57 protein-coding genes, 1 pseudogene and 1 riboswitch are annotated in these 56137 nt (G+C 68.5%); of the genes and pseudogenes, 32 read left to right on the top strand and 26 right to left on the bottom strand.

The features are described 5' to 3' along the window. Positions 1–263 precede the first annotated feature (263 nt). The 3 genes from fusA to ACFXIV_RS12135 all read left to right on the top strand — a co-directional run bounded on the left by fusA (position 264) and on the right by ACFXIV_RS12135 (position 3356). Complete coding sequence (gene fusA / locus ACFXIV_RS12145; RefSeq protein WP_379404228.1) at positions 264–2297, top strand: elongation factor G; 2034 nt, start codon at positions 264–266, stop codon at positions 2295–2297. A gap of 149 nt (positions 2298–2446) precedes the next feature. Beyond that, a complete protein-coding gene (locus tag ACFXIV_RS12140; RefSeq protein WP_379404227.1) occupies positions 2447–2881 on the top strand; it encodes an SRPBCC family protein in 435 nt (144 codons plus the stop codon). Further along, a complete protein-coding gene (locus ACFXIV_RS12135) occupies positions 2874–3356 on the top strand; it encodes a MarR family winged helix-turn-helix transcriptional regulator (protein WP_379404226.1) in 483 nt (160 codons plus the stop codon). Before ACFXIV_RS12140 ends, ACFXIV_RS12135 begins: the two co-directional genes overlap by 8 nt. Here the strand turns inward: ACFXIV_RS12135 and ACFXIV_RS12130 are convergent, their stop codons facing one another. After that, positions 3357–4205: a GNAT family N-acetyltransferase gene (locus ACFXIV_RS12130; protein WP_379404225.1), complete on the bottom strand. Its 849-nt coding sequence runs from the start codon at positions 4203–4205 to the stop codon at positions 3357–3359. 263 nt (positions 4206–4468) lie between these two features. On the opposite strand from ACFXIV_RS12130, the gene ACFXIV_RS12125 reads away from it, so the two are divergent. Next, positions 4469–5107 (top strand): HAD family hydrolase, encoded by a 639-nt coding sequence (locus ACFXIV_RS12125; RefSeq protein WP_379404224.1) that lies wholly within the window; start codon positions 4469–4471, stop codon positions 5105–5107. Positions 5108–5159: 52 nt separating this feature from the next. Here ACFXIV_RS12125 and ACFXIV_RS12120 read toward each other — a convergent pair whose 3' ends face one another. Beyond that, entirely contained in the window at positions 5160–5642 is a 483-nt protein-coding gene (locus ACFXIV_RS12120) for a TIGR00725 family protein (RefSeq protein WP_379404223.1), read from the bottom strand. A gap of 93 nt (positions 5643–5735) precedes the next feature. Next, positions 5736–5852: riboswitch (SAM riboswitch) on the top strand. A gap of 163 nt (positions 5853–6015) precedes the next feature. On the opposite strand from ACFXIV_RS12120, the gene ACFXIV_RS12115 reads away from it, so the two are divergent. The 9 genes from ACFXIV_RS12115 to ACFXIV_RS12075 all read left to right on the top strand — a co-directional run bounded on the left by ACFXIV_RS12115 (position 6016) and on the right by ACFXIV_RS12075 (position 15081). Continuing rightward, a complete protein-coding gene (locus tag ACFXIV_RS12115; RefSeq protein ID WP_379404222.1) occupies positions 6016–7176 on the top strand; it encodes an ABC transporter substrate-binding protein in 1161 nt (386 codons plus the stop codon). Next, on the top strand, positions 7177–9012 hold the full coding sequence (locus ACFXIV_RS12110; protein ID WP_379404221.1) for an ABC transporter permease: 1836 nt from the start codon (positions 7177–7179) through the stop codon (positions 9010–9012). Further along, positions 8993–9862: an ABC transporter ATP-binding protein gene (locus tag ACFXIV_RS12105; RefSeq protein ID WP_379404220.1), complete on the top strand. Its 870-nt coding sequence runs from the start codon at positions 8993–8995 to the stop codon at positions 9860–9862. The genes ACFXIV_RS12110 and ACFXIV_RS12105 overlap by 20 nt, the downstream gene beginning before the upstream one ends. Continuing rightward, positions 9855–10604: an ABC transporter ATP-binding protein gene (locus tag ACFXIV_RS12100; protein WP_379404219.1), complete on the top strand. Its 750-nt coding sequence runs from the start codon at positions 9855–9857 to the stop codon at positions 10602–10604. The genes ACFXIV_RS12105 and ACFXIV_RS12100 overlap by 8 nt, the downstream gene beginning before the upstream one ends. Then, positions 10601–11617 carry a putative FMN-dependent luciferase-like monooxygenase gene (locus tag ACFXIV_RS12095; RefSeq protein ID WP_379404218.1) on the top strand — a complete coding sequence of 339 codons (1017 nt, stop codon included), beginning with the start codon at positions 10601–10603 and terminating at the stop codon, positions 11615–11617. The genes ACFXIV_RS12100 and ACFXIV_RS12095 overlap by 4 nt, the downstream gene beginning before the upstream one ends. Continuing rightward, positions 11614–12177 carry a hypothetical protein gene (locus ACFXIV_RS12090; RefSeq protein ID WP_379404217.1) on the top strand — a complete coding sequence of 188 codons (564 nt, stop codon included), beginning with the start codon at positions 11614–11616 and terminating at the stop codon, positions 12175–12177. Before ACFXIV_RS12095 ends, ACFXIV_RS12090 begins: the two co-directional genes overlap by 4 nt. Then, complete coding sequence (locus tag ACFXIV_RS12085; RefSeq protein WP_379404216.1) at positions 12170–12775, top strand: peroxidase-related enzyme; 606 nt, start codon at positions 12170–12172, stop codon at positions 12773–12775. The genes ACFXIV_RS12090 and ACFXIV_RS12085 overlap by 8 nt, the downstream gene beginning before the upstream one ends. Positions 12776–13488: 713 nt before the next feature. After that, positions 13489–14121 (top strand): TetR/AcrR family transcriptional regulator, encoded by a 633-nt coding sequence (locus ACFXIV_RS12080; RefSeq protein ID WP_379404215.1) that lies wholly within the window; start codon positions 13489–13491, stop codon positions 14119–14121. 111 nt (positions 14122–14232) lie between these two features. Beyond that, positions 14233–15081 (top strand): alpha/beta fold hydrolase, encoded by an 849-nt coding sequence (locus ACFXIV_RS12075; protein ID WP_379404214.1) that lies wholly within the window; start codon positions 14233–14235, stop codon positions 15079–15081. Positions 15082–15094: 13 nt separating this feature from the next. Here ACFXIV_RS12075 and ACFXIV_RS12070 read toward each other — a convergent pair whose 3' ends face one another. From ACFXIV_RS12070 to ACFXIV_RS12060, 3 genes and pseudogenes are all read right to left on the bottom strand, one after another. Further along, positions 15095–16570, bottom strand: a complete 1476-nt coding sequence (locus tag ACFXIV_RS12070) for an aspartate ammonia-lyase (RefSeq protein ID WP_379404234.1) — start codon at positions 16568–16570, stop codon at positions 15095–15097. A 69-nt stretch (positions 16571–16639) separates the two neighbouring features. Then, positions 16640–16978: pseudogene (locus ACFXIV_RS12065) on the bottom strand (cyclic nucleotide-binding domain-containing protein); the annotation flags it as partial. A 16-nt stretch (positions 16979–16994) separates the two neighbouring features. Beyond that, positions 16995–19043 (bottom strand): prolyl oligopeptidase family protein, encoded by a 2049-nt coding sequence (locus tag ACFXIV_RS12060; RefSeq protein WP_379404213.1) that lies wholly within the window; start codon positions 19041–19043, stop codon positions 16995–16997. Between the two features lie 115 nt (positions 19044–19158). Here ACFXIV_RS12060 and ACFXIV_RS12055 point away from each other — a divergent pair, with 115 nt between their 5' ends. Continuing rightward, the gene (locus ACFXIV_RS12055; RefSeq protein WP_379404212.1) at positions 19159–20160 is read left to right on the top strand and encodes a dipeptidase; all 1002 of its coding nucleotides are present in this window, start codon (positions 19159–19161) and stop codon (positions 20158–20160) included. Between the two features lie 176 nt (positions 20161–20336). Next, complete coding sequence (gene lpdA, locus ACFXIV_RS12050; RefSeq protein ID WP_379404211.1) at positions 20337–21740, top strand: dihydrolipoyl dehydrogenase; 1404 nt, start codon at positions 20337–20339, stop codon at positions 21738–21740. Between the two features lie 179 nt (positions 21741–21919). Here lpdA and ACFXIV_RS12045 read toward each other — a convergent pair whose 3' ends face one another. Together ACFXIV_RS12045 and ACFXIV_RS12040 are read right to left on the bottom strand one after the other, a co-directional pair. Next, the gene (locus tag ACFXIV_RS12045; protein ID WP_354847149.1) at positions 21920–22399 is read right to left on the bottom strand and encodes a nucleoside deaminase; all 480 of its coding nucleotides are present in this window, start codon (positions 22397–22399) and stop codon (positions 21920–21922) included. An 18-nt stretch (positions 22400–22417) separates the two neighbouring features. Beyond that, positions 22418–22816, bottom strand: coding sequence for a winged helix-turn-helix transcriptional regulator (locus ACFXIV_RS12040; RefSeq protein WP_379404210.1), 399 nt, complete (start codon positions 22814–22816; stop codon positions 22418–22420). A 109-nt stretch (positions 22817–22925) separates the two neighbouring features. Here ACFXIV_RS12040 and ACFXIV_RS12035 point away from each other — a divergent pair, with 109 nt between their 5' ends. Continuing rightward, on the top strand, positions 22926–23777 hold the full coding sequence (locus tag ACFXIV_RS12035) for an SDR family oxidoreductase (protein ID WP_379404209.1): 852 nt from the start codon (positions 22926–22928) through the stop codon (positions 23775–23777). Between the two features lie 43 nt (positions 23778–23820). On the opposite strand, the gene ACFXIV_RS12030 is transcribed toward ACFXIV_RS12035, so the two are convergent. The 5 genes from ACFXIV_RS12030 to ACFXIV_RS12010 form a co-directional block, all read right to left on the bottom strand. Beyond that, entirely contained in the window at positions 23821–24312 is a 492-nt protein-coding gene (locus ACFXIV_RS12030) for a transglycosylase SLT domain-containing protein (protein ID WP_379404208.1), read from the bottom strand. 134 nt (positions 24313–24446) lie between these two features. After that, positions 24447–25667 carry an RNA polymerase sigma factor gene (locus tag ACFXIV_RS12025; RefSeq protein ID WP_379421242.1) on the bottom strand — a complete coding sequence of 407 codons (1221 nt, stop codon included), beginning with the start codon at positions 25665–25667 and terminating at the stop codon, positions 24447–24449. Positions 25668–25696: 29 nt separating this feature from the next. Then, on the bottom strand, positions 25697–26053 hold the full coding sequence (locus ACFXIV_RS12020) for a YciI family protein (protein ID WP_379404207.1): 357 nt from the start codon (positions 26051–26053) through the stop codon (positions 25697–25699). Positions 26054–26056: 3 nt separating this feature from the next. Beyond that, entirely contained in the window at positions 26057–26644 is a 588-nt protein-coding gene (locus tag ACFXIV_RS12015; RefSeq protein ID WP_379404206.1) for a dihydrofolate reductase family protein, read from the bottom strand. 109 nt (positions 26645–26753) lie between these two features. Then, positions 26754–27131: a VOC family protein gene (locus ACFXIV_RS12010; protein WP_379404205.1), complete on the bottom strand. Its 378-nt coding sequence runs from the start codon at positions 27129–27131 to the stop codon at positions 26754–26756. Positions 27132–27255: 124 nt separating this feature from the next. Here ACFXIV_RS12010 and ACFXIV_RS12005 point away from each other — a divergent pair, with 124 nt between their 5' ends. Further along, the gene (locus ACFXIV_RS12005; RefSeq protein ID WP_379404204.1) at positions 27256–28035 is read left to right on the top strand and encodes a TetR/AcrR family transcriptional regulator; all 780 of its coding nucleotides are present in this window, start codon (positions 27256–27258) and stop codon (positions 28033–28035) included. A 102-nt stretch (positions 28036–28137) separates the two neighbouring features. Next, positions 28138–28809, top strand: a complete 672-nt coding sequence (locus ACFXIV_RS12000; protein WP_379404203.1) for a GNAT family N-acetyltransferase — start codon at positions 28138–28140, stop codon at positions 28807–28809. Between the two features lie 20 nt (positions 28810–28829). Here the strand turns inward: ACFXIV_RS12000 and ACFXIV_RS11995 are convergent, their stop codons facing one another. From ACFXIV_RS11995 to ramB, 9 genes are all read right to left on the bottom strand, one after another. Next, positions 28830–29369: a carboxymuconolactone decarboxylase family protein gene (locus ACFXIV_RS11995; RefSeq protein ID WP_379404202.1), complete on the bottom strand. Its 540-nt coding sequence runs from the start codon at positions 29367–29369 to the stop codon at positions 28830–28832. Positions 29370–29434: 65 nt separating this feature from the next. Beyond that, entirely contained in the window at positions 29435–30202 is a 768-nt protein-coding gene (locus ACFXIV_RS11990; protein WP_379404201.1) for a GntR family transcriptional regulator, read from the bottom strand. An 11-nt stretch (positions 30203–30213) separates the two neighbouring features. Continuing rightward, positions 30214–30906 (bottom strand): urea ABC transporter ATP-binding subunit UrtE, encoded by a 693-nt coding sequence (gene urtE, locus ACFXIV_RS11985; protein WP_379421241.1) that lies wholly within the window; start codon positions 30904–30906, stop codon positions 30214–30216. After that, positions 30890–31762, bottom strand: coding sequence for an urea ABC transporter ATP-binding protein UrtD (gene urtD / locus ACFXIV_RS11980; protein ID WP_379404170.1), 873 nt, complete (start codon positions 31760–31762; stop codon positions 30890–30892). Before urtD ends, urtE begins: the two co-directional genes overlap by 17 nt. Further along, entirely contained in the window at positions 31759–32913 is a 1155-nt protein-coding gene (gene urtC / locus ACFXIV_RS11975; RefSeq protein WP_379404171.1) for an urea ABC transporter permease subunit UrtC, read from the bottom strand. Before urtC ends, urtD begins: the two co-directional genes overlap by 4 nt. Further along, positions 32910–33794, bottom strand: coding sequence for an urea ABC transporter permease subunit UrtB (urtB, locus tag ACFXIV_RS11970; protein WP_379404172.1), 885 nt, complete (start codon positions 33792–33794; stop codon positions 32910–32912). Before urtB ends, urtC begins: the two co-directional genes overlap by 4 nt. Positions 33795–33905: 111 nt before the next feature. Further along, on the bottom strand, positions 33906–35141 hold the full coding sequence (urtA, locus tag ACFXIV_RS11965) for an urea ABC transporter substrate-binding protein (protein ID WP_379404199.1): 1236 nt from the start codon (positions 35139–35141) through the stop codon (positions 33906–33908). 330 nt (positions 35142–35471) lie between these two features. After that, on the bottom strand, positions 35472–36161 hold the full coding sequence (locus ACFXIV_RS11960) for a hypothetical protein (RefSeq protein ID WP_379404173.1): 690 nt from the start codon (positions 36159–36161) through the stop codon (positions 35472–35474). 179 nt (positions 36162–36340) lie between these two features. Beyond that, positions 36341–37750 carry an acetate metabolism transcriptional regulator RamB gene (gene ramB / locus ACFXIV_RS11955; protein WP_379404174.1) on the bottom strand — a complete coding sequence of 470 codons (1410 nt, stop codon included), beginning with the start codon at positions 37748–37750 and terminating at the stop codon, positions 36341–36343. Between the two features lie 106 nt (positions 37751–37856). Here ramB and ACFXIV_RS11950 point away from each other — a divergent pair, with 106 nt between their 5' ends. Next, on the top strand, positions 37857–39374 hold the full coding sequence (locus ACFXIV_RS11950) for an ATP-dependent DNA ligase (protein WP_379404175.1): 1518 nt from the start codon (positions 37857–37859) through the stop codon (positions 39372–39374). Between the two features lie 396 nt (positions 39375–39770). Here ACFXIV_RS11950 and ACFXIV_RS11945 read toward each other — a convergent pair whose 3' ends face one another. Next, complete coding sequence (locus ACFXIV_RS11945; protein ID WP_354847094.1) at positions 39771–40211, bottom strand: DUF4254 domain-containing protein; 441 nt, start codon at positions 40209–40211, stop codon at positions 39771–39773. A gap of 104 nt (positions 40212–40315) precedes the next feature. Here ACFXIV_RS11945 and ACFXIV_RS11940 point away from each other — a divergent pair, with 104 nt between their 5' ends. The 6 genes from ACFXIV_RS11940 (at position 40316) to ACFXIV_RS11915 (ending at position 45469) form a co-directional block, all read left to right on the top strand. After that, a complete protein-coding gene (locus ACFXIV_RS11940) occupies positions 40316–41260 on the top strand; it encodes a hexose kinase (RefSeq protein ID WP_379404176.1) in 945 nt (314 codons plus the stop codon). Between the two features lie 154 nt (positions 41261–41414). Next, entirely contained in the window at positions 41415–41768 is a 354-nt protein-coding gene (locus ACFXIV_RS11935; protein ID WP_379404177.1) for a hypothetical protein, read from the top strand. A gap of 105 nt (positions 41769–41873) precedes the next feature. After that, positions 41874–42677 carry an ABC transporter ATP-binding protein gene (locus ACFXIV_RS11930; protein ID WP_379404178.1) on the top strand — a complete coding sequence of 268 codons (804 nt, stop codon included), beginning with the start codon at positions 41874–41876 and terminating at the stop codon, positions 42675–42677. 11 nt (positions 42678–42688) lie between these two features. Beyond that, a complete protein-coding gene (locus ACFXIV_RS11925) occupies positions 42689–43450 on the top strand; it encodes an ABC transporter permease (protein WP_379404179.1) in 762 nt (253 codons plus the stop codon). Between the two features lie 47 nt (positions 43451–43497). After that, positions 43498–44292: an ABC transporter permease gene (locus ACFXIV_RS11920; protein WP_379404200.1), complete on the top strand. Its 795-nt coding sequence runs from the start codon at positions 43498–43500 to the stop codon at positions 44290–44292. A 79-nt stretch (positions 44293–44371) separates the two neighbouring features. Beyond that, complete coding sequence (locus ACFXIV_RS11915) at positions 44372–45469, top strand: ABC transporter substrate-binding protein (RefSeq protein WP_379404180.1); 1098 nt, start codon at positions 44372–44374, stop codon at positions 45467–45469. A 20-nt stretch (positions 45470–45489) separates the two neighbouring features. On the opposite strand, the gene ACFXIV_RS11910 is transcribed toward ACFXIV_RS11915, so the two are convergent. The 4 genes from ACFXIV_RS11910 to ACFXIV_RS11895 all read right to left on the bottom strand — a co-directional run bounded on the left by ACFXIV_RS11910 (position 45490) and on the right by ACFXIV_RS11895 (position 48502). Further along, positions 45490–46515 carry an XdhC family protein gene (locus tag ACFXIV_RS11910; protein WP_379404181.1) on the bottom strand — a complete coding sequence of 342 codons (1026 nt, stop codon included), beginning with the start codon at positions 46513–46515 and terminating at the stop codon, positions 45490–45492. A gap of 13 nt (positions 46516–46528) precedes the next feature. Next, positions 46529–47197 (bottom strand): NTP transferase domain-containing protein, encoded by a 669-nt coding sequence (locus ACFXIV_RS11905; protein WP_379404182.1) that lies wholly within the window; start codon positions 47195–47197, stop codon positions 46529–46531. Positions 47198–47293: 96 nt separating this feature from the next. Next, entirely contained in the window at positions 47294–47884 is a 591-nt protein-coding gene (locus ACFXIV_RS11900; protein WP_379404183.1) for a hypothetical protein, read from the bottom strand. A gap of 141 nt (positions 47885–48025) precedes the next feature. Continuing rightward, entirely contained in the window at positions 48026–48502 is a 477-nt protein-coding gene (locus ACFXIV_RS11895) for a DUF1772 domain-containing protein (protein ID WP_379404184.1), read from the bottom strand. A 529-nt stretch (positions 48503–49031) separates the two neighbouring features. Between ACFXIV_RS11895 and aceA the strand changes: the two genes are divergently transcribed. The 7 genes from aceA to ACFXIV_RS11860 all read left to right on the top strand — a co-directional run bounded on the left by aceA (position 49032) and on the right by ACFXIV_RS11860 (position 56035). Next, entirely contained in the window at positions 49032–50321 is a 1290-nt protein-coding gene (gene aceA / locus ACFXIV_RS11890; protein ID WP_379389181.1) for an isocitrate lyase, read from the top strand. Between the two features lie 402 nt (positions 50322–50723). After that, positions 50724–51611, top strand: a complete 888-nt coding sequence (locus ACFXIV_RS11885; protein ID WP_379404185.1) for a 3-hydroxybutyryl-CoA dehydrogenase — start codon at positions 50724–50726, stop codon at positions 51609–51611. A gap of 304 nt (positions 51612–51915) precedes the next feature. Beyond that, positions 51916–54231 carry a 5-methyltetrahydropteroyltriglutamate--homocysteine S-methyltransferase gene (metE, locus tag ACFXIV_RS11880; RefSeq protein WP_379404186.1) on the top strand — a complete coding sequence of 772 codons (2316 nt, stop codon included), beginning with the start codon at positions 51916–51918 and terminating at the stop codon, positions 54229–54231. Between the two features lie 173 nt (positions 54232–54404). Beyond that, positions 54405–54530, top strand: a complete 126-nt coding sequence (locus tag ACFXIV_RS11875; protein ID WP_379404187.1) for a hypothetical protein — start codon at positions 54405–54407, stop codon at positions 54528–54530. Between the two features lie 43 nt (positions 54531–54573). Further along, positions 54574–55278: a helix-turn-helix transcriptional regulator gene (locus ACFXIV_RS11870; RefSeq protein WP_379404188.1), complete on the top strand. Its 705-nt coding sequence runs from the start codon at positions 54574–54576 to the stop codon at positions 55276–55278. Positions 55279–55386: 108 nt separating this feature from the next. Beyond that, positions 55387–55767, top strand: coding sequence for a VOC family protein (locus ACFXIV_RS11865; protein WP_354847054.1), 381 nt, complete (start codon positions 55387–55389; stop codon positions 55765–55767). Between the two features lie 76 nt (positions 55768–55843). Further along, entirely contained in the window at positions 55844–56035 is a 192-nt protein-coding gene (locus ACFXIV_RS11860; protein WP_379404189.1) for an antitoxin, read from the top strand. Positions 56036–56137 lie beyond the last annotated feature (102 nt).

Raw genomic sequence — 56137 nt, 5'->3', positions numbered from 1 at the left:
CCCTGGGAAATTCACGCGACACCGAAAACGTTGCACTGTTACGGTCGCACGGCGGAGCGGGAGGTTCCGCCGAACTCGAGAGCAGGAAGGGGCCGATCATGCGCGTTCATCGCGACGTCGTCGTGGCCCGCCCGCGCTTCGAGGTGATCCTGGTGTCTTCGCCGGCTCGGTGCCGGCTGCGCGGCCGGTACTGAGTACCCCCGGGGCGTCTGCCCTGTCCGGGGGAATCGCGCTGTTCTGTTCCGGATCAGCACGAAGGACGTATGACCGTGCGTACCAACATTTCTCGACAATCTTTGGCAGCCGTTCGCAATCTCGGGATTCTCGCGCATGTGGATGCCGGGAAGACCACGGTGACCGAGCGGATGCTGTTTCTCACCGGGATGACCCACAAGCGCGGCGAGGTGCACGACGGCACCACCGTCACCGATTTCGATCCGCAGGAACGGGATCGGGGCATCACCATTTTCGCGGCGGCCGTGAGCTGCGAGTGGGCCGGGCACCGGCTCACCGTCATCGACACCCCGGGGCACGTCGACTTCTCCGATGAGGTCGAGCGGTCCCTGCGGGTATTGGACGGCGCGGTGGCGGTTTTCGACGCCGTGGCGGGGGTGGAGCCGCAGAGCGAATCGGTGTGGCGGCGCGCCGACCGCTACGGCGTGCCCCGGATCGCCTTCGTCAACAAGATGGATCGCGCCGGGGCCGACCTGGCGGCCGCGGTCGCGTCGATTCGCGAACGGCTGCATCCGGTTCCGGTGCTCGTCCAGCTGCCGGTGTACGCCGGAGACGCGTTCGCCGGCGTGGTGGATCTGGTTCGCCTGTGTGCCCTCACGTGGGAGGACGGGCTCGTGGCGGGACCGGTTCCGGATCACCTCGCGGACGAGGTGGCGCAACGCCGGCGTGAACTGGAAGAGGCGGTGGCGGAGCGGAATTCGGCGGCGCTGGCGGAGTTCGTCGAACGCTCCGGCCTGTCCGCCGAGACCCTGACCGCCGCGCTGCGGGAGCTCACCCTCTCCGGCGAGGTGGTGCCGGTGCTGTGCGGCGCGGCCTACCGCGATATCGGCATCGAGCCGCTGCTCGACGCCGTGGTCGCGTATCTGCCGTCACCGCTGGACCGGCCCGCGGCCGGGGCCGGTGACGACGTCCGCGCCGCGGATCCGGCGGAACCGTGTGCGGCACTGGCCTTCAAGGTGCATGCCACGCCGACCGGGCGGCTCACCTTCGTGCGCGTCTACTCGGGCGTCCTGCGGAAGGGCGACACCGTGCTGGACGTGGGCGGTGGTCGTCGCGAGCGGGTCGCGCGCATCCTGCGGGTGCAGGCGGACCGGCACGCGGAGGTCGAGGCCGCGGTGGCGGGCGACATCGTCGCGCTGGTCGGCCCGAAGGCCGTGCGGGTCGGCGCGACCCTGTGCGCGCCGGACGCCCCGGTGCTGCTGGAACCGCCGGCTCCCACCGAGCCGGTGGTGTCGGTGGCGGTCGAGGCGCGGACCGGCGCGGATACCGAGAAGCTGGCGGTGGCCCTGGCCCGGCTGGCCGAGGAGGACCCGTCCCTGACGGTGCGGACCGACCCGGAGACCGGGCAGACCCTGCTGGCCGGACTGGGCGAACTGCACCTCGAGGTCGTGGTGGAGAAGCTGCGCCGCGACCGCGGGCTGAGCGTGACCGTGGGCAGGCCGCAGGTGGCGTACCGGGAGACCGTGGTGCGCGGCGTCCGGGGCCTGACCTACCGGCATGCCAAGCAGGACGGCGGCGCCGGGCAGTGGGCGCACATCGTGCTCGATGTGCAGCCGCTGCGTGAATCCGAGCCCGGGGCAACGGGATTCGAGTTCGACTCGACGGTGGTCGGTGGCCGGGTGCCGGCGGAGTTCGTCCGCGCGGTGGCGGCCGGCTGCCGGGACGCTTTGGCGGCGGGCCCGCTCGCGGGTCATCCGGTCACCGGGGTCCGGGTCACGCTCACCGATGGCGCGACGCATTCGAAGGATTCGTCGGAGCTGGCGTTCCGCACCGCGGGCCGCCTGGGGCTGCGGGAAGCCCTGCGCGCCAGCGCCATGGCGGTGCTGGAGCCGCTGGTGGAGCTGACCGTGACCGTGCCGGAGGACCATGTCGGCGCGGTGCTCGGTGACCTCGCCGCCCGGCGCGGCCGGGTGACCGGTTCGGTCACCCGCCCCGGCGTCGTGGTGGTGACGGCCACGGTGCCGCTGGCCGAACTGTTCGGCTACGCAACCCGTTTGCGCAGTCGCACACAGGGCCGGGGCACGTTCACCACGCGCCCGCTGGGCTACGCCCTCGCCCCGTAGAGGGTGACCGGGGCCCGGTGACGGCGGCATATCGATGCCGTCTGTCACCGGGCCCCGTTGTCGCGGGCGGCGATCGAATCGCCGTAAGGGTTGATTGTTGTCGCGACTACGGTTACTGTTGTCGCAACAACAGAATTTTCCGAGGGGAGATGGCAGTCATGATGTACTCGTTCACCGAAGAGGCCGTGATCACCGGCGACATCGACAAGATCTGGGCGGTCGCCACCGATGTGGCCCGCTGGTCGCAATGGGACCCGCACGAGGAGAAGTCCCGCATCGACGGCGAGTTCGCGGCCGGGACCACCGGGTGGGTCAAGCCGAAGGGGGCGCCGGCGGGGCCGTTCACCATTGTCGCCGTGGAGCCGGGACAGTCGTGGACCAGTGAGGCGGGCATTCCGTTCGGGAAGCTGCGCGGCCACCGCACCTACGAGGCCCTCGGCGACGGCACCGTGCGGGTAGCCGAGAATGTCGAGGTGCACGGGCTGTTCGGGCCCTTGTTCAAACTCGTCTGGGAGAAGGCCATGCGCGCGGACATGCCGCTGACCTTCGCGGCACTGGAGCAGGAGGCGCTACGGCGTGGCTGAATCATCGGGGCGGGCGCCGGGAACTCCGCGGCAGGCGCGTGGCGTGCCGCGGGGACCGCTCATGAGCCCGGGCTTCTGGTTGCACCACGCCGCGCTGGAGTGGCGGGCGACGCTGGAGCGCAATCTGCGCCCGCTCGGCCTCACCCCCACCCAGTTCAACCTGCTGGCCTCGGCGGGCTGGCTGAGCCGGGAGGGCGAGCTGCCGACCCAGCAGCAGGTGGCCGACATGTCCGGTTCGGATCGGATGATGGCGTCCAAGGTGATTCGGGGGCTGGAGGAGCGCGGCCTGCTCCTTCGTCACGCCGATCCGGCCGATGCCCGGGTCCTGCGCATCGAACTGACCTCCGCCGGACGGGAACTGGCGAGCCAGGGCGTGCAGACCGCCGTCGACACCGACGCCCAGCTCTTCGGCGACGACGGCGACCTGCTGCGCGAACACCTGAAACCGATTGCCGCGCACCGGCTGCCGGGCTGATCAGGGCTTGACCAGGATCGCCCGCGTATAGAGCAGCCCGAAGCCCAGCCGCTGCACATTCTGCTGGGACTTCGAGCCGGGCTGGGTGGTCACCACCGCGATATCGCAGCCCGCCGCGGTCGCCTCGGCGAGGCGCACCGACAGCAGCGACGACTGCACCCCGTGCCGCCGATGCGCGGGATCGGTTGCCGCGCCGGTCAGCTGGGCGACGCCCTGGGACATGCGCAGGCTCGCGCCGCCCGCGACCCGCCCCGCCCGCCGGGCCAGATACCGCCGCACCCCCGCCGCGCCGGTGAGATCCCGCATGGCCCGGGCGATGACATCGGCCGGAAATTCCTCGTGCGACGCCACACCCTGGGTATCGGGATGCGCGAACCCCTCCGCGACCACTTCGAGCCAGGTGTCGAACTCGTCCGCACCGCTGGGTTTCACGTCGACACCATCGGCGACCACCGCGGCACGCTCGCCGCCGAGCTCCAGCCCGAGCACGTTCTCGAACGACACCAGCAGATAACCGCGCGCGGTGAGGAGTTCGCCGACACCCGGATCGCCGAGCTGCGAGACCTCGGCCTGTACCGGCGTCTTCCGTGCCGCGAACAACCGCTCGATCTCGTCGAGTTCCGACGGCTCGGGTATCCCCGCGAATCCGAGCCCGGCAACCTTGTTCAGCGGCGACCCGTCCTCGGCAAACGACGCCACCCCGCCCGCCACCGGAAGTACGAACCCCGCATCGACTCCCACCCGGTCCGCGGCCGCCGCACTGCCCTTCGCAATGAGCTCCGCTTCGACCCGCTCGATCCGCGCCGCCAGCTCCGTCCCACAGAAAAGCGTTCCCTGATCACTTGGCATGCGCCCGAGCCTAATTCGGGTCGCAACCGACATGCCCGCTATTTTCGTCCCGGGCGAGCCTGCTGCCCAGGTCGTCACACCGGATCCCATAGATGCCGCAGCCCGGGCGAGCGCGGATGGTGCCGGCCTACTCGGCGCCCGGGCTGCACCGGTTGGGTCGGCGCGGTCGGCGGGTATCGCGCCGTGCACGGTCCTGAGTGGGTGCGACGGTGGTCGGGTGTGGCCGTGGTCGGGTGGGTGGACGTGGGTCGTAGGGTCTGGGGGTGAGTGTTGATCGTTCGGGTGCAGTCACCGGTGGGCTGGTGGTCGGGTTCGACCTGGATATGACGCTGATCGATTCGCGGCCGGGGATTGCGGCGGTGTGGGATGCGGTGGCCGCCAGGACCGGGGTGGCGATCGATTCGGAGCTGGTGGTGTCGCGGCTCGGCCCGCCGCTGGCGCACGAGGCGGCGCAGTGGTTTCCGGAGCACGAGGTGCCGGGGATCGTCGCGATGTACCGGGAGTTGTATCCGGATCTGGCGGTGCACGCGGCGGAGCATCTGCCGGGGGTGGTCGACGCGCTGGCGGCGGTGCATCGGGCCGGTGGGCGGGTGCTGGTGATCACGGCGAAGAACGGGCCGCACGCACAGTTGCATCTCGATCATCTCGGGCTGGCGGTCGACGAATTGGTCGGCGGGGCCTGGGCGGAGGAGAAGGGCGAGGTGCTGCGGGAGCGCGGGGCCTCGATCTATGTGGGGGATCATCTCGGCGATGTGCGGGCGGCCAAGGTGGCCGACGCGGTGTCGGTGGCGGTGACCACCGGGCCCTATGCGGCCGAGGAACTGTCGGCCGCGGGCGCGGATGTGGTGCTCGGCGATCTGACCGAGTTCCCGCGCTGGCTGGCCGCCCACCTCGCCACGTAACCGGTTGACTCGCAACCGTTCTCGGCGCACCGGCCGCGCGCGGTGCGGGCGTTCACGGATAGATCGGCGGGGCGAGCGCGAGGGCCACGGCGTGTGAGGGGTCGAGGGCGGGGATCGAGGCGTCGACCGCGTGGCCGTCGGCATCGCGTACCTGCCAGCCGCGCAGTGATACGACCGGAATACCGCGGTGGTTCGCCAATGCCAGCTCGGACAGGGTGCCCCACGAGCCGCCGATGACGATGACCGCGTCGGCCGAGGCCACCAGGATCGCATTGCGGGCCTCGCCCATATTCGTATAGATCGCCGCGGACAGGCCCCGGCAGACCGCGTCCCGATCCGTGTCGGGGCGGATGCCGAGGACGAGTCCGCCTGCGCCGGAGGCGCCCTCGGCGACGGCGGCCATCACACCCGAGCCGCCGCCGCACAGCACGGTCGCACCCGCCGCGGCGAGCAGCCGGCCCACCTCGCGGGCGGCCGTGGACTCGGTATCGGTGCAGGTGCTGGGGCCGCAGACGGCAATTTGCAGGGGTGGCAAGGGCTTTCCTCTCGTCGGTGCGGACGGGTCGTTGGCATCAGGGTGATTCGAATGGTGTCGGCGCGGGGTGGCCGCGGCTACCGTTCTGCCCACGGTCACGAGTATCAGCATGTTCGAGCCCCGGCTCGCTGATCGGCAACCCTCGCGCGGCGGTGGGGTGCCCCGGGTGACGACCAGGCGGCGTCCACGCGGACCCCGCAAGCGCTAGTCGAAGGAGCACAGGTCCATGTCTGGATACCGCCCGGCCAACGGCTGAGGCCCAGCGCCCGAATCCCATGCGGGCGATTCTCTTTCCCGCACCGTACGCCTTCGGCGGTCGCGGTCGAGTCCCCATGCCCCGGCGCGGTGTCGGTGCACGAGTGCAGAGGTAGCAATGAGCAGGAACTGGTCCGGGTCGCGTGGATTCCGGGTGTTGGTGGGTGTGGCGGCGGTGACCGCGGTGGCGGGGTTGCTGTCGGCGTGCGGGAACGAGTCGTCCGACGGTAGGTCGGACACCGTGTACTTCGGGGTGTCGGGCCCGAAGACGGGCGGGTCGGCCGAGTACGGGCGGCTCTGGCAGCAGGGCTTCGACCTGGCCCTGGACGAGATCAATGCGGCGGGCGGGATCGACGGCAGGAAGGTCGCGCTGAAATGGGAGGATTCGCAGTCGGATCCGAAGCAGACGGTGCCGATCGCCACCAAGTTCGTGGGCGACAAGTCCATCATCGCCGAGCTCGGCGACTTCTCCTCGCCCGCCTCCATCGCGGCCTCGCCGGTGTACAACCGCGGCAAGCTGGTGCAGTACGGGTTCACCAACTCCTCGGTGGATTTCACCAAGGGCGGCGACTACTCGTGGAGCCCGTCCATCACGCTGGACGTGTACATGGAGCGCAATGCCGAGTGGGTGCGGTCCAAGGCGAAGAAGGTCTCCGTCGTCTACCTCGAAACCGACTGGGGCAAGCAGGCTTTCAAATTCTTCGAGCAGTTCGCCAAGGAGAAGGGCATCGAGATCGCCTACTCCTCGGCCATCCTGCCGGATTCGCAGGACTTCCGGCCGGTGCTGATCAAGGGCCGCGACGCCAACCCGGACGCCTTCGTGCACCTGGGTTACGGCCCGGACGGCGCGCTGGTGGTCAAGCAGCTGCGTGATGTCGGGTTCACCGGGCAGCTCTTCGCCGGCCAGAACACCCCGCAGTTCATCGATCTGGCGGGCGCGGCGGCCGCGGGCGACATCGTGAACGGCGTCTTCACGCCGTCGGATCCGAGTCCCAAGATCCAGAGCTTCGTCACCAAGTTCCGGGCCAAGTTCGACACGGACCCGGGCGATTTCAACGTCTACGCCTACGACGCGCTGAATGTGCTGGTGAAGGCCGCCAAGACCGGCGGCGCCACCCGCGAGGGCGTGCTGAAGGGCCTGCGCGAGATCAAGGACTTCGACGGAATCGGGCTGGGCACCTTCGCCTTCGATCAGCAGACGCGGCGGCCCAGCGGCGTGAAGCCGATCGAGCTGGAACTGCGCAGCGGCAAATTCGTGCCGGTCGGAAGCGCCAAATAGATGTTCGACACGCTCATCGCGGGTCTGGTGCACGGCAATGCGTACGCGCTCATCGCCGTGGGCATCACCCTCATCTTCGGGGTCAGCAATGTCATCAACTTCGCGCACGGCTCGATCTTCGCGTTCGGTTCGGTGCTGGGCTGGTGGCTGATCGCCCAGCACGGCGCGCCCTGGTGGGCCGCACTGATCGTAGTGGTGGCGGCGACGGCGCTGGTCGGCGTCGGCATCGACATCCTGGCGGTGCGGCCGCTGCGGCGGGCCCCCGCCCTTGCCGCCCTGCTGGCGACGGTGGCGGTCGGGCTGATCATCGAGAACGTGGTCGCCCTGGTGTTCGGGCCCGACACCCGGCCCTTCCCACAGGTCTTGCCCACCAACAACTTCCGGGTCGGCGGGGTGCGGTTCGGCACCTCCGATGTGGTCATGTTCGCCCTCACCCTCACCGTGATGGCGGGACTGTGGGCCTTCCTGCGCTACAGCCGCCACGGCCTGGCCATTCGCGCCACCGCGCAGGACCCGGACGCCGCCGCGCAGATGGGCATCGGCGTGGGCCGGGTGCAGTCGCTGGCCTTCGCCATCGCCTCCGGACTGGGCGGGCTGGCGGGCATCTTCGTCGGCCTCTACAACTCCAACATCTCGCCGACCAGCGGCGGCGTCGTCGGCATGACCGGGTTCGTGGCCGCCACCATCGGCGGGCTGGGGTCGATTCCGGGCGCGGTCATCGGCGGTTTCGTGCTCGGCCTGGTGGAGGCGTTCGGCATCTACTGGTTCGGTGACGGCTACCGGGATCTGATCACCTTCGGCCTGCTGGTGGTCTTCCTGGTGCTGCGGCCCGGCGGTTTGCTCGCCCGGCCGCCCGCCATCGAATCCGAGCCCATGACCGGCACCTTCCTCGGCTCGGGACGGGAACTGCGGGTGCGCTGGTGGCATGCCCTGATCGCGTTCGCCGTTGCGGGCGTGGCGATTCCGCTGATCGCGGACGACTACGGCATCTCGGTGGGCACCCAGATCCTGGCCTACGCCATCATCGCGGTCTCCATGACGCTGGTGGCCGGGTCGGCGGGACAGCTGGCCATCGGGCAGGCGGGTCCGATCGCCATCGGCGCGTACACCTCGGCGGTGCTGACGGTGTCGCACGGCTGGGCCTTCCTGCCCGCCATCGTGGCCGCGGGCGTCGTCGCGGCCGTGGCCTCCTCGGTGCTGGCCGCGCCGCTGTGGCGGCTGGGCGGGCACTATGTGGCCATCGCGACGCTGGGCATCGGCATCGTCACGGTGGCGATCATCCGCAACTGGGAGCCGGTGACGCGCGGCAGCTACGGCATCTTCGGGATACCCGCGCCCAGTCTGTTCGGGTACGAATTCACCACGCACACCCAGATTTTCCGGCTGGAGCTGGTGGTGCTGGCCATCGTGCTGGCGGTCATCGTCGGCGTGCAGCGGTCCCGGCTGGGGATCGCCATCCGGGCCATCGGGGCCGACGAGGTGGCCGCCCGCTCGGCGGGGGTGCCGGTGCGCGACTACAAGGCGCTGGCCTTCGCAGTGGCGGCGTTCTTCTCCGGCATCGGCGGCGCGCTGCTGGCCCACCAGTACTCCTACATCGACCCGACGGTCTTCAACCTGCCGATGTCGCTGCTGGTGGTGACCATCCTGGTGCTGGGCGGCACCGCCTCGCCCTACGGCGCGGTGCTGGGCGCGGTCGTGCTGATCGGGGTGCCGGAGCTGCTGCGGCTGGCGCCGTCGTGGCGAATCGTGTTGTACGGCTTGGTATTGCTGCTGGTGGTGCGGTTCCGGCCACAGGGAATCCTGGTGAGAAGGAATCGTGTCCCGATCAACGCCTGACGTGCTCACGGTCACCGGTCTGCGACGCTCCTTCGGCGGCGTGCGAGCCGTGGACGGGGTCGAATTCTCCATCGCGCCGGGTGAATTCGTCTCGATCATCGGGCCCAACGGGTCCGGGAAGTCGACGACGGTCAATCTGATCTCCGGCGTGCTGAAGCCGGATGCCGGAGCAGTCCTCGTGCACGGCAACAGGATTCGCCCGGGTCGCCCGGAGGCGGCCGCTGCGGCGGGCATTGCCCGGACCTTCCAGAACGGCCGCGTGTTCGGCAATATGACCGTCCGCGAGAACGTCGATGTCGGCCTGCAGCCCACGCTGCGTGCCGCGCGGCCACTGCGTGTGCTGGCGAATGTGCCGTTGCTGAAATGGATTTCGCTGCTCGCCGAACTGGGGGTGGCGCTGGTGCCGACACCGGCGGCGCGCGCCGAGCGGCGGGCGTCGGCCGCTCGGATCGACGCGCAGCTCGCGCGGTTCGAGGAACGCCTGGCGCCGCGCGCCGGCCATCCGACCTACACGCTGTCCTACGCCAATCGCCGCCGCACCGAGATCGCACGGGCGCTCGCCGCGGAACCCGGCCTGCTGCTCCTCGACGAGCCGGCCGCGGGCATGAACCAGACCGAGACCGCCGAAATCGGCAGGCAGCTCGCCACATTGAAGGCCCAGGGCCAGACGGTGCTGCTGGTCGAGCACAAGATGGATCTGGTCCACGACCTGTCCGACCGGGTGCTCGTGCTCGACGAGGGGCGCATCATCGCCCAGGGCACGCCCGCCGAGGTGCTGGCGGATCCGCGCGTCATCGAGGCCTACCTCGGGCGCAGCCGGGCCGGCGGGAAGGTCGGCGCGGATGTCTGAATTCGACGAGAATGCCACGCCGATCCTCGAATTCGACCGGGTGGTGGCGCACTACGGTTCGTCCCGGGCGCTCGACGAGGTCTCCCTGCGGGTGCGGCCCGGCGAGATCGTCTCGCTACTGGGCGGCAATGCCTCGGGCAAGTCGACCACCATGAAAACCGCGCTCGGCCTGCTGAAACCGTCCTCGGGCGTGGTGCGCATCGACGGTACGGACGTGAGCGCGACGCCCCCGTCGGCGCGGATCCGGGCCGGGCTGGCCTCGGTCCCGGAGGCCCGGCGCGTCTTCCCGGCCATGACCGTCGAGGAGAACCTCTTCGTCGGCGGCTACATCCGCCGGGAGCGCCGCGCGGTGCTGGCCGCGCGCGCCGCCGAGCTGTTCGACCACTTCCCGCGCCTGGCCGAGCGGCGCGCCCAGCGGGCGGGCACGCTCTCCGGCGGCGAGCAGCAGATGCTGGCCTTCGCCCGCGCGCTCATGAGCAAACCGCGCCTCATCTGCATGGATGAGCCCACCATGGGATTGTCGCCACTGTTCGTCGATCGGGTGCTGGAGGAGATCGCCCGGCTCAATCGGGAGCTGGGCCTGGCCATCCTGATCGTCGAGCAGCAGGCGGAGCTGGCCCTGAGCATCGCGCACACCGCCAATGTGCTGCGCAGCGGGCGGATCGTGCTGCACGGCCCGGCCGCGGAACTCGTCGGCGATCCGGCGGTGCGCGACGCCTACCTCGGAAAGGTGACCACATGACCCCGCAACGGCTCGGCTTCTTCACCCGCCTGGTCCGCACCGATCCGGCGGAGGACGCGGGCACGGTGTACCGGCAGGCGCTCGAGCAGATCGGGCTGGCCGAACGGCTCGGCTACGACACCGCCTGGGTGGCGCAGCATCACCTGGATCCGGCCGAGGGCGGGCTGCCGTCCCCGTTCGTGTTCCTCGCCCACGCGGCCGCCCGCTTGCCGCGCATCCGCTTCGGGACCGCGATCGTGACGCTGGCCCTGGAGGATCCGATCCGGGTCGCCGAGGACGCGGCGGTGCTGGACGAGCTGTCGGGCGGGCGGCTCGAGCTCGGGTTCGGTGCGGGCGGGTCGCGGCACGCCTTCGAACTGTTCGACCTGGCCGGCGCGGATCGGCAGTCGGTGTACGCGAACAAGCTCGCGCGGGTGACCGCGGCCCTGGACGGTACGCCGCTGGTCGGTGACCGCGGGCTGAACCCGCCGGCCGCCGGGCTGCGTGACCGCCTGTGGCAGGCCACCTTCTCGGCCGGGGGCGCGGGCCGGGCCGGTCGGGCCGGTGACGGACTGCTGCTGTCGAAGGCCCAGCCGCGTGATCCGGCCGCGCCGGACGCCACCCTCTGGGAGATCCAGCAGCCGCTGGTCGACGCCTATCTCGACGCGCTGCCCACGGGCGCCGAACCGCGAATCGGCGCGTCCCGGGGCGTTTTCGTGGCCGACGACCACGACGAGGCGGTCGCCCTCGCCGAGCGCGGCGCGGCCCGGTTCCTGGATCAGCTCGGCCGCCACGGCGGACCCGAAGTGGCGGAATCCGTCGACGAGGTGCTGCGCGACATCTACATCGGCACCCCGGACGAGGTGGTGGCGCGGCTGTCGGAGGACGCGGCGCTGCGGCACGCCACCGACTTCATCGTGCAGGCGCACCCGGTCGACCCGGGCCACGCCGCCACCCTGCGCTCCATCGAACTCATCGCCACCAAGGTCGCGCCGCAACTGGGTTGGCGACCCGACGAAAGGACCACCCGGTGACCGAGGCATCCACCGCCTACGACGACACGCCACCTGCGGCAACGGAAGTGGCTGGAAAAACTGCCTCCGACACCGCCGACCCGGCCCGCTCGCGCGGCGGCGCAGGGGGCCGCCGCGCCGATGTCATCGATGCCGTGCTGGGTGCGCGGGCCGAATCGGTGCGCGCGGTGCGCGCGACACGCCCGGAGGTTATCGAACATTCGCAGGGTGTATTCGAGGCGCTGCTCGACGGCCCGGCCACCGCGAGCGTCGGACGGGAGCGGCTGATCGCGGCGGCGGTCGCCGTCGCCGAGCTGGCCGGCGCGCCGGAGCTGGCGGCGTACTACGCGGCGCTGGGAACCACTCCGGCGGAGGGCGATCCGGTGCTGGCGGCCATTCTGCGGCACGCCGCCCGGGTGACCTCCGCGCCGGCGTCCCTCGCTCGCGCGGACATCGACGCGCTGGCCGCGGCCGGCCTGTCCGAGCGCGACATCGTGACGGTGGCGCAGCTCATCGGGTTCGTGCACTTCCAGGTCCGGCTGCTGGCCGGGCTGCGACTGATCGGAGCGGATGATGAGTGAGCCCGGGCGCGAGGTGCGCAGTGTCGAAACATCCCGGCGGCCAAGTGGATTCACCCAGGAGCAGCTGGACTGGGTGCCGTGGGTGGAACCCATCGTGCTGGCCGATGCCGATGAGTTGCAGCGTCCCCTGCTCGAGGGTGACCGCGGTGTCGGCCCCTACTTCCGGCTACTCGCGCGCAATGCCGAGGTGCTGGCGCACCGCAGCGCGAATGATCGAGCGATCTTCTACGGTCGAGGGGGATTGACCCGGGCCGAGCGCGAACTCGCGGCGACCGTTACCTCCCGGCACAACGGGTGTGAGTACTGCGCATCCGTTCATTCACGTTTCACTTCTGCGCTGTCCAAGCGTGTCGCGGATGTGCAGCGGTTGCTGGACGAGGGCAACGAGGTGCGGATCGACGAAAGGTGGGACGCCGTCATCGATTTCGTGGACGCGCTGGCCGCCAATCCGCCGCGCGCGTCCGCCGATCATCTGAAGCGGCTGCGAGAGCTGGGTTTCGACGCCGCCGAGCTGCACGATCTGGTGCTGTCCGCTGCCTCGTTCTCGTGGGCCAACCGGCTCATGCTCACCCTGGGCGAGCCGGAGGTCCCGGCCTAATCTAGGGCTCTCTCAAAAAAATTCTAGAAAGTTCATCGGAAATCTTCCCTGCGCGGGTACCGGATCGGTATCGTGCCGAGGGCAAACGGTCAGTGAAAGCACTGGCACCCCGGCGGATCGGAGCACCACCATGGCGAACTTCCTTTCGGATGTTCTCGTTCAGACCATTCTCAAGTTGCTGGCAACCGGCTCCTCGAGCGTTTCCGCCAAGTAGCCACGCGAGCGCCATCTTTCGGCTACTGCGCGGAAGCCGGGGTGATGTGGAAGGACCCGATCTCCGACGGGGGGATCGGGTCCTTTTTTTATGTCCGTGTCGACGGGTTTCGCGCCTGGTGTCAGTGGGTACCGCGCTGGGTACTCCGCTCGCATCGAGTGCTCCCGCCCTGGTCCGGCTGGGCATCGCGAGGGTCCGACAAATTAATACTAAAAAGATCCTAGAAAAGTATTCCGTCCAGTACGGCTGCTCTGTATCGTGTTGAACGGCAAACGATCAGTGACTTTCGGGTCAATGCGACATCGGGCCGCGAGTCTCTCCCCCCGGACCCGCGTCCCGAACCCGGGACGGTTCCCCTGCCTATACCCACCGTCCCGGGTGCGCCGCCCGGCCCGAAGTCACTGAGCCATCTTTCGGCTATCGCGCGGTAAGTCGAAGGTTCAAACGAAGGGCCCGATCCATGACGAGGGGATCGGGCCCTTCGGTATTGTCTGGCGCAATGTCACAGGAAACGAACGCGGGAAGAATGTACGCCGGGCAGCCCGTAGAAGACCGGCAGCGGCAGCGTCGTGCGCGTTTTCTGGAGTCCGGGCTCACGGTGTTCGCGCGCGATGGATATGCCAATAGTTCTGTCGGAGCCATCTGCAAGGACGCCGGCCTCTCCTCGAGACAGTTCTACGAGGAGTTCACGGGACGCGAATCGCTCTTGCTCGAGCTCTACGAGCAGATCGATCGCGAATCCCGGGAAGCCGTGGCGGCCACCATCGCCGAGCACTCCGACGCCAGCGCCATCGACATCATCGACGCCGCCGTACGCGCCTATATCGAGTCCATCGGGCGAGATCCGCGCAAGGCCAGAGTCGCGCTCGTCGAAGTCGTCGGGGCGGGACCCAAGGTGGAGAAGTTCCGCCTGGAACTGCGGCGCGCCTGGGGCGCGCTGCTGGCCAGCGCCGCCGAGGATGCCGCCCTGCACGGTGAAATCCCGCCCGGTGACTACGAAATGCGCGTGCTCGCCATCATCGGCGCCGTGAACTACGTGGTGGACGCCTGGAGCGGTTCGGAACCGCGCGAGCCGCTCGACGACGTGATCCGGGTGCTGCGCCGCATCATCATGGGCGCCGTCAGCGCCTGACCCGGTCCGAACCGCTGTCAACCGACACCCGAACCCCCAACCACCGACCCGTTTTCGCGCCCGTCCGCTGCCTCGCGGACGGGCGCGACCTTTACGGGTAGCGTGCCGATCATGGAGACCGTGCCCATTCAGATGCCAGACGGGACCATGGTGCCGGTGCGCTTGATACCGGCGAAAGGCCCGCACCGGCATCCGATTACGGCCGACAACCCCCGGCCGGTGGTGGTGATCGCGCCCGGCCTGGGCGTCCCGGGGGAGTACTACTCGCTGTTCGGGAAGCCATTGGCGGACCGGGGTTTCGATGTGGCGCTGCTGGAGGTCCGCGGAAACGGAGACAGCCGGCCGAAACCCGGCGTCCCGAGCACCCACGGCTATCAGGAACTGGTGGCCATGGACTTCCCCGCCATGTTCGAGGTGGTGCGCGAGCGGTTCCCCGAGAGCACGCCATACCTGCTGGGGCACAGCATGGGTGGCCAGCTCGGCGTCATGTACGCCTCCCGGATCCGCGGGCGGCTGGGCGGATTGATCCTCATCGCCTCCGGCACGCCGCATTTCCGCGGCTACACGGGCCTGGCCGCGGTGGGCAGCGCGGCGCTGTCGCTGACCGCCAATCTGGCCGGGTTCTGGCCCGGCGACACCATCACCGCGGGCGGCTTCGGACGGCAGTCGAAGGCGCTGATCGCCGACTGGGCGCGGCTGGCCCGCACCGGCCGATTCCAGCCCGCCGGAGCCGATATCGACTACGAGGAGCGCATCGGGCGGCTGAAACTGCCGGTCCTGTCGATCACCATGACCGGCGACGAGCTGACCCCGCGCGGGTCGGCGCGGCAGCTGCTCGCCAAGCTGTCCGAGGCCGACATCACCACCTGGCACAATCCGGACCCGCTCGGGCACAACGGCTGGATCAGCGATCCCGAGTCCACCCTCGACTATGTCGAAAAGTGGCTCCGGGACCGCTGATTCGCGGGCCGATTCAGAGGGTGCGCGACCGCGGCCCGGTCATCTTCTCCGGGCTCAGCAGCTCGTCGAGCTCGTCCTTGCTCAGGGCGCTGCGCTCCAGCACCAGGTCGTAGACGCTGCCGCCGGTCCGCAACGCCTCCTTGGCGATCGCCGCCGACTGCTCGTAGCCGAGCTTGGGCACCAGCGCGGTCACCAGGCCGATGCTGTGCGCCACCAGATCCCGGCAGTGTTCCCGGTTGGCGGTGATGCCGGTGATGCAGCGGCTGGTCAGGGTGATGGCCGCATTGCGCAGCATCATCAGGCCCATCAGCAGGTCGTAGGCCATGATCGGTTCGGCCATGTTCAATTCCAGCTGGCTGGCCTCGGCGGCCATGGTGACGGTCATGTCGTAGCCGATGAGCTGGAAGCAGACCTGGTTCACCACCTCCGGGATGACCGGGTTGACCTTGCCCGGCATGATCGACGAACCCGGTTGGACCGCGGGCAGATTGATCTCGCCCAGGCCGGCGCGCGGGCCGCTGGAGAGCAGCCGCAGATCGTTGCAGATCTTGGACAGCTGGACCCCCGCGCGCTTGAGGGTGCCCGACACCGCCACGAAATCGCCTGAGTCCTGGGTGGCTTCGACCAGGTTCTCGGCCTGGCGGATGGGCAGCCCGGTGATCTCGGCGAGATTCCGGGTCACCAGGTCCGCGTAGCCGGGCGGGCTGGTGATGCCGGTGCCGATGGCGGTGCCGCCCATGTTCACCGCGAGCAGGTCCTGCCCGATGCGCTGCAGATGGCTGACGGCCTCGCCGATCATGACCGCGTACGCGCCGAACTCCTGGCCCAGCGTCATGGGGACGGCGTCCTGCAGCTGGGTGCGGCCCATCTTGATGACGTCGCCGAATTCGACCGCCTTGGCCCGCAGGGCATTCCGCAGTTCCGTCAATGCCGCGGCGGCGTCCTGCAGCGACAGGTACACGCCGAGCTTCACCGCGGTGGGGTAGACGTCATTGGTGGACTGGGAGCGGTTCACGTCGTCGTTGGGGTGCAGGTAGCGGTACTCGCCCTTGCGATGCCCCATCAGCTCCAGACCGCGGTTGGCGATGACCTCGTTGGCGTTCATATTGGTCGAGGTGCCCGCGCCGCCCTGCACCATGTCGACCATGAAGTCTTCGCGCAGCCGCACCGCTGCCGGGCTGCCCGGCTCCAGCAGCTCGTCGCAGGCGCCGATGATGGCCGTCGCCTTCTCCTGCGTGATCGACCCGAGTTCCGCGTTCGCCAGTGCGGCGGCCTTTTTCACGTAGGCGAGCGCGGACACCAGGTGCCCGAACCGGCGCAGCTTCACGCCCGAGATCGGGAAGTTCTCCATAGCGCGCAGGGTCTGGACGCCGTAGTACGCTTCGGCGGGCAGTTCCCGGGTGCCCAGCGAATCGTGTTCGGTGCGAATGCCGCCCAGCGGCTGCTGGGCCGCGATCGCCGCCGCCAGCCGCTCGGAGACGGTCCGCATGCGGTGCGCGATGAGCCCGGCGACGCGGGCGACGATGCGGTAGTAGCGATCCGGGTGCTGCCCGGCCAGTTCCCGCAGGGTGGCCCGGGGCACCACGAGCACCACCGCGCCGTCGCGGGTGCGGCCGCTGGCGGTGTGCGGGGTGTCGTCCACCAGCGCGACCTCGGACACCAGGCTGCCGGGGCCCAGGCGCGCAAGCTGGATCTCCTGACCGGTGAGCCCGGAGATGATCTGGACCTCGCCCTCGACCACGATCCCCGCCCACTCCCGCGGGGTGGCCTCGTGGAACAGGGTTGAGCCGGCCGGATATTCGCGCCGCTCGGCGGTGGCGGCGAAGGACCGGACGTCGTCCGGATCGAGCCCGGTCGCGGCGGCGGTGGTCTCGATCAGCTCGTCCAGTTGGTCCACATCGGCTCCCGGGGCGTCAGTCCATCAGCTGCTGGGTGAAGAACTCGTAGATTATCGCCGCCTGGAAGGCGGACTGCTTGTTGTCCGCCGCGCCGCCGTGGCCGCCCTCGATGTTCTCGTAGTACCAGACGTCGTGGCCCTCGGATGCCAAGCGCGCGGCCATCTTTCGGGCATGGCCGGGGTGCACGCGGTCGTCGCGGGTGGAGGTGGTGAGCAGGATCGGCGGATACTGCCGGTCCGGGCTGGTGTTCTGGTACGGCGAGTACTTCGCGAGGTACTCCCACTCCTCCGGCTTGTCCGGGTCGCCGTACTCGGCGATCCAGGACGCGCCCGCCAGCAGCAGGTGGTAGCGCTGCATGTCCAGCAGCGGCACCTGGCACACGATGGCCCCGAACAGCTCCGGGTACCGGGTCAGCATGACGCCCATGAGCAGGCCGCCATTGCTGCCGCCCACCGCGCCCAGCTGCCCGGGCGTGGTGATGCCGCGTGCCACCAGATCCCGCGCCACGGCCGCGAAATCCTCGAAGGCCTTGTGCCGGTTGGCCTTCAGCACCGAGGTGTGCCATTCCGGGCCGTATTCGCCGCCGCCGCGGATATTGGTCATGACGTAGGTGCCGCCGCGCTCCAGCCAGCCCATCCCCACCATGCCGCTGTAGCTGGGGGTGCGGGAGACCTCGAACCCGCCGTAACCGGACATCACGGTCGGGCCCGGGGAGCCCTGGCGATCGCGGTGGCGGATCACGAAATACGGGATCTGGGTGCCGTCGTCGGACTGCGCGAAGAACTGCTCGGTCACGATGCCGTCGGCGTCGAAGAAGCCCGGCTCCTGCTTGAGCACCTCCACGCTGCCGCCCACCGACCCCGACATCAGCGTGGTCGGGCGGGTGAAACCACTGGTGGAGAGCATGAATTCGTCGCCGCCGTCGAGGCGGTCCAGGTTCATGATGCTGGTGCTGGCCATGGCCGGGGTATCGGCCAGCGGCTCGCGGGTCCAGCCGTCGGGGCCGGGGGTGAGCACGTACAGCTTGGTCTGCACGTCCTCCAGCGTGACCAGCAGCAGGTGGTTCTCGGTCCAGCCGTAGCCGTGCAGCGCGGTGTGCGCGTCGGGGGTGAACAGGACGTCGAAATCGCGTGCGCCGGACAGGAATGCCTCGAAGTCGGCGGCCAGCAGCGCGCCGGCCGGATAGATGGCGCCGTTCACCTCCCACGGCGCCTTCAGCCGCACCAGCAGCCACCGCTTGTACCAGGTCTCGGTGGCGTCGGTGGGCACGTCGATGAAGCGCAGCGTGCCGTCGGATTCCAGCAGGTAGACCTCTTCGTTGAAGAAGTCGGTGGCGCGGCTCAGGAAGTGCCGCTCGTAGCCGGGGGTGCGGTCGTAGCCCGCGGAGACGGCCACATCGGTGACCTCGCCCTCGTACACGAATTCCGCTGCCTCCAGCGGGGTTCCGCGCCGCCAGCGCTTCACCACCCGCGGATAGCCGGAGTCGGTCAGCGAGCCGGGGCCGAAATCGGTGCCCACGTACAGGGTGTCGTGATCGATCCAGGCGAAGTCCGACTTGGCCTCGGGTAGGTGGAAGCCGCCGTCCTCGGGCGCGATGAAAGCCTTTGCCTCGATATCGAATTCGCGGACCACCTTGGCGTCCGCGCCGCCGCGCGAGAGGCTGATGAGCGCGCGCCGCTGCTCCGGCCGCTTCACCGCCGCACCGCCCCAGACCCAGTTCTCGCCCTCGGTGGCGGCCAGCGCGTCCAGGTCGATGAGGATCTCCCAGTCCGGCTCGTCCTTCGCGTACTCGGCGAAGGTGGTGCGCCGCCACAGGCCCTTCGGGTGCTCGCGGTCGCGCCAGTAGTTGTAGAGCCACGGGCCGCGCCGGCCCGGATAGGCGATGCGGGTGTCGGTGTCGAGCATGGCCAGCACGCGCGCCTCGAGATCGGTGAAGCGCTCCGAGGACGCGAACCGCTCCCTGGACACCGCATTACGTTCTTCCGCCCAGGTCAGGGCGCGTTCGCTCTCGACCTCTTCGAGCCACAGGTAGGGATCCGTCACGTCCTGTCCAACACCGGTCATGCCCTCATTGTTGCCGAGGCGCGCGTTCGCCGGTCGCGAACGTGTTGCCGGGCACTCCGCCGCACGATCAGTAGGATTGCGGTTTCGATACCGATCGGATCCAGGAGGCCTCGGCGTGTCGCATGAGCCCCGGCTGTGGGAACAGCACTGCTGCCTGCCGCTGCTGCCGACCGCGGACCTCACCGAGCTGACGCGGTACCCGCTGGGCTCCTACCTCTCGGTCAATATCGGCTACGCGCCGCAATCCACCCGCGAGTCGCTCGAGCTGGTCACCCAGTTCCGGCGGGATGCCCTGACCGACGGCCGATTCCGCCTGGTGCACAGCATCGAGGACGCCTGGCCGGAGGTCCCCACCGCGGAGACCGACGCCACCCTCGCGCTGGCCTTCGACCTCGAGGACTCCGGGCCGCTGGGGGGTGATCTCGACAATGTCGAGCTGTTCCACGAACTGGGCCTGCGCTCGCTGCTGCCCACCTACAACCACGCCAACGCGGCCGGCTGCGGGTGCCTCGACACCGACGACACCGGCCTCACCGCCTACGGCCGCGACCTGATCCGCACGCTCAACGAGGTCGGGGTGTTCGCCGACGGGTCGCACTGCTCGCGGCGCACGGGACTCGACATCGCCGAGACCACGACCGTGCCGATGATCTACAGCCACTCGAATTTCGCGACGCTGTGGGCACATCCGCGCAATATCGGCGACGACCAGGCCAAGGCGTGCGCTGCCACCGGTGGCGTGATCGGTATCAACGGTGTCGGCATCTTCCTGGGCCGCAACGAACCCGCCGACGGGGCCGGGCGCATCGAGGCCATGGCCGACCACATCGCCTACGGCGCGGAACTGGTCGGCATCGAGCACATCGGGATCGGCTCCGACTACTCCTTCGACGCCGAGGATTTCAACGCCGAACTGGCCGGCAATCCGGACAGCTACTCCGAGGAGTACACGCGCTACGGGCAATTGCAGTGGGTGCCACCGGAAGACCTGCTCGGCACGTCCGGGGTGCGGGGGCTGGACGAGGCGCTGGCCGCGCGCGGCTTCTCCGCCGCCGACCGGGCGGCCGTCTTCGGCGGCAATTTCGCGCGCGTGGCGCGGCAGGTCTGGCGGGATTAGCCGCGGCGGGTCCGGCGGGATCAACGGACGGTCGGAGATCTCGGCCGGGCCACCGGGTGCGACGGACTGATCGGTCGCATCCAGACCGCGGGCGTGACCGCTCTCACGTGTTCCGCGTCTCACGCGGGCGGGGGATGGCTGAGTGAGGTCCCGGCAACAGGTCTAGTCTCGATGCCGTGACTTCCCACTACGATGTCGTCGTTCTCGGCGCTGGTCCCGGCGGTTATGTCGCCGCGATCCGTGCCGCTCAACTCGGCCTGCGAACAGCGATCGTCGAGCAGAAATACTGGGGTGGCGTGTGCCTGAACGTGGGCTGCATTCCGTCCAAGGCACTGCTGCGCAATGCGGAGCTGGCTCATATCTTCACCAAGGAAGCGAAGACCTTCGGTATCTCGGGTAACGCGACCTTCGACTTCGGCGCGGCGTTCGACCGCAGCCGCAAGGTCGCGGACGGCCGGGTCAAGGGCGTCCACTTCCTGATGAAGAAGAACAAGATCGACGAGTTCGACGGCAAGGGCACCTTCACCGGCCCGAAGTCGCTCTCGGTCGCGCTCACCAAGGGCGGTACCGAGGACATCACGTTCGACAATGTGATCATCGCCGCGGGCACCGAGACCAAGCTGCTGCCGGGCACCTCGCTGTCCGCCAACGTGGTCACCTACGAGGAGCAGATCCTCACCCGTGACCTGCCGGGTTCCATCCTCGTCGTGGGTGCGGGCGCCATCGGCATGGAGTTCGCCTACGTCCTCAAGAACTACGGCGTGGACGTGCGCATCGTCGAATTCCTCGACCGCGCACTGCCGAACGAGGACGCCGACATCTCCAAGGAGATCACCAAGGCGTACAAGAAGCTCGGCATCACCATCACCACCTCTGCGGCCGTGCAGTCCATCGAGGACGACGGCTCCAAGGTCACCGTGTCGATCAAGGACAACAAGTCCGGCGCGATCGAGACCGTCACCGTGGACAAGGTGCTGCAGGCCGTCGGCTTCGCGCCGCGCGTGCAGGGCTACGGCCTGGAGAACACCGGCGTGCAGCTCACCGACCGCGGCGCCATCGCGATCGACGAGTACATGCGCACCAACGTCCCCGGCATCTACGCCATCGGTGACGTCACCGCCCTGCTGCAGCTCGCGCACGTCGCCGAGGCGCAGGGTGTGGTCGCGGCCGAGACCATCGCGGGCGCGGAGACCATGTCGCTGGGCGACTACCGGATGATGCCGCGCGCCACCTTCTGCCAGCCGCAGGTCGCCTCCTTCGGCCTCACCGAGCAGCAGGCCCGCGACGAGGGCTACGACGTGAAGGTCGCGACCTTCCCGTTCACCGCCAACGGCAAGGCGCACGGCCTCGGCGACGCGCAGGGCTTCGTCAAGCTCATCTCCGACGCCAAGTACGGCGAGCTCATCGGCGGCCACCTCATCGGCCCCGATGTCTCCGAACTGCTGCCGGAACTGACCCTGGCCCAGAAGTGGGATCTCACGGTCAACGAACTGGCCCGCAACGTCCACACCCACCCGACCCTGTCGGAAGCCCTCCAGGAAGCGATCCACGGCCTCGCCGGCCACATGATCAACTTCTAGCTCTCGAAGACTCTCGGGGGCTTCGCCCCTGAAACCCCAAGGGATTTCGGGGGCCGGCCCCCGAACCCCCGAAGGGGAGGCGAGTCCCGCCAATCTCAGGGTTCCGTCGCCGAAATCCTGAAGCGGCCCGGTGCCGGCGATTTCCGCTGGCACCGGGCCGCTTTCGTTTGTTCGAGCGCTCAGTCCGCCAAGTGCAGGCGGCGGTGGAGGGCGTAGACGCGGTCGGTCAGTTCCGGGAAGGGGCCGGAGACCGGGATGCCCGGGGCCACCTCCTGGATGGCGAGGGGGCGGATGGGGCCCGCGGGAACGCCGAACTCGTTGAGCCACTCCGTGAGCTGGGCGGTGGAGGCGGCATAGACGATGCGGCCCAGGCCGACCCAGGCGTGCGCGGCCGAGCACATGGCGCAGTGTTCGCCGGAGGTGTAGACCGTGGCCGTCGCCCGGTCCTCGGGGGTGAGGTGCTCGGCGGCCCAGCGGGCCAGCTCGAATTCGGGGTGGCGGGTGGCATCGCCGCCGGAGACCCGGTTGCGGTCCTCGGCGAGCACGGTGCCGTCCGCGCCGACCAGCAATGACCCGAACGGCTCGTCGCCCGCGTCCAGGGCTTCGGCGGCCAGCTCCACGCAGCGTTCGAGATACTGCAGATCGGTATCGGCGGACATGCGGCTCCGTTCTTCGGTTTAGGTGCGGTGGTAGGCGGTCTGGGCCGCTTCGATCTTCGCGATATTGGACTCGAGGATCTCGATGAGGCCGACGAGCTGGTCGGCCACCTGCGCGCCGAGGTCGGTGAGGGTGTACTCGACGACCGGCGGGATGGATTGCTGGACTTCGCGATTGACCATGCCGTCGCGTTCCAGGGTCTGCAGGGTCTGGGAGAGCATGCGTTCGGAGATGCCGTCCACGCGGCGGCGCAGCGCCGAGAACCGGTAGGGGCTCTCGCGCAGGGCGGCCAGGGCGAGCACGCCCCAGCGACTGGCGACGTCTTGCAGGACCGGGCGCGAGGAGCAGTTGCGGGCGAAGACGTCGGCTTCCAGGGTGGGGTCGTCCGGGTAGGACCGGTCGGGAGGCCGGGCGTTCATGAGATCGAGGTTACCTGTGTTTCGGGTAGCGGTTCAGGAATAGCATGTGCTTACTATTAGTTAGTACATGTCAGCAGTGCAGTTCATTCCCTGAAACCTGGAGGTAGTCATGACCGTCGCAGTCACCGGAGCAAGCGGACAGCTGGGTCGCCTGGTCGTCGAGGCGCTGTTGAAGGACGGATCGCAGCCGGTGGTGGCGGTGGTCCGCGATCCCGCCAAGGTGGCCGATCTGGCCGCGCGGGGTGTCGAGGTGCGGGTGGCGAGCTATGACGATCCGGAAGCGCTCGAGCGCGCCTTCCAGGGCGTCGACCGCGTGCTGCTGGTCTCCGGCAACGAGTTCACCAAGCGCGTCGCCCAGCACACCAACGTGCTGCGCGCGGCCGAGCGGGCGGGCGTGAAACTGCTGGCCTACACCAGCATTCCGCAGGCCGGCCGCAATCCGCTGATCCTGGCCCAGGAGCACATCGGCACCGAGGACGCGCTGGCCGGAGCGAGCATCCCGACCGTGCTGCTGCGCAACGGCTGGTACTGGGAGAACTACACCGGCGGCCTGGCACACGCCATCGAGACGGGCGTGCTCTACGGCGCGGCGGGCGAGGGCAAGGTATCCGGTGCGGCCCGCGCCGATTACGCCGAGGCCGCCGCTCGCGTCCTCACCACCGACGGTCACGAGGGCAAGGTCTACGAGCTCGGCGGCGACGAGACGCTCTCGTATGCCGAACTGGCGCAGGTGATCTCGGAGGTGGCCGGCAAGCCGGTCCGCTACCAGGACCTGCCGCAGGCCGACTACGCCGCGGCGCTGCAGGGCGCGGGTCTGGACGCCGCCTACGCCGCCGCCCTGGCCGATGCCGACGCCGGTATCGCCGACGGCATCCTGGCCGTCGACTCCGGTGATCTGCAGCGGCTGCTGGGCCGCCCGTCGACCCCGGTCGCCGAGGTCTTCCGTGCCGCGCTGAGCTGATCGAGATACGTGTAGGGCCGATCGAGTTCGGGGACCGGCAGGCTCAGTACCAGTTGTGGGCCTGCCAGAAGGCCCAGGCGGCGTTGGGGCTGCCGTAGCGCTCGACCATGTAGCGGTAGGCCCAGCGCAGCTGGGTGAGCGGGTTGAACATCCAGTCCGGGCCCTCGCTGAACATCTTGTGTGCGGGGAGGGCCTGGGCCAGCCCGTAGGCGCCGGAGGTCGGGTTGATGGCGAAGACCTGCCAGTCGCTCTCGTGCGTGATGATCTGATTGAACGACCCCCACTGGTCCCCGGGCACGATGAAACGTGACAGTGTCTGCAAGGCCGGTTTGGAGAACCGCTGGGCTGCGCCGACCAGCTGCAGCAGGGACGCCGGGTCCACCGGCAGGGCGGCCGGGAGCGCGGATTGAGCGATGGGGTCGGCGATTTCGGTGCGCGCGTCGGCGGTGCCGACGGCGACGGTGAGCGGGGCGAGGGCCGCCACGAGCAGTCCGAGGACGGTGGCTCGGAGCGGACGCTTGTCGAGAATGGGCAACGCCTGGTCCTTCCGTGCGGTTCACGAAAAAACAGACCCATCTGGCTTCAGCTAGGAACCGACCGTACGCCCTGCCGTTTCCCGGGAGGGGTGAGCGACACGCGGTGAAATGCCTGATCGCAGTGGATTGCCGGTCAGCGCGCCCGGCCGAGCAGCAACTCCCGCTCGATCTCATTGCCGGTCAGATCGGCCGCGCGCCGAAAAGCGGCCCGCGCCTCCGCATCCCGGCCCAGCCGCGCCAGCAGATCCCCGCGGACCGCGTGCAGCAGGTGATAGTCGTCGAGCGCCCCGGTCTCGGCAATGGCGTCGATCAACTCCAGGCCCGCGCCGGGGCCGTGCACCATGGCCACCGCGACCGCCCGGTTCAACTCCACGATCGGCGACGGAAACCGTTGCGCCAGTATGGCGTACAGTCCGGCGATGCGCCGCCAGTCGGTCTCGGCGGCGGTCGGGGCCACGGCGTGCACGGAGGCGATGGCGGCTTGGAGCGCGTAGCGCCCGGGCGGAAGGTCCCGCATCCGATTCAGCGTGTGCGCGCGGCCCAGCGCGGTCAGGCCGCGTTCGATCGAGAGCCGATTCCACCGGGACCGGTCCTGATCCGGCAGCAGCACCAGCGCGTTGTCCGCGTCACTGCGGGCGGTGGTGCGGGAAGCCTGCAGTTCGAGCAGGGCCGCCAGCCCGTACGCCTCCGGCTCCTCGGGCAGCAGCCCGGTCAGGATGCGCGCCAGACGCAGTGCGTCCTCGCACAATTCGGCCCGGACCCAGCGCTCGCCGGAGGTGGCGGTATAGCCCTCGTTGAAGATCAGGTAGATGACCTCGAGCACGGAGTCCAGGCGCGCGGCCAGCTCGGCGCCCGCGGGCACCTCGTAGGGAATCCGTTTGGCCGCGATGGTGCGCTTGGCGCGCACGATGCGTTGCGCCACGGTCGATTCCGGGACCAGATGGGCCCGCGCGATCTCGGCCGTGGTCAGGCCGCCCACCATGCGCAGGGTGAGCGCCGCCCGCGCCGGGGGCGAGAGCACCGGATGGCAGGCGGTGAAGATCATGCGCAGCAGGTCGTCCGCGATGGCCGGTTCCGGTTCGCCGGGCGGCTGCTCGGCCGTGAGCGTCTCACGGCCGAGCAGCTCCAGCTTCCGCGCGAAGTTCACGTCGCGCCGAATGCGGTCCACCGCACGGTGTTTCGCCGTCAGCATGAGCCAGCCGCCCGGATTCGGCGGGACGCCGTCGCGAGGCCACTGTTCCAGCGCCGCCACATGGGCGTCCTGCGCGAGCTCCTCGGCAGTCGCGATATCGCCGACCAGGCGGGTCAGGCCCGCCACCAGGCGCGGCCATTCGATGCGCCAGGCCGCCTCCACGGCCCGGCGCGCCCGCTCCTGCTGCGGATTCAGTTCTGGCCGTCCAGCTGTCGTATCTCGATCTCGATGTCCCAGTCCGGCCCGTGCACCCGCAGGAACCGGGACGCCCACTCGGCCGCCTCCTCCTGCGAACGGGTCTGCAGCACCAGGTATCCGCCGATGATCTCCTTGGATTCGGTGTACGGCCCGTCCATGACGGTCTGCACGCCGCCGGTCTGCCGGATCCGGGTGCCCTCCTCGACCGGGCGCAGGCCCGCGGTGTCGAGCAGCACGCCCGCCTTGGTCATCTCCTCGATGATCTCGTTGACCTTGGCGATCAGGTCGTCGCCGGGCCCTTCCCCGGGCATCTGGGCGGGGTCCAGGCGAATCAGTGCCAGGTATCGCATTGCTCAATCCTCTCGCTGGGCGACTGCATAGCGGACATAGAGGGCACCACCGTCGAACGACTTCGATTCCAGCAGGTTCAGATTCAGTTCGGTCTTGTCCCGGAACATAGGGGTGCCGGAGCCGATTGTCACCGGATGGATGACGATGCGGTACTCGTCGATGAGCCCGGCGTCGGCGAACCAGTGCACCAGGGTGGGGCTGCCGTAGATGACCAGCGCGCCGCCGTTCTCCGCCTTCAGCTCCGCGATGCGCGCCGCCCCGTCACCGTCGATGATCCGGGTGTTCCGCCAGCCGGCCGACTCGAGCGTGGTCGAGAAGACGATCTTGTCGATATTCGTGACCCATTCGGCGTGTTCGAGATCGTGTGCCGTGGCCTCCGGGTTGTCCGGAACGCTCGACCAGTGATCGCGCATGCCCTCGAAGGTCTTGCGGCCGTAGATCGTGGTACCGATATCGGCCCGGATGTGCTCGTCGTGGAAGGCGGCGAGGTCCGGGCTGTAGGCGCCGAATGTCCATTCCAGTCCCAGCTCGGTGTGTGAGGCCGCGAAGCCGTCGAGGGTCATGTGCTCGAAAGCCACCACTTTTCGCATCGGATTCCTCTCGTCGAAGTGCCGGGCCGCCGTTCGACCCTCGACTACTCCTCGAACGGGCCCGGCCGGAATCGACACGTTCGACGGCGGAACTTTCAGCGGTTTCCGGTCAGACCCACTGGACCAGTTGGATGACGATCCCATTCGGGTCGAGGGCCTGGAAGTAGCGCTCGCCCCACGGCTCGGTCTCGATGGGGGTCACGATCGGCACGCCTTCGCGTTGGACGCGGGCGTATTCGGCGTCGATGTCGTCGACGACGAACACCACCAGCAGGCCCTGGCCCGCGCTGCCCGCGATGCGGTCCGGCTTGAAGCTGCCGAGGCCGGTGCGCAGATAGATGACGTCGAATCCGGCGTCGGGCCGGGTCACGTTGACGAAGCCGTCGGCCGACATCTTCTCGGCGAAACCGAAGTGGTCGATGAGGAACGTCGCCGAGGCGATCGGGTCGGGCACGTTCAGGGAGATCGCGGATGCGGTGATGGTCATGGGGCCTCCTCGGGTGGTGCCGATCAACTCTGTACTAAGTACGCTGTACTTTGTACAGACATTCCCGACGGCATGCAAAGTGGCGACTGTCACATCGATACGATCGGCGACGGAGGTGACGCGAATGGCCGGACGAAGCGGGGAACGCAGCAGCGCGGGCGACCCGGTGCGCACGCTGGAACTGCTGTGGCGCGAGCCCGGCTCCGGTGGTTCGGCGCGCGGGCCCAAACAGCGCACCACCCTCGACGCCGTCATCGCGGCCGCTCTGGAGATCGCCGACGGCGCGGGGCTGGGGGCGCTCACCATGCGGTCGGTGGCGGCCAAGCTGGGCATCACGCCCATGGCCACCTACACCTACGTGCCGGGCAAGGCCGAACTGCTCGACCTCATGCTCGACACCGTCTATCAGCGCATGCCGCGTCACGATCTCACCGGAATGTCCTGGCGGGAACGGGTTTCCGCGATCGCCGCCGAGAATCGCGCCCTGCTGGCCGAGCATCCCTGGGTGGCCCATCTGCCGACCACGCGGCCGCCGCTGGGTCCCGGCGTGGCCGCGAAATATGACCACGAGCTGCGCGCCTTCGACGGGCTCGGCCTCGGCGACCTGGAGATGGACGCCGCCCTCACCTATGTGCTGGGCTTCGTGACCTCGACCGCGCAGCTGGCCATCGACAGCGCCCGGGCCGCGACCGAGAGCGGGCACTCCGATCGCGAGTGGTGGGAGCGGGCGGCCCCGCTGCTGGCGCGGGTCTTCGACGCCGACCGCTATCCCCTGGCGGCCCGGATCGGCGCGGTCGCGGGGCAGGCCCACGACAGCGCCTACGGTGCGGACCACGCCTATGAGTTCGGGCTGGCCCGGGTCCTGGACGGATTGGCCGCGCTCATCGAAAACCGCAGGCCCTGAGCGCGGCCGGTCGGTTCGGACGACACGCGCGAGAGAGACCGATCGGGACGATGGTCTCAATTTCGCCGCGCGGACCGGGCGATCGCGGGCAGAATTCCCCCCATGCCGCGATCAACCCCGGCAATCGTCGCCGCCGAAACCTTCAGTCGGGTAGCGCAGCCGGTGCTCCCGATGGGAGACGGGCTGGTGCTGCGGCCGTGGCTGCGCCGGGACGGGCCCGAGGTGTACGTGGCCTTCCAGGATCCGGCCATTCGGCGCTGGCACGTGCGCACCGCGGACACCGTGGAGGAGGCCGGGGAGTGGGTGGACTCCTGGGCGCGCTCGTGGAGCGGTGGCACCGCGGCCAATTGGGCTGTCGCCGATGGCCGCAGCGGCCGGCTGATGGGCCGGGCCTCGCTGCATCACATGGAACTCGGGCACGGCGAGGCCGAGCTGGCGTACTGGGTGGTCCCGGCGGCGCGCGGCCGCGGCATCGCCCCGCGCGCGGTGGAGGCGCTGGTCGGCTGGGCCTTCGAGGTAGCCGGATTCCACCGCCTGGAATTACGGCATTCCGTGCATAACGCCCAATCCTGCCGGGTGGCACACAAATCCGGCTTCGTGCTCGAGGGCATCAATCGCAGTGCGGGCCTGCACGACGACGGCTGGCACGACATGCACCTGCACGCCCGCATCCAGCCCGCCCGCCCCGCCGAACCTGCCTACGCGCATCGCATCCCGCACGCCGAGACCGTTCCCGAAGCCGCCACCCAGCCGGTCTACCGCCTGCGCCGCTGACGCACGGCCGGATCGCGCGGCTAGTGGTCGGTTTGGATGCGGAGGGCGGTGATGGTGCTGGCCAGGCCCTCGTACTGGTTGGTGAGCAGGACGATTTCGATGAGGCGGCGCTCGTCGTAGTGGTCGGCGAGGGATTGCCAGGTGGCGTCGTCGAGGTCTCGGGTGGTGACCAGCTGGTCCACGGCGGTGAGTAGCGCGCGCTCCTTGGCGGACCACCCGGCGGCGGCCGGGCCTTCGCGGAGACGGTCCAGGATTTCGGCGGTGACGCCCGCGCGGCGGCCCAGCCGGATGTGATGGTCGGTCTCGTACTCGCATTGGCGCAGGTGCGCGACGCGCAGGATGACCAGTTCGGACTCGTACCGGCGCAGTTTGCCGCCCGGCATGAGGCGGCCGGAGAAGTGCAGCCATCCCCGGAACAGGCCGCCGGTCCGGCCCAGCGTGCTGAACAGATGCGCGTCCTCCGTGCCCGCGGCACGGGAAAGCGCCTGCCAGACAACCCAGTTCACCGGACCGAGCTCCCGCAGGCGACCAGGAGCGATGCGTGGCTTCGTCGACACCATCCCCCCAGTCAACACCCTGTCTGAGCCACTCGCCAGACCGACGGCCCGGCGCGGCGCGGATCGGGTCACTCGCGGACCGCCTGAGCGAGTTTGGTGAGCTCCAGTGCGCGGCGGGCGCGGGTGAGGACGTGGGCTCGGGAGCTGGTGAGGTGGGCCAGCAGGGTGCGCAGGGCGGTGTCCAGATCTCCGGCGAGCAGGTGTTCGGCGATGGCGATGTGGTCCTCGGCCATGGCGGCGATCCGCCCGGGAGTGGGCATGTCCAGGGCCCGCACCGGCCGCACCCGCGCGTGCACCGTCGAGAGCGCCTCGGCCAGTGCGGAATTGCCGGCGGCCAGCAGGAGCGTGGTGTGGAACCGCTCGTCGGCGGCGATGAGCTCGGCCCCGGGCTCCGGCGGGTCCTCGCGTATGTGCCGCCAGAGCTCGAGCTCTCGCTCGACCGCACCCAGATCGTGCGGCGTGACCGCAGGCCGAGCCGCCAGGGCCGGCGGTTCCGGCTGCACGGCGGCGGCCAGCGGTTCCGGGAGTGCCGCCGCGGTGGCCTGCAAGCGTTGGATTCCTCTGGCTTCCAGGACTATTCGGAGTTCGTACAGGTCCCCGAGTTCGTCGACCCGGGGGCGGTACGGGTAGAGGCCGTCGGTGTGGCGTTCCAGCAGGCCGTCGGCGAGGAGCCGGGCCAGCGCCTCGCGGACCGGGGTGCGGGAGACACCGTAGGTCTCGGCGAGGCGTTCCTCGCCGAGTCGTTCGGTGGGTACCAGCATCCCGGCCGCGAGATCGCGCTGCAGGGATCGATAGACCCGCTCGGACAACGGAATACGCCCCCTGCGCGCGTTCACGGAGTGTCCGATCAGATCGCCATGGCCTGGCGTACCGCGGATTCCGCGCTCGCCCCGCCCGCCCCGGAGGAGGTGACGCGGCCCGAGCGCAGGACGTAGAACTGCTGCGCGGCCTGCAGCGCGAAGCCGATGTGCTGTTCGACCAGCAGCACGCTGAGTCCGCCCCGGCCGGTGAGCTCGATGATGGTGCGTTCGATCTCGGCGACCACCGAGGGCTGGATACCCTCGGTCGGCTCGTCGAGGATCAGCAGCGCCGGTTCGGTGATGAGGGCGCGGGCGATGGCCAGCTGCTGGCGCTGGCCGCCGGAGAGCAGTCCGGCCTTGCGGGACAACAGCTCCCGCAGCGCGGGGAACAGGTCCAGCGCTTCGTCGACGAGTGCCTTGCCGCGTTTGCGGCCGTCGGCCGCCACCTGGAGGTTCTCCATTGTGGACAGCTGTGGAAAACTCTGCTGCCCCTGTGGAACATAGGCGAGGCCGCGCTTGACCCGTCGCGACGGCGACATCCTGGTGATGTCCTCGCCGCCGAAGCGGATCCGCCCCGACTTGGCGGGCAGCAGCCCGACCGCCGCACGCAGCAGTGAGGTCTTACCGGCCCCGTTGTGGCCCATGATGGCCGCCACGCCATTGTCCGGAACCGTCAGGGACACACCGTGAATCACCTCGGTCCGGCCGTAGCCGGTATGTAGGTCAACGAGTTCCAGCATCGGCGGCCTCCTTCGCCTCGTCCGATTCCTGCTCCGCGCCCATGGATTCTTCAGCGCTGGTCTCAGCGGGCGGTAGCTCACCGGCCGCGGCGGTGCCGAGGTAGACCTCCTGCACCTTCGGATCGGCCTGCACCTGCTCCACGGTGCCCTCGCTGAGGACGCGGCCGCCCGCGAGCACCGTCACCGAGCTGGCGAACGCGCGCATGAAATCCATATCGTGCTCGACGACGATGACCACCCGTTCACCGCCGATGCGGCGCAGCAGGTTTCCGGTCTCCTCGCGTTCCTCGGCGCTCATGCCCGCCACCGGTTCGTCCAGCAGCAGCACCGAGGCGTTCTGCACCAGCAGCATGCCGATCTCCAGCCACTGTTTCTGACCGTGCGCGAGTACCCCGGCAGGTTTGTCGCGCAGCTCGGCGAGTCCGGTGGTCTCGAGCGCCTCCTCGATGGCGGGCAGCACCGACTTGCGCCGGCGCAGCAGGGTGAGCGCGGAACGTCCCGCGCCCGCCGCGATATCGAGGTTCTGCAGCACGGTGAGCTGTTCGAACACGCTCGCCGTCTGGAAGGTGCGGCCCACCCCGAGCCGGGCGATCTGATGCACCTTGCGGCCGATCAGCTCGGCGCCGGTCTTCTGCGCCGAGCCGGTCGCGGGCACCAGGCCGGTGATGGCGTCGATGAGGGTGGTCTTGCCCGCGCCATTGGGTCCGATGAGGAAGCGCAGATCGCCCTGCAGGACGGTCAGATCCACGTCGGAGACGGCCTTGAAGCCGTCGAAACTCACGGACAGGCCGCGGATTTCGAGGTATTCGCTGTCCATTCCGGCATTGCCGCCGATTTTCGGTTCGGGTGCGGTCATCGTGCTTCCACCTTCTGCTCGGCCTCGACCGCCGCCTCGCTCTCGGGCGCGGCGGCCGGTTCCGGTGCGGCGTCGGGGGCCGTCGCAGGCCGCAGCCGCTCCAGCAACTGCTTGGCCATGGGCCCGAATCCGGCCAGTCCGGCCGGAATGAACCCGACCACCACGATGAACAGCGCACCCTGGAAGTAGGTCCACGCCGACGGGAAGTGCTCGGAGAACGTGGTCTGCGCCCAGGCCACGCCGATCGCGCCCAGCACCGGCCCGAGCAGGGTGGTGCGGCCGCCGATGGCGACGCCGATCAGGAACGCGATGGACGGGACCACACCGATGTCGGCGGGGGAGATGATGCCGACGATCGGGGTGAACAGGGCGCCCGCGATGCCCGCGAAGAACGCGGCCACCACATAGGCGACGATCTTGATATTGGCCGGGTCGTAGCCGAGGAACCGGACCCGTTCCTCCTGATCACGCACGGCGACGAGCAGTTCCCCGTACCGGCTGCGCATGAGCTGGCGTGCGACGGCCACCACGATCAGCAGCGTGCCCGCCGCGATGAAGAACAGCATCCGCCGGTTCACCGGATCATCCAGGCGGAAGCCGAAGAACGAGCGGAAGTCGCTCAATCCGGTGAAGCCGCCGATGGTCTGCTGCCCGGTGAGCAGGATCGCCAGCGCCGCGGCCAGCGCCTGGCTCAGGATGGCGAAGTACGCGCCCTTGACCCGGCGCTTGAACACCCCGAAGCCGAGCACGGCGGCGATGGCTGCGGGCAGCACCGCGATCGCCAGGAGCGCCACCGGCGCGGACTCGAAAGGCCGCCAGTACGAGGGCAATTGGTCCACACCCGCGATGGTCATGAACTCCGGCACATCCTCGTGCGCCTTGGCGGCGTCGGCCATCTGCATGTGCATGGCCATGATGTACGCGCCGATGCCGAAGAACACGCCCTGGCCCAGGGTGAGCATGCCGCCCCGCCCCCAGGCCAGGCCGATGCCGACGGCCACGATGGCGAAGCAGAGGAACTTGGCCAGCAGGCTCAACCGGAAATCGCTGAGCACGGCCGGCGCGAAGCCGAACAGGACGATGGCGGCAATGACGAAGCCGCCCAGGGCTTTCAGGGAAGAGTTGGCACTCAGCCGCTGGATGGTGGTCATGCCAGACTCCTCGTCCGGACGGTGAACAGACCCTGCGGGCGTACCTGCAGGAAGATCACGACCACGATGAAGACGATCACCTTGGCGACGGTCGCGGTGGTCGAGTATTCGACGAACGAATTCAGCAGGCCCATGGCGAAGGCCGCGATCACGGTGCCCTTGATCTGCCCGAGGCCGCCGATGACGACCACCAGGAAGGCGTCCACCAGATACGACTGCCCGATGGTGGGGCTGGTGGAACCGATCAGGGTCAGGGCCACACCGGCCACCGCCGCCAGCCCGGAACCGATGAAGAAGGTGCTCACATCGGTGAGACGCGAAGAGACGCCCGAGGTTTCGGCCAGGCTGCGGTTCTGCACCACGGCCCGGATGCGGCGGCCGAGCGGCGTCGTCTTGAGCGCGGTGGCCAGCGCGATCACCGCCACCACGGCCAGCACCATGATGAAGATGCGGGTCTTGGGCACCACGGTGCCCGCGATGGTGAGGCCGCCGGTCAGCCAGTCCGGCGCGACCACGTTCTTGGCGGGCGCGCCGAAGATGTCCCGCACCGCCTGCTGCAGGACCAAGCCGACACCGAAGGTGACCAGCAGGGTGTCCAGGGGGCGGTCGTACATCCAGCGGATGAGCCCCATCTCCAGGGCCGCGCCCAGCAGGCCGCCGACCAGGAAGCCGACGAACAGCGACACGATCAGCGCCACGCCCGTCGCCGAGATCAGTTGTTCCACAACGTAGGTCGTGTAACACCCGGCCATGATGAATTCACCGTGCGCCATATTGATGACGCCCATCTGACCGAAGGTCAGCGACAGACCCAGCGCGGCGAGCAGCAGGATCGAGCCCAGACTCAGCCCCGTGAAGAGCTGTCCGACAGCCACATCCATGATCAGTACCTCTCGAGCTCTATTGGTGGCGAACGCCGTACGGCTGGTGCGATGCCGCGGTGAGAGTCGCGCGGACACCGCACCAGCCGCCCCTCATCGGCGGCCGCCGAATTACTTCAGGCCCTTGGCCCAGTCGTAGTTCTTCAGGTACGGGTCCGGCTGGATCGGCTTGCCGGAATCCCAGACGGTGTAGATGAGCCCGTCGGGGTGGATCTCGCCGATGCGCGCGGTCTTGGTGATGTGGTGGTTGGAGCCGTCGATGGTGACGGTGCCCTCCGGCGCGTCGTAGCTGACGCCGTCGGCGGCCTGCTGAATGTCGGCCACCGCGAACGACTTCGCCTTCTCCACCGTCGCCTTCCACAGGTAGACCGAGGTGTAGGCGGCCTCCATCGGGTCGGAGGTGGGCTTGTTCGCGCCGTAGGCAGCCTTGTACGCGGCGACGAACGCCTTGTTCTGCGGGGTGTCGACGGTCTGGTAGTAGTTCCAGGCGGTCAGCTGGCCCGCGACGTTCTGCACGCCGACGCCGCCGACCTCTTCCTCGGCAATGGACACCGAGACCACCGGCATGTCAGCGGCTTTCAGGCCCGCGTTGGCGTACTCGCGGAAGAAGGCCACATTGGAGTCGCCGTTGAGGGTGTTGAACACCGCGCCCGCCTTGGCATTGCGGACCTTGTTGACGATGGTGGAGAAATCCGTGGAGCCCAGCGGGGCGTAGTCCTCGCCCTTGATCTCGATGCCATTGGCCTTGGCGTACGCCTTGATCTCGCGATTGGCGGTCTGCGGGAAGACGTAGTCGGAGCCCACCAGGTAGAGGGAGGTGATGCCCTTCTGCTTCAGGTAGTCCAGCGCCGGGATGATCTGCTGATTGGTGGTGGCGCCGGTGTAGAAGATGTTCTTCGAATCCTCCAGGCCCTCGTACTGAACCGGGTAGTACAGCAGCGAATTCAGCGATTCGAACTTGGGCTTCATGGCCTTGCGCGACGCCGAGGTCCAGCCGCCGAACACCGCGGCCACACAGTCGGAGCTGATCAGCTTCTCGGCCTTCTCCGCGAAGGTCTTGGGATCCGAGGCGCCGTCCTCGAGCACCACGTCCAGCTTCTTGCCCAGGACGCCGCCCGCGGCATTGATCTGGTCCACCGCCAGCTTGGTGGCATTGGCGACGGTGACCTCGCTGATGGCCATGGTGCCGGTCAGCGAGTGCAGTGAACCGATCTTGATGGTGTCCTTCGACGTGTCCACGCAGGACTTGGCATTGGAGCCCGACGCGGTGTCGCTGTCGCGTGAACCACAGCCGGCGACCAGGACGGCGGACAGCGCCAGCGCGGTCGGAATGGTGATCGCCTTCATCAGGCGGGCGGCCCTGTCCCGGCGGGGAGAGTCGTGCATGGGCGGATCCTTCACTTCACGGTGTTCGGCGGCACCACGTGCGCCGCTTGCGAATACCGCCGCGTATACAGCGGCTGTATTCGTGGAACGAAAGGTAAACGGGAAGTGTTGCGCCGGAATGACTCTCGATGAATGTCCGATTTCCTACATTGCCGCGGCGTGAATTTCTGCTCACCACATCGTGGTTCGTTCGATGTGCAGGAAACGTTATTGCAGGTCAAGGGATATGAAACGGCCCGAGCCGGGGTCAGCGAAAGCTGACACCGGCTCGGGCTCGACGGTGAGATCGGGTCAGTAGCAGTACTGGTCGTGGGTGTAGTAGTCGGTGTGGCAGTCCTGCTGCCACGTCCAGCCGTCCTGCCGGTCGTCGTTGGTGGTGCCGGCACCCGCCGCGCTACCGGTACCACCACCGATCAACGCACCGATCATGGCCGCGAACGGCAGGGCGATGATGCCGAGCCCCCCGGTGGCCACCGCGATGATGACGCCGACGACGACGCCACCGAGCGCACCACCCAACGCGCCCACGGCACTACCGGTTTCGGTCGCGCGCTGCTTGGGCGAGGTCGGCACCCACCGCCCGATATCCGCTGCACCCGGCTGCGCGACCTCGCCGGCCTCCGGATGCGCAACCAGCTTGGTCCCGTTGTCCTCGATGCTCGGATGCATCGAAACCACCAGATCCGTACCCGCGGTGGTCATCGCCAGCGGCATCCGCGACACAACCACCCCGGAGCCATCCAACACGTCCACCGACGCATCGGTGAGCCGGAAAGTGCCACCGGTCAGCGTCGTCGTAACCGTCTGGTCCGCATCCGACCGAACAATGGAGTAACCCAGATCGTTCTGCCCCTGAGCAGGGTGCTGAATCGACTGCACCGCAGCCGGATCCGGCGTCGGCGCGGCGTAGGACGTACCCCCTGTGATCGCCAGCGCGGCAATGGTGAGACCAGCTGTGGCGATAGCCTTCTCGATTTTCACACGATCATGTTCGTCTGCGATTCAACGCGTGTTTCCCATCCGGATAGGTCATCCAATCGGTCATCAAATGATGTCCAGCGGTCATCGAATGATGCACGGAGCCAATCCCGACGCCTCGCCGGACGAACTGAAAGTGCGGATCCAGAACTTCATCGACGATGGCCAGTCGAAGGACGCGGTCACTGAATGACGTAGGGGGAGATGGAGCTTCGGTGTTCGCTGATGTCGAGTGATTTGCCGAGGGGTGGGAAGGCGCGTTGGGGGCAGTTGGAGCGTTCGCAGACGCGGCAACCGGCGCCGATGGGGGTGGCTTTCGGCTCGTTCAGGTCGAGGCCGTCGGCGTAGACGGTGCGGCCGGCGTGGCGGAGTTCGCAGCCCAGTCCGATGGCGAAGGTTTTGCTGGGTTCGCCGTAGCGGGTGGCGCGGCGTTCGACGGTCCGGGCGATCCAGAGGTATTTGCGGCCGTCGGGCATCTGGGCGATCTGGGTCATGATCTTCGCGGGGTAGGCGAAGGTCTCGTAGACGTTCCAGAGCGGGCAGGTGCCGCCGCTGGAGGAGAAGTGGAAACCGGTGGCGGACTGGCGTTTCGACATATTGCCAGCGCGGTCCACGCGGACGAAGGAGAAGGGGACGCCGCGGAGTTTGGGGCGCTGTAGCGTGGACAGGCGGTGGCAGATGGTCTCGTAGCTCTGGGTGAAGAACGCCGACAGGCGTTCGACGTCGTAGCGGAAGTCCTCGGCCACCTCGTGGAAATGGGTGTAGGGGAGGACCGTGGCAGCGGCGAAATAGTTGGCGAGGCCCAGTTTTGCCAGCACGACCGAATCGTGGCCGCTGAAATTGCCCTCCGCCACCAGCTTTTCGATGAGCTCGCCGCATTCCAGATAGGCCAGCTCGGCGGCCAGCTTGAACACCCGCTGCCCGCCCGAGAGATGCGGCGCGATTTCCAGGCGGCGCTGCTCGGGATCGAAACGGTGCAGCACGCCGTCGCCCAGATCGATACGCTCCACGATCTGCACGCCGTGCGCATCGCTGAGGCGGCGCGGGATCTCGCGCTTGAGATCGCCGCCGTGGAATCGCATGCGATGGGTGAGTTCCTCGGCGGCGGTATCCAATTCGTGAATGTAGTTCTGCCGCTGATAGAAGTAGTCGCGCACTTCCTCGTGCGGTTTGGAGATGGCGCCCGAACCGCTGCCGTCGGCGAAACGGTCCTCGGTGGCGGCGGCCAGCTGTGCGGTCGTATTCCGGTAGCGGCGATGCATGTTCACCATGGCCCGCGCCAGACCCGGGTGCGCGGACACCATTTCGGCGATCTCCTGGGCGTCGGCCTCCACCCCGAGCTCCTGGTCCATCACGACCTCCTGGAGTTCGGCGATGAGCCGGGTGTCGTCCTGGGAGGAGAAGAAGCCGGCGTCGACGCCGAAGACTTCACTGATGCGCAGCAGGACCGGTACGGTGAGCGGACGCACGTCGTGTTCGATCTGATTCAGATAGCTCGCGGAGATCTCGAGCTTCTTGGCCAGCGAGACCTGACTCAAACCGCGCTCGGTACGCAGCTGTCGCAGCCGCGCACCGACGTAAGTCTTGGCCATGCGCCCAAGTTTATTGGTGTCTTCGCATCGTTGCCAACGTGAGAGTTAGCAGAGCTGCTGAGCTGTGTGTCACATCGTTGTCGGTCGCTCGGGTTACCGTCGACGAGTGCTCTTGTCCGATGTGGTTGAGGCGTCACAGGGTGTGCGGGCGACGTCGTCGCGAAAGAACAAGATCAAGATCTTTGCCGACCTGCTGAAGCAGGCGGCGCCGCAAGAGTTGGCGCAGGTCGTGGCCTGGTTGTCCGGCGAGCTGCCGCAGGGGCGGATCGGAACGGGCTGGCGCACGCTGACCACGCTCGCGGTCGAGCCGGCCGTGGTGTCCACGCTGTCCGTGGACGAGGTGGACACTTCTTTCAGCGAGCTGGCCGAGGTCGGGGGCAGCGGGTCGACGGCGCGACGACAGGAACTACTGGCCACCCTGTTCGGGGCCGCGACCCAGGACGAGCACGAATTCCTGCTCCGCCTGCTGACCGGGGAGATGCGGCAGGGCGCGCTGACCGCGATCGTCGCCGAGGCGGTGGCCACCGCCTTCGACGTGCCGATCGAGGCGGTGCGGCGGGCCCACATGCTGTCCGGGCGGCTGCCGGTCACCGCCGTCGCGGCGCGCACCGGCGGCGTCGAGGCCCTGGCCGGGTTCCGGCTCGAGGTCGGGCGGCCGATCCAGCCCATGCTGGCCTCGCCCGGCGCGATCCTCGAGGAGGCGATGGCCGAATTCGAGGGGCGGGTCAGCGTCGAGCACAAGATGGACGGCGCCCGCATCCAGGTGCATCGCGACGGCGACCGGGTGTGGGTGTTCACCCGCACCCTGCGCGACATCACCGCGAGCGTGCCCGAACTGGTCGAGGTGGTGCGGCAGCTGGACTGCACCAGCGTCGTGCTCGACGGAGAAACCTTGGCGCTCAACGACTCCGGCCGCCCACGGCCCTTCCAGGAAACCATGAGCCGCTTCGGCGCCACCACCTCCCAGGAACTGCTGCTGCATCCCTACTTCTTCGACTGCCTCCACCTCGACGGCGCCGACCTGCTGGACGCCCCGCTGCGCACGCGCCGCGAGGCCCTCACCGCGGTGGCCTGTGGCCTGACCATTCCGGCCCTCATCGCCCCCGACCCGGAAGCCGCCGCCGAATACTTCGACGGCGCGCTGGCCGCGGGCCACGAGGGCATCATGATCAAATCCCTGGACGCCCCCTACGCCGCCGGTCGCCGCGGCCGCTCCTGGCAGAAGATCAAACCCACCCACACCCTCGACCTCATCGTGCTCGGCGCGGAATGGGGCTACGGCCGCCGCACCGGCTACCTCTCCAACCTCCACCTGGGAGCCCGCGACCCCGAAGGCGGCGACCCGATCATGGTCGGCAAAACCTTCAAGGGCCTCACCGATGCCCTACTCCATTGGCAGACGGCCGAATTCCCGCGCCACGAACGCAAACGCGACGGCAACACCGTCTACCTCTACCCCGAACTGGTAGTCGAAATCGCCCTCGACGGCGTCCAGACCAGCCCCCGCTACCCCGGCGGCGTAGCCCTCCGCTTCGCCCGGGTAGTCCGCTATCGCCCTGACAAGGAACCTCACCAGGCCGACACCATCGACTCCATCCGCGCCCTGCTACCTGGCACCGAATAGCCCCGGGGGCGTGCCGCTCTCGTCTTCTTACTTTTCTGAGGCGCTGCTGGGCGGATTCCTGGGGGTCCCGGGGGCGGAGCCCCGAAATTGTCCCTGGGGGTTCGGGGGCGAAGCCCCTGAAAGTCTCGAGAGTTGGGCCTACCTCACAGACGATTCACAGCTGGAACAGGGCACGCTCCGAGTTTCGGGCGACATGATTCACGTGTCGACGCTCGACCGGACGGTTGTCAGGTGACGGGACACAGGAACTGCCACCGCATCTCCCACGCGGATTCCCTGTGAGCTCGTGCCGTTCGGGAGACTTCGACGGTGGATTGCGCATGGTCCACCTTGTGGCCGGTGGTGCCCCGCCCCCTCGCCGGGCACCGCCGGCCGCGGTCAAGATTCGTGCCGCGGTCAGGATTCGTAGTCGCGGGTGCCGGTCAGGTTCGGCAGCCGGCGGCGGCCGGCGGCCAGCTCACCCGCCAGATGCTCGTAGGCGATGGCCAGTTCGGTGAGCCGCTGGGCGGCATCGTGCACGGCGTCGTCGGGTGACATGGCCAGGGACAGGTAGGCGAGTGCGGAGAATTGCGCCAGCCGGTCCACCACCGTCCCCACGGTCTCGGTGTGCAGGTGGGCGTCGCGGGCGGCCTTGGGGAGTTCGGCCGCCACCCAGCTGTCGATATCGAGCACCAGCCGCGCCCGGTCGTGGTCGATCCGATCGGTGCCGCCCGCTCTGGTGAGCCGCCGCTCGTGCAGGTCCGCGAGTAAGCCGGCGCAGCGCAGTACCGGATGGTCGTCGGGGGGCAGGCCACGGCAGGCCTGCAGCAGCAGGTGTTTCGGTGGGAGCGGATGCACGGCCGACATCCTGCCCCTCGAATATCTCCGAATGGCAACGACATTCGGTGCCACTTTGCCGTGCAGGGGTTGCATCCGGTGCCGTGACGTGCCGAGATGGTGGGGTGATCCTCACCGTGACCCTGAACCCGGCCTACGACATGACCTACCGGGTGGAGCATTTCGAGCGGGGCCGGGCGCAGCGGGTGCGGTCGGTGGATCAGCGGCTGGGCGGGCGCGGCATCAATGTCACGCGAGTGCTGAACCAGCTCGGCAAATACGCCCGCGCCACCGGCTTCTCGGACCATTCCTTCGCGGCCGCCGCGGAACTCGAGATGCCCGTGGACTTCGTGCACGCGCTGCCGTGGGTCCGCCGCACGGTGGTGATCAGCGAATCCGATGACGGCACCGCCACCGCGCTGTGGGAGCCCGGCCCGCGGGTCACCGAACCGCACGCGGTGGATCAGCTGCGGGTGCGGGTGGCGGGCCTGCTCTCGGATATGAGCGGTCTGGTCATCTCGGGTTCGCTGCCCGGCGGGGTGAGTCCGGGCCTGCCCGCCGAGCTGGCGCGCACCGCCATCGCCCGGGGCGTGCCCACGATCTGCGACTTCGACGGCCAGCCGCTGGAATTGGCCGCGCGCGTGCCCGGCGTAGTGCTCACCCCCAATGTCGAGGAGCTGGAACGCCTCACCGGCCGCCCGGCGGGCACCATTCCGGAGATCCTCGCGGCCGTCGATCCGCTCATCGCCGACGGCGTGGGCACGGTGGTGGTGACCCGGGGCGGCGCGGGCATGGTGGCGGTCACCCCGACCCGGGCCTGGACGGCGGCACTGCCGAAACCGCTGGCGGGCAACCCCACCGGGGCGGGCGACGCGGCGGTGGCGGCCATCATCGCCGCGCTGGCCGCCGGCACCACACCGGACTGGCCGGAGCTGCTCGCCGACGCGGTCGCCACTTCCGCTGCCGCCGTGGTCATTCCGGTCGCGGGGGAGATCGACCGGGTGCTGCGGGATCGGCTGCTGCCCACCGTGCGGGTGCGGGAACTCGAATCCGTCGCCGTCCGGCCGTGACACTCCGGGGACACGCCGTATGTGAGGTAGCTGTGAACTGAACCGCGCGGCGGCGTGGTGGCGGAGACCGGGGATTGTCCCGGGTTAGGTTGGGGGAGTGTCGGACCTAGGAACTCAACCCGATCGGGGGTCGGGTGTGGACGACAGTTATCGAATGCCCCGGGCGTTGCGTGCGGCGCAGGTGCTCGCTCTGGGAATCGCTGGGCTGGGCGCGATCTGCGTGGCCTCCTCGGGGTGGCTGCTGGGAGCCAAGGCCGCGATCGGGACCGCGGTGCCGTTCATCCCGGCGTTCCTGCTCGGTCTGGTCGCGCTGACATTCAACTCCGAGGGGCAGTCGGTGCGCATCGGGGCGATTCTGGTGGCGGTCATGAACATGCTGTGGACGGTGCCGTCGATCACCGAGGGGCGGCCGCCGGGTCCGCTGGGTCCGCTGGTCTCGCTGGCGGTGATCGTGCTGCTGTTCCGCCGGGAGGCGCGCGACTGGTTCGAACCCCCGGCCTGGTGGTGAAACCCAACTCTCGGGCAGATTTCGCAGCTCGCTGCGTAACAAATAGGTCATCTCGTCCGTTCATTTGCAATCTGCGTGCAATTCCCGGCACTTACCGTTGGCGCTATGAGTTCGGAAGCCGCCGCGGGGACGGGCATTCACATCAGCGGGCTGAGCAAGACCTTCCGCTCCGGGCGGCGAGTGGTGCCGGCCCTGGACACGGTGGATCTGCATACCGCGCAGGGCGCGTTCCTGTCGCTGCTGGGGCCCTCCGGGTGCGGGAAGTCCACCATCCTGCGGATTCTCGCGGATCTGGAGTCGCCCTCGGCGGGGACCGCGAAGATCAATGGTGAGACCCCGGCCGAGCTGCGCAGGCGGCACGAGTTCGGGATCGCGTTCCAGGATTCGGCGCTGTTGCCCTGGCGCAGTGTGGAATCCAATATCAAGCTGCCGCTGCAGGTGGCGGGGCTGCCCGCGGACCGGGAGCTGGTCGCGGATCTGATCCGGCTGGTCGGCCTGGAGGGCTTCGAGAAGGCCAAGCCCGCGCAGCTGTCCGGCGGTATGCGGCAACGGGTTTCGATCGCCCGCGCGCTGGTGGTCCGGCCGACGGTGCTGCTGCTGGACGAACCCTTCGGCGCGCTCGACGATATGACCCGGCAGCGGCTGAACCTGGAACTGCTGCGCATCTGGACCGAGAAGCCCACCACCACACTGATGGTCACGCACGGCATCGCCGAGGCGGTCTTCCTCTCCGACGTGGTGGCGGTCATGAGCCCGCGGCCCGGGCGGGTGGTGGAGGTCGTGAACATCGACCTGCCGCGGCCCCGCACACCGGAGATGATGCGCACGCCCGAATTCCACAAGCTGCACGACTATCTGTCGGAGCTGCTGTTCGGGCGCACCGGCCGGGGCGGGGTGGCGTCGGAATGAACTGGGGCGCAATGAGAGAGAGTCTGCGGATAACCAGGCTGGGCGGTCTGGCGGGCATGCTCGCGCTGCTGGCGGTGTGGACCCTGCTCGCCGAACTGCGCGTCGCGGGCGGCACCGTCCCGAGCCCGTGGACCGTGCTGCACACCATGTACACCGACGGCTGGGCGCTGTACGGACCCAACTTCCGGATCACGGCCTGGGGTGCGCTGCAAGGGTTTCTGTGGGGCAATGCGCTGGCCATCGCGTTGGCGGTGCTGGTGGTGCTGATTCCGCCGATCGAAATGCTGGTCACCCAGCTGGCCATCCTGAGCTACTGCACGCCGCTGCTGGCGCTGGGGCCGATCATCCTGGTGGTGTTCGGCGGGCGCACGCCGACGGTGTTCCTGGCGGCCATGTACTGCTTCTTCACCACCATGGTCGGCACCGTATCCGGATTGCGGTCCGCGGATCGCACCAGCCTGGATCTGGTGCGCGCCTACGGCGGCGGCCGCTGGCAGCGCCTGACCCGGGTGCAGCTGATCGCGGCCCTGCCGAATACCTTGGCCGCCTTGAAGATTGCCGCCCCCTCTGCGGTACTGGGCGCGATCATCGGCGAGTACCTGGGCGGCGTGGACAGCGGCATCGGGGTGGCCCTGACGGCCGCGCAGACCGCCTACAACGTGCCGCGCACCTGGGGCATGGCGCTGGCCGCGGCCGCGCTGGCAGGGCTCGGCTACGCGATCGTGGCGCTGGTGGCGCGGGTGGCGGTGCCGTGGACGCGAGCGGAGGCATGATGACCGACAAGGTCGTGAACCCGGCGGCGGGCCGAGCCGCGCAGCTGCTGAACCTGCTGCGGCCGATCGGGAGATTCCTGCTGCCACTACTGGTTTCGCTGATTCTGCTGATGGCGCTGTGGTACGGCTTCCTGAAGCTGTATCCGCAGGTCGGGCTGGTCGGCAAGAGCCCCGGGGACGTGTGGAAGTACCTGGTGACCGGACCGACCTCGGCGGGCGCCCGTCAGGTGATCTTCGACGAAATGCGAATCACCCTGCGGGACGCGGTGATCGGCTTCGGCGCGGGCATGGGCGCTGCGCTGGTGGTGGCGGCGCTGTTCATCGGCGTTCCCGCGGTGGCGCAGGCGTTCATGCCGGTGGCGATGCTGCTGCGATCGGTCCCGCTGGTGGCCATCACCCCGATCATCGTGCTGGTGTTCGGGCGTGGGCTGCTCGGCGTCACCGTGATGGCCGCCATCGTGGTGTTCTTCCCGGCCCTGGTGATGATCATGACCGGCTTGCGGTCCGCGCCCCGGCAGGCCACGGAACTGGTACTGGCCTACGGGGGTTCGAACTGGACGGCCATGCGCATGGTGGCGGTCCCGGCCGCACTGCCCGCGGTGTTCGCGGCCGCCCGGGTCTCGGTGCCGGGCGCGCTGATCGGTGCGCTGCTCGGCGAATGGCTGGGCAGCGGAACCGGTTTGGGCGCGGGGCTGATCCGCGCCATCCCCACCTTCCAGTACAACCGGCTGTGGGCGTCGATCGCGCTGGTCACGCTGGTGTCGGTGTTCGCCTACGCGGTGGTGGGCGTGCTGGAAAACCTGGTGCTGGCGCGGTTCTCGCCGGAACGGAGCCGGGAATGAGCACACGAGTTAACGCGGCGCACACAAATACCTGCGGAAAAGCAAAAAATCGGAAATCGAAACGGCTTACATTCGCGGCATGAGTGGTGTGCTCCGGCCGGATTCGGCCTCGCAGTTGTCCATGGGTCGGCGATCCTTCCTCCGCTACACCGGATTGACCGGTGCGGCGGTGGGCGGGGCCGGATTGCTGGCCGCGTGCGGTAAGGATTCCTCGGGCTCCGGCAATGGCTCGGTCGCCGACGGTTCCAAGTACGGGACGGTGGCCGTGCAGCTGTCCTGGTTGAAGAACATCGAATTCGCCGGTGAGTACTTCGCCGATTCCAAGGGCTATTACAAGGACGCCGGATTCGGGTCGGTGAATCTGATCGCGGGCGGCGCGGCCAGCACCTCGGTGGAGGCGGGGCTGGGCACCGGCAAGATCTGGATCGGCATGTCCGCGCCACAGACCACCGCGCCCGCGATTCTGGAGGGCCTGTCCGCCAAGATCGTCGGCACCACGTATCAGAAGAATCCCTTCTGCATCGTGAGCTCCGGCAAGACCCCGATCCTCGATCCGCAGGCCATGAAGGGGCGCAAGATCGGTGTGCAGGACACCAATCAGCTCATCTTCAACGCCCTGCTGACCGCCAATGGCATGTCGCCCTCCGACGTCACCATCGTGCCCGCGCAATACGATCCGACGCCGCTGGCCAACGGTGAGGTGGACGGCTGGGTCAGCTATGCGACGAATGAGCCGATCACCCTGGCCACCAAGGGGTTCCAGAACTTCAACTTCCTGTTCGCCGACTTCGGGCTGCCGCTGGTCGCGGAGACGCTGACGGTGAGCCAGCAGACCATCGACAAGGAGCGCGACAAGCTCAAGGCGTTCCTGACGGCGGAGATCAAGGGCTGGAAGGACGCCGTCGCCAACCCGGGCGAGGCGGCGCGGCTGGCCGTCGAGGTGTACGGCAAGGATCAGCGCCTGGAGCTGCGTGAGCAGACCATGGAGGCGCAGGCGCAGAACGGGCTGGTCGAATCGGCCGACTCCAAGGCCAACGGGCTGTTCACCATGACCGACGCATTGATCGAACAGAACATCGCGGCGCTGGCCAAGGCCAAGATCGATATCAAGGCGGACAAGCTGTTCGACCTCTCGGTGCTCAAAGAGGTCTTCGCCGAGCACCCCGAATTGAAGTAGCTCAGCGCATCAGTGCCGAGTCAGCGCACCAGCTGCACGTGCCGGCGGCCCCCGCCGGAGGAGGCGGACAGCGGTTCGCCGGAGGTGCCGTTGCGGACCGCCAGCAGTTCGGCGGTGATCGACACGGCGGTCTCGGCGGGGGTGCGGGCGCCCACGTCGAGACCGGCGGGAGAGTGCAGGCGGGACAGGGTCTCGTCGGTGAAGCCGCCCGCCTGCAGGGCCTCCAGCCGATGTCCGTGCGATGCCGGGGTGCCCAGGGCGGCCAGGTACCCCAGCTCGGGTAGTCGCAAAGCCACGGTGAGCAAAGGGATTTCGAACTTCGGGTCGTGCGAGAGCACCACCATGGCGGTGTCGGCGCCGATCTCACCGGCCGAGGCGAGGGTGTTGAGGTAGCGGTGCGGCCAGTCGACCACCACCTCGCAGCCCGGGTAAGCGGTCGGATTGGCGAAGGTGGGGCGGGCGTCCACGATGGTGATCCGGTAGCCGAGCAGCCGGGCCTGGGTGGCCAGCGCGCTCGCGAAAGCGTTGGCCCCCACCAGGATCAGGTGCGGCGGGCGGGCGAACGAGGACACGAAGACATCGGAGTCGGGGAGCGAGACCAGCTCGGTGCCGTGCTTGCGGTCGGTGATGAGGTGCTGGCCGATCACATCCGGGTCCGAATGCCAGACCACGGTGAAGACGGTGACCTGCCGCTGGGCCGCCATATCGGCGGCCACATCCGGGAATTCGGGAAAGTGCCTGCGCGAGAAGGGTTCGGTGAACACGTCCAGGGTGCCGACGCAGTCCATCTGCGCGTCGAGCCCGCTGCCCGGTCCGAATCGCTGCAGCCCGCGCCGTCCGGTGTGCGCCGAGTCGATGGCGGCCTCGTAGGCGGCGGCCTCGGCGCAGCCCGCCGAGATCGATCCGAAGGCCCGCCCGTCGGCGTCCACCACCATGGCCGACCCGATCGGCACGGGTGTAGCGCCTTGTGTCCGAACCAGAGTGGCCAGCCCCCCGGTGCGCCCGCTGTGCCAAATTCGAAGAAGGTCGTCGACGATTTCCCGCATCACATGCTCCCGATCACAGTGCGGTGTCCGCCGGATAATCCCGATCGATCCCCGTTGCGAGGTCATCGCACGTGACGCACACCATATCCGCTCGTTGTCGTAAATAAGTGCCCGCCCCCGAATTTCCCTCCGCGCTCGCGCACACCCCCGCCCAGTGCGCCCGCCCCAGCACCACCGGATGCCCGGGCGTGGTCCCGAAGAACGCCCGCGCCAACCGGCTCTCGCTCGCCCGCGCCGCCGCGATCACCCGCTCGACCACCGCGGGCCCGACGTCCGGCGTATCCACCGGCATGATCGCGACCAATTCCGCGGGCGCTGTGCTGTGATTCGTCGGTGCCGCCGTGGCACGCCCGGTGCTGCTGAGGCCCGGTGCCGCAGCCGCAGCCAGACCCGCGCGGGTGGAGGCGCTCAGGCCGAGGTCCCAGTCCGCTGCCCAGACCGGGTGGACTCCCTCCGGCAGGGCGATGCCCGAGGTTTGCGATACCTGCCACTCGCCACCCGGCGCGCGGTGGGCGGGCCCGGTTGCCCCCAGTACCACGAAGATTCGCGCGCACCCGCCGTCCCGCAGCGCCGCCACCGCCCCGCGCAGCCAGCGACCGTCCTCGGCCAGCACTTTCGGCATGCCATATCGCCGACCGGCACCGGCCGCGAGCAGAATTCCATCGCAGCGTTCGGGACTCACGCGAGCAGGGTAGTCCCGCTCGCGCACCTTCGCTGACCAAGCGACCATCAGGGATTGCCTGACCGGCCGCACCCCGGCAACCGCCAGCGCGCCGCCTCAGCTACCGAGGGCGGTCAGGGTCTGCTGGACCTCGAGCAGGTGGCCGAGCCCGAAGTGGGCGTCGCATTCGGTGGCGCGGTCCCAGATGGCGTGATTGATCCCGCCCGCGAGCTCGAACATGCTGCGGCTCTCGGCGAAGTAGCCGAGCGTCGCGAGCTGGCTCGCCAGCAGATCCGCGAATCGTGCGGTGTCCGAGGTGCGTTCGGCGGTGCGGGCGCACGTCGGCATGGTCTCGAGCCGCTCCTCGAGCCACAGCCTGGACTGCATGACGGCCATGCTCGGATTGCGTGCGTCCGGACCGGCGTGGTGCGGCACGGTGTCGAAGGGGCGCGGCTTTCCGATGCCGTTCGCGGTCTCCAGGTACCGCCGCAACAGCCGGCCCAGGGCCGCGCCGCGCTCGCCCGGTCGGCTCTCGGCATCCGCGCGGCACCGGGAATAGAGGTGCAGCAGATTGTGCATCCGATAGCGCTGATGGCCCGGGCGACTGGTGAGCTGATCGATCATGCCGTCCTCGAAGACCCGCTGCAGCAGGCGTTTCGCGGCGGAGTCCTCGGCCTGCGCCATGGCCGCGAAGTCGTCGGCGGACACGGTCGAGCTCGGAAACCAGCCGAGGGGTGCGCGTCGGCGGATCGCCCGGCGACTGTCGCCCGGGCAACAACGAGGCCCCGCACCGAGTTCGGTGCGGGGCCTTCGGGTGCGGGTGGCTCAGAAGAAGCGAGTGCGGGTGGCTCAGAAGAGGGCCAGGGCGGCGAGCAGGCCGGACAGGGCGATGAACTGCAGGGCCACCCGGAGGTTGATGATGCTGTCCCACTTGTCCTGCAGCGCACGGGCATCGGCGGGGATGACCCCGGACTGGGCGGCAGCCTTCTGCGCGGTGTTCACCGGCTTGGCCACCTTCACGTAGAAGGCCAGCCAGGCGACCAGGGCGACCAGCGCGACGGCGGCGGCGACGGCCGCGCCGGTGTGGCCGGAGACCGCGGCGACGATCAGCGTGAGGGCGGCGGTGACGACGCCGCCGGCGCCGAAGATCGGCATGCGCTTGTCGCCGTAGTAGTGGCCCCAGCCGGCGCTGACGGTGACGGAGGCGTCGTCGAGGCGGCGGTAGACGGATCGCGTGATGAGGGCGGCGCACCAGTCGGTGCCGTAGACGACGGCATTGGCGAGGACGGCGAGGGCGGCGAGGAACTGGCCGGTCAGGACGAGCATCAGGGGCCTCTTTCAGCGATGATCTAGCGGTGCTAGGAACTGAAGCAACGATAACAATGCGAAGCTATCTTGTCTAGCGGTGCTAGATCGTGAGATTTCAGTCGACCGAATGGTCCGAAGTGGGCACCCCGGTGGCTCGCCTCACAACCATCAAGATCGGAATGATCTGTGAAGGTGCTCACATCCGGACGGCCATCGGCGCGTCATGCACCGGTGGCCCCCGTCACGCAAACAGTACGGGCGTTATGCAAAACCGCACGTCAGCGCTACCGGCAAGTAGATTTCACCGCTGCTATTCGCAAGCAAATTTTGCAGGCTTAGCAAAATGCTGGTGAAAGCTAGCGGGGATTCACACTTGCAACAGGTAGACGCATATTTTTTCCTGTGCCATCGTGTGGAAGTACACCTCGCGGGCCTAGCAAGTCTGCAAATTGCCCCTCCAGCAGTGGTCGAACATCCTCGCTCCCTCATCCCGAGCTTGGTTCGATCCGCGGGGCTACCGAGACCGAACGAAGAAGTGGAGTCAGAGATGTCGAAGGTCGGCACCCCGAAGACCGCTGCGGAACTTCAGCAGGATTGGGACACCAACCCCCGCTGGAAGGGCGTCACCCGCAACTACACCGCCGATCAGGTTGTGAAGCTGCAGGGCACCGTCGTCGAGGAGCACACCCTCGCCCGCCGCGGTGCCGAGATCCTCTGGGATCTCGTCAACAACGAGGACTACATCAACTCCCTGGGCGCCCTCACCGGTAACCAGGCCGTGCAGCAGGTCCGCGCGGGCCTGAAGGCCATCTACCTGTCGGGTTGGCAGGTCGCCGGTGACGCGAACCTGTCCGGCCACACCTACCCGGACCAGTCGCTGTACCCGGCCAACTCGGTTCCGGCCGTGGTCCGCCGCATCAACAACGCGCTGCTGCGCGCCGACGAGATCGCCAAGGTCGAGGGTGACACCTCGGTCGCCAACTGGCTGGCCCCGATCGTCGCCGACGCCGAGGCCGGCTTCGGTGGCGCGCTGAACGCCTACGAGCTGCAGAAGGCCATGATCGCCTCCGGCGCGGCCGGCGTGCACTGGGAGGACCAGCTGGCCTCCGAGAAGAAGTGTGGCCACCTGGGCGGGAAGGTGCTGATCCCCACCCAGCAGCACATCCGCACCCTGACCTCCGCGCGTCTGGCCGCCGACGTCGCCGACGTGCCGTCGGTGATCATCGCCCGCACCGACGCCGAGGCCGCCACCCTCATCACCTCCGATGTGGACGAGCGCGACCGTGAGTTCCTGGACGGCACCCGTACCGCCGAGGGCTTCTTCGGTACCAAGAACGGCATCGAGCCCTGCATCGCGCGTGCCAAGGCCTACGCCCCCTACGCCGACCTCATCTGGATGGAGACCGGCGTGCCGGACCTCGAGGTCGCGCGCAAGTTCGCCGAGGCCGTCCGTGGCGAGTTCCCGGACCAGCTGCTGGCCTACAACTGCTCGCCGTCCTTCAACTGGAAGGCGCACCTGGACGACGCGACCATCGCGAAGTTCCAGCGTGAGCTCGGCGCCATGGGCTTCAAGTTCCAGTTCATCACCCTGGCCGGCTTCCACTCGCTGAACTACGGCATGTTCGACCTGGCCTACGGCTACGCCCGCGAGGGCATGACCGCCTTCGTCGACCTGCAGGAGCGCGAGTTCAAGGCCGCCGCCGAGCGTGGCTTCACCGCCGTCAAGCACCAGCGTGAGGTCGGCGCCGGCTACTTCGACACCATCGCCACCACCGTTGACCCCAACACCAGCACCGCTGCGCTGAAGGGCTCGACCGAAGAGGGCCAGTTCCACTGAGCCACAACAGGTTCTGAGGACCTGTACCCGGGGCGGTAGTCGCATCACAACCTCCGCCGCCCCGGGAACCTCGAACCCGCCGGGAGAGATGGCAAGCCTCTCCCGGCGGTGTTCACCCGCCCTTCCCGTCGACAGCCCCGGCGGGGAGGGCATCTTCCTATAGCGTTTTTTGCAAAGACCTTAAGAAGGCGCAGGGTCGAAAAAGTTAGTCCGACGCCTTCACCCACAGCCACGACGGCCGACTGGCGGCGTTCGATACGAGACAACTGGTTTCGTACCGGTAGGGGTAACTCACCGGGTACGACCGAAATCGGTTCGGCACTCGACGCAAGCACGGATGCAGAAGTGGCAACGGCACTCAGCCGCCCGCAAAAGTTGCGGGCAGGCGGAACGGAGCGGGACGTGAGCAGCGAAAAGATTCAGCGCGTCGGCATTATCGGCGCCGGACAGATGGGCGCGGGTATCGCAGAAGTCTGCGCCCGGGCACATGTCGATGTCCTCGTCTTCGAGCAGACCCGGGAACTCGCCGCCGCCGGCCGGGCCCGCATTCTGCGGTCGCTGGACCGCGGGGTGTCCAGCGGCAAGATCACCGAGCGCGAGCGGGAGCAGGCCGCCTGGCGGCTGCGCTTCACCTCCGACCTCGGCGACTTCGCCGACCGTCAGCTGGTCGTCGAGGCGGTCGTGGAGAACGAGGACGTGAAGACCGCCATCTTCGCCGAACTCGACAAGGTCGTCACCGATCCGAACGCGGTGCTGGCCTCGAACACCTCCTCCATTCCGATCATGAAGATCGCCGTGGCGACCAACAACCCGGAGCGGGTGGTCGGCATGCACTTCTTCAACCCGGTGCCGGTGCTGCCGCTCGTCGAGCTGGTCACCACCCTCAAGACCACCGAGACCGTCACCAAGCGCGCCGAGCAGTTCGCCGCCGACATCCTGGGCAAGCAGGTCGTGCGCTCCGCCGACCGCTCCGGCTTCGTGGTGAACGCGCTGCTGGTGCCCTACCTGCTCTCCGCCATCCGCATGGTCGAATCCGGTTTCGCCACCAAGGAAGACGTCGACAAGGCCATGGTGCTGGGCTGTGCCCACCCGATGGGCCCGCTGGCGCTCACCGACCTGGTCGGCCTCGACACCGTGAAGTCCATCGCCGACTCCATGTACGCGGAGTTCAAGGAGCCGCTGTACTCCGCGCCGCCGCTGCTCATGCGCATGGTCGAGGCGGGCCTGCTGGGTAAGAAGGCCGGTGCGGGCTTCTACCAGTACAACTCCCCCGCCTCCCCGCGTACTTAGCGGGCTCCCCCGCCTCCCCGCATATTCAGCGGGCGGCTGAGAGCCGTCGGCGTCTCGCACCCGTGCCGGCGGTTGGGTGCCGAACCGATTTCGGTCGTACCCGGCGAGTTACCCCGAACCTTGCGAAATCAGTTGTCGCGTTGGGTCTAGGTGCTCGCCGGGCCTTCGGCCACGGCATTGTGAGGGTGCACACCGTTAATACCCAAGGTGCCACGTCGCCGGGCTTGTGGCGGCGTCCACCTCAACCGGGCATAAGCTGCAAACAGGTCGAGCAGGACCGGCAGCTCGGAAGGAGTGTCCGTTCATGGTCAACGTCAGCGATGGGTTCGGATCGAGCATCCTGGGTTACCCGCGAATCGGAGAGCACCGGCAACTCAAGCGTGCTTTGGAGTCGTATTGGCACGGCACGCTTTCTCGTGACGAACTGCTCGCGGTCGGGCGCGAGATCCAGGAGAGCCAGTATCTGGAGTTGGCCGCCACCGGGTTGACCCAGGTCCCGGGCAACACCTTCTCCTTCTACGACCACATTCTCGACAACGCGCTGCTGTTCGGGGCGGTCCCGCAGCGGTTCGAGCCCTTCCGAGAAGGCTTGGACCCGTTGGACTTCTACTTCCTGATGGCTCGCGGCCGGCCGGATCTGCCGCCGCTGGAGCTGGTGAAGCTGCTGAACACGCCGTACCACTACCGGCAGCCGGAACTCGAGCCCGACACCGAATTCTCGCTGCACCCCGAGGCGCTGCTGGACGAGTTCGATCGCGCCAAATCGGCCGGTATCGAGCTGCGGCCGGTGATCCTCGGACCGCTGTCGCTGCTGCTGCTGTCCAAGACCGGCCATGTTCCCGGCGAGACCGAATTCGACAAGCTGGTGCTGCTGGACAAGCTGCTGCCGGTGTACGAGGAACTGTTCGAGATCCTCGCCAAGCGCGGCGCCACCTGCGTGCAGCTGGACGAGCCGTGCTTCACCAGCGACCGTTCGCCGTCCACGATGGAACTGTTCGAGAAGACCTACCAGCGCCTGTCCAAGGCCCCGCTGCGCCCGCGCATGCTGGTCACCGGGCAGTACGGCGATTTCGGTGCGGCCATCGAAATCCTGTGCCGCACTTCGGTGGAGGCCATCGGTCTCGACCTGGCCAGCTACCGGGTCGTGCCGGAGGAACTGGCCAAGATCCCCGGCATCAAGCGCAAGCGGCTCTACGCCGGTGTCATCAGCGGCACCAATGTGTGGCGTGCCGACCGGTTCGTGACGCTGGAATACCTCAACGCCCTCGCCCAGGTCTGCCCCGACATGGTGGTCTCCACCGGCGCCACGCTGCTGCACGTGCCCTACGACGTGCTCGTCGAATACGAGCTCGAGGGCCCCGTCGCCGACCGCCTCGCCTTCGCCAAACAGAAGGTGCTGGAAGTGGTTTCGCTGGCCAAGGCGCTCACCGCGGGCCCCTCGGAGAAGTGGCGCCGGAAGCCGACCTCGGTGCACTTCAAGCAGAAGCACGCGGTGCGCCAGCGCGTCTACGCCGTCACCCCGCAGATGCGGGTCCGCGAGCCTTACGAGACGCGAAAGGTCGCGCAGCAGGCCAAGCTTCGGCTGCCGGTGGTGCCCGCCACCACGCTGGGCTCGTTCCCGCAGACCGACACGGCCCGGCAGGCGCGCCACGACCTCGGTCAGGGCCGGCTGTCCTACGAGGAGTACCGCAAGCGCATCGAAGCCGAGATCGAGTCCACCATCCGGCTGCAGGAGGACATCGGCCTCGACGTGCTGGTGCACGGCGAGCACGAGCGCAACGACATGATCCAGTACTTCGCGGAGCTGCTGGACGGCTTCGCCACCACCCACTTCGGCTGGGTGCAGGTGTACGGATCCCGGTGCGTGCGACCGCCGATCGTGTACGGCGACGTGTCGCGCCCCGAGCCCATGTCGGTGTCGTGGACCGCGTACGCCCAGTCCCTCACCGGCAAACCGGTCAAGGGCATGGTCACCGGTCCGGTCACCATGCTGGCCCGCTCCTTCGTGCGCCAGGATCAGCCGCTCTACGAGACCGCCGACCAGGTGGCGCTGGCCATCCGCGACGAGGTGGTGGATCTGGAGAAGGCGGGCATCGCCATCATCCAGGTGGACGAGCCGTCCATCCGCGAGCTGCTCCCGCTGCGCAAGAAGGGCCAGGCCGAATACCTGCGCTGGGCCGTCGGCGCGTTCAAGCTGGCCACCTCCGGCGTCGCTCCGGAAACCCAGATCCACACGCACATCGGCTATTCCAGCCGCGGTGACGTGGTGGCGGCCATCGAGGAACTCGACGCGGACGTCACCGCCATCGTCGCCACCCGCTCCATCGAGTGGGTGCTGGAGGCGCTGAAGGAGGACTGCGCCGAAGGCCGCGGTCTCACCCACGGCGTCGGCCCCGGTGTGTACGAGTCCCGTTCCGCCCGGATCCCGGACATCGACGAGCTGGACGAATTGCTCACCGCCGCAGCGGAAGCGGTCACCCCGGAACGCCTGTGGGCCAATCCGGACGGCGGCCTGAAGACCCGCCACCACTGGCAGCTCGACCCGTCCCTGCGCAATATGGTCGCCGCGGCCCGCCGCGTTCGCCGCCGCGCGGAGGCCGCCGCGGGCGAAACCGCCTGAGGCGGTAGCGAAGCCGCTGAGGCAGTAGTGAAGCCGCTGAGGCGGTAGCGCTCACCCCGGAACCCCGGTCCGATCCTCCGATCGGACCGGGGTTCCGTGCGTCCGGCGTCACGAATCGGTCATGAACCGACGATTAGCGTGCGGGACACAGGTTTTCGAGAAAGGCAGTGGGCATGGATCCGACGGGTAAGAGCGATCAGCCGGTGGACGATCCCGAGACCGAGAAGCAGTACAACGACACCTACGACCAGAAGGGGGATCAGGTGCCGCCGGATCCGCCCTGGAAGTCGGGGCGCTGAGCGCCGACCCGGAATTGTCGGTGGGTGCCGCTACGGTGTGGGCGTGAACCGCACGGATCGGCTCTACGCGATTGTCGAGGAGTTGCGGGCAGTGTCCCCGCGGCTGCGGACCGCACGGGAATTGGCCGCGCGGCACGGGGTGAGCGTGCGCACCGTCGAGCGGGACATCAGCGCGCTACAGCAGTCGGGGGTGCCCATCTACGCCGATGTGGGGCGGCGGGGTGGGTACGCGCTGGAGAAGAGCATGTCGCTGCCGCCGCTGAACTTCACCGCGGCCGAGGCGGTGGCGCTGGCGGTCGCCGTGGCCCGCGCCGACGATGGGCCCTTCGCGCTGGCCGGGCGCAGTGCCCTGCGCAAGATCCTGGCCGCCATGTCCCAGCAGAATGCCGACGCGGCACGACAATTGGCGTTGCGGGTACGCCTGCTGGAGTCGCCGGAGACCATCGCGCCGATGCCGATCCCGGCCGAGGTGGAGCAGGCGGTGGTGGCGCGGCGCGTGCTGCGCATCGAATATCTGGATCGCTCGGGGGTGCTCAGCGAGCGCGAGGTGGAGCCGGTGGCGCTGCTGCACGGGACCAACGGCTGGTATCTGCTGGCCTGGTGCCGGCTGCGCGACGAACCGCGCAACTTCCGGCTCGACCGGATGAAGGGCATCGAGCTGACGGAGTGGACCGGGCCGGAGCGGACCATCGACATGTGCCGCCCGGACGAGCCGGTGCACGAGGTGCGGATGATCTCGCTCGGCTAGGCCGGCGAACACCGACAAATAATCCGGAAACACCGACACAGGGTTGTCGCCGGGCCCGGAGATCGTGGTGGGGCAAGGAAATCCACCGTGACTCTTCGGGAGACAGAGATGACCACTCCGCCCTTCAACACCGTCGCCTGGTTCCAGGTCGGCAGCAATGAGCCCGAACAGGTGAAGGCCTTCTACCGGGAACTGTTCGGCTGGAACTTCGCTCCGGACCCGGACGAAGACGGCAAGTACGACATCGTCACCTATCCGGGCAACGAGATGCCCGCGGGCGGTATCGCGCATCAGGACGATGCCTCCGGCAACCACGCCATCTTCTATGTGCTGGTCCAGGACGTGCCAGCGGTACTGGCCGCGGCCGAGCAGGAAGGCGGCAAGGTCTTCCTGCAGCCCGTCACCGCCAAGAACGGCCTGGTCTTCGCCGAGCTGCTCGACACCTCGGGCAACCGCTTCGGCGTCTTCAGCCCGCCGCCCGCGAACTGAGCCCCGCCGATCCCGCCGCGCCGCGGAGATAGCCTGTCACGGAGGTTGATTCGAGACAGGAGTGTGGATCGTGGGCATGTTCGACCAGTTGAAGGATGCGGCGGGTAAGGCGGCGGAGTTGGCGGGTCAGCACGCCGACAAGCTGGAGCCGCTGATCGACAAGGCCGGCGATCTGGTGGACCAGCAGACCGACGGCAAGTTCGCCGGCGCGGTGGACAAGGTGCAGGAGGCCGCCAAGCAGGCCCTGCGCGAGCAGTCGGGACACTAAGCGGCACAGGGTGTTTCGGGGGGGCCGCGGGGGCGGGCGGGGGCACACCCCCCCCGACACACAGTGTGGGCGGGGCTGGCGAAATCGGCGCGCGCCGCGGAG

The sequence above is a fragment of the Nocardia sp. NPDC059236 genome (genome assembly GCF_042754085.1).
GTDB lineage: Bacteria > Actinomycetota > Actinomycetes > Mycobacteriales > Mycobacteriaceae > Nocardia.
The sequence above is the reverse complement of the archived record's forward strand: the minus strand, read 5'-3'. Positions and strand labels throughout refer to the sequence as shown.

Excerpts from the sequence above, each read along its gene's own strand:
- fusA (WP_379404228.1), top strand. The coding sequence starts at position 264 with ATGACCGTGCGTACCAACATTTCTCGACAATCTTTGGCAGCCGTTCGC.
- ACFXIV_RS12140 (WP_379404227.1), top strand. The coding sequence starts at position 2,447 with ATGGCAGTCATGATGTACTCGTTCACCGAAGAGGCCGTGATCACCGGC.
- ACFXIV_RS12130 (WP_379404225.1), bottom strand. The coding sequence starts at position 4,205 with ATGCCAAGTGATCAGGGAACGCTTTTCTGTGGGACGGAGCTGGCGGCG.
- ACFXIV_RS12115 (WP_379404222.1), top strand. The coding sequence starts at position 6,016 with ATGAGCAGGAACTGGTCCGGGTCGCGTGGATTCCGGGTGTTGGTGGGT.
- ACFXIV_RS12110 (WP_379404221.1), top strand. The coding sequence starts at position 7,177 with ATGTTCGACACGCTCATCGCGGGTCTGGTGCACGGCAATGCGTACGCG.
- ACFXIV_RS12100 (WP_379404219.1), top strand. The coding sequence starts at position 9,855 with ATGTCTGAATTCGACGAGAATGCCACGCCGATCCTCGAATTCGACCGG.
- ACFXIV_RS12095 (WP_379404218.1), top strand. The coding sequence starts at position 10,601 with ATGACCCCGCAACGGCTCGGCTTCTTCACCCGCCTGGTCCGCACCGAT.
- ACFXIV_RS12085 (WP_379404216.1), top strand. The coding sequence starts at position 12,170 with ATGAGTGAGCCCGGGCGCGAGGTGCGCAGTGTCGAAACATCCCGGCGG.
- ACFXIV_RS12080 (WP_379404215.1), top strand. The coding sequence starts at position 13,489 with ATGTCACAGGAAACGAACGCGGGAAGAATGTACGCCGGGCAGCCCGTA.
- ACFXIV_RS12075 (WP_379404214.1), top strand. The coding sequence starts at position 14,233 with ATGGAGACCGTGCCCATTCAGATGCCAGACGGGACCATGGTGCCGGTG.
- ACFXIV_RS12070 (WP_379404234.1), bottom strand. The coding sequence starts at position 16,570 with ATGCGGACCGTCTCCGAGCGGCTGGCGGCGGCGATCGCGGCCCAGCAG.
- ACFXIV_RS12060 (WP_379404213.1), bottom strand. The coding sequence starts at position 19,043 with ATGACCGGTGTTGGACAGGACGTGACGGATCCCTACCTGTGGCTCGAA.
- ACFXIV_RS12045 (WP_354847149.1), bottom strand. The coding sequence starts at position 22,399 with ATGTCCGCCGATACCGATCTGCAGTATCTCGAACGCTGCGTGGAGCTG.
- ACFXIV_RS12040 (WP_379404210.1), bottom strand. The coding sequence starts at position 22,816 with ATGAACGCCCGGCCTCCCGACCGGTCCTACCCGGACGACCCCACCCTG.
- ACFXIV_RS12035 (WP_379404209.1), top strand. The coding sequence starts at position 22,926 with ATGACCGTCGCAGTCACCGGAGCAAGCGGACAGCTGGGTCGCCTGGTC.
- ACFXIV_RS12020 (WP_379404207.1), bottom strand. The coding sequence starts at position 26,053 with ATGCGATACCTGGCACTGATTCGCCTGGACCCCGCCCAGATGCCCGGG.
- ACFXIV_RS12015 (WP_379404206.1), bottom strand. The coding sequence starts at position 26,644 with ATGCGAAAAGTGGTGGCTTTCGAGCACATGACCCTCGACGGCTTCGCG.
- ACFXIV_RS12010 (WP_379404205.1), bottom strand. The coding sequence starts at position 27,131 with ATGACCATCACCGCATCCGCGATCTCCCTGAACGTGCCCGACCCGATC.
- ACFXIV_RS12005 (WP_379404204.1), top strand. The coding sequence starts at position 27,256 with ATGGCCGGACGAAGCGGGGAACGCAGCAGCGCGGGCGACCCGGTGCGC.
- ACFXIV_RS12000 (WP_379404203.1), top strand. The coding sequence starts at position 28,138 with ATGCCGCGATCAACCCCGGCAATCGTCGCCGCCGAAACCTTCAGTCGG.
- ACFXIV_RS11995 (WP_379404202.1), bottom strand. The coding sequence starts at position 29,369 with ATGGTGTCGACGAAGCCACGCATCGCTCCTGGTCGCCTGCGGGAGCTC.
- urtE (WP_379421241.1), bottom strand. The coding sequence starts at position 30,906 with ATGCTGGAACTCGTTGACCTACATACCGGCTACGGCCGGACCGAGGTG.
- urtD (WP_379404170.1), bottom strand. The coding sequence starts at position 31,762 with ATGACCGCACCCGAACCGAAAATCGGCGGCAATGCCGGAATGGACAGC.
- urtC (WP_379404171.1), bottom strand. The coding sequence starts at position 32,913 with ATGACCACCATCCAGCGGCTGAGTGCCAACTCTTCCCTGAAAGCCCTG.
- urtB (WP_379404172.1), bottom strand. The coding sequence starts at position 33,794 with ATGGATGTGGCTGTCGGACAGCTCTTCACGGGGCTGAGTCTGGGCTCG.
- urtA (WP_379404199.1), bottom strand. The coding sequence starts at position 35,141 with ATGAAGGCGATCACCATTCCGACCGCGCTGGCGCTGTCCGCCGTCCTG.
- ramB (WP_379404174.1), bottom strand. The coding sequence starts at position 37,750 with ATGGCCAAGACTTACGTCGGTGCGCGGCTGCGACAGCTGCGTACCGAG.
- ACFXIV_RS11935 (WP_379404177.1), top strand. The coding sequence starts at position 41,415 with ATGCCCCGGGCGTTGCGTGCGGCGCAGGTGCTCGCTCTGGGAATCGCT.
- ACFXIV_RS11930 (WP_379404178.1), top strand. The coding sequence starts at position 41,874 with ATGAGTTCGGAAGCCGCCGCGGGGACGGGCATTCACATCAGCGGGCTG.
- ACFXIV_RS11925 (WP_379404179.1), top strand. The coding sequence starts at position 42,689 with ATGAGAGAGAGTCTGCGGATAACCAGGCTGGGCGGTCTGGCGGGCATG.
- ACFXIV_RS11915 (WP_379404180.1), top strand. The coding sequence starts at position 44,372 with ATGAGTGGTGTGCTCCGGCCGGATTCGGCCTCGCAGTTGTCCATGGGT.
- ACFXIV_RS11910 (WP_379404181.1), bottom strand. The coding sequence starts at position 46,515 with ATGCGGGAAATCGTCGACGACCTTCTTCGAATTTGGCACAGCGGGCGC.
- ACFXIV_RS11895 (WP_379404184.1), bottom strand. The coding sequence starts at position 48,502 with ATGCTCGTCCTGACCGGCCAGTTCCTCGCCGCCCTCGCCGTCCTCGCC.
- aceA (WP_379389181.1), top strand. The coding sequence starts at position 49,032 with ATGTCGAAGGTCGGCACCCCGAAGACCGCTGCGGAACTTCAGCAGGAT.
- metE (WP_379404186.1), top strand. The coding sequence starts at position 51,916 with ATGGTCAACGTCAGCGATGGGTTCGGATCGAGCATCCTGGGTTACCCG.
- ACFXIV_RS11875 (WP_379404187.1), top strand. The coding sequence starts at position 54,405 with ATGGATCCGACGGGTAAGAGCGATCAGCCGGTGGACGATCCCGAGACC.
- ACFXIV_RS11865 (WP_354847054.1), top strand. The coding sequence starts at position 55,387 with ATGACCACTCCGCCCTTCAACACCGTCGCCTGGTTCCAGGTCGGCAGC.
- ACFXIV_RS11860 (WP_379404189.1), top strand. The coding sequence starts at position 55,844 with ATGTTCGACCAGTTGAAGGATGCGGCGGGTAAGGCGGCGGAGTTGGCG.